This window comes from Streptomyces sp. NRRL F-2580, assembly GCF_000720115.1.
GTDB lineage: Bacteria > Actinomycetota > Actinomycetes > Streptomycetales > Streptomycetaceae > Streptomyces.
In genome coordinates, this window is sequence record NZ_JOIR01000003.1 from 281,121 (window position 1) to 338,560 (window position 57,440).

Sequence of the window (57,440 nt, forward strand, 5' to 3'; positions counted from 1 at the left end):
CGTACCGGGGGCGGGTGCGGCGGATGGCGGCCAGCAGGGCCTCGCTGCCGCGTTCGAACCGGCGCGCGACCGTGTCGTAGCAGAGCTCGGGCACCTCCGGCGGGATGTGGGAGCACAGTACGTCCACCTCGCCGAGCGCCTCCACCTTGGCGGCGTACTCCTCGACGCTCACCTCGTACGGGGTCCGCATCGGCGAGGGCAGCCCGCCGCCGACGAACCCGAAGACGCGGCCGCCGATCTCCACGCGCTGGCCGTCGAGGACGGTCAGGCCGTCGCGGTCGGCGTATTCCGGCCACAGACCCGGGATGTCGACATTGCCGTAGGTGGCGTACGTCGGGTTGGGGAACGCGGCGAACATCTCGGCGTACTGGCGGCGCACCGCGCCCTCGATCAGCCGGTCCCGGTCCAACCCGGCCCAGAGCCGCCGCCCGAAGGCGTGGGCCTCCTCGAAGCGGCGCGCGGTGCGCAGCTCGACGATCCGGTCGGCGTTCTCGACGCCGAACAGGTCGGGGAAGATCCCGCGCGAGTGGTCGGCGTAGTCGAGGAAGAGGACGAGGTCGCCCAGGCAGATCAGGGCGTCGGCCCCTTCTCCCGCACGGGTGAGGGCCTCGGTGTTGCCGTGTACGTCGCTCACGACGTGGACCCGCGTGCGGCCCGGTCCGCCGGTTCGGCTCGATCCGCTCGCGCCGCTCTGCCCGCTCCGCATGCTCCCACCCATGCCGTCCACCCTAGGGGGGCCCGGCAGCGCCTGGTAGAGGGGGTGGGAGAGGCGGCCGGACCTGCGGTTACTTCCGAGTCCCTGAAGGGGTCGACTAGTGTCGGCACGTGAGGGCCAGGCAGTGCAAGGACAGAATGTGACGCACGGAACATCTGGCCGGTTCCCTCTATCGGGAACCCACTACCGGTGGGTAACGTCCGCTCGGTCCACATGGTGGCGATGGCGCCCAGAGGAGCAGCAGTCTTGCGCGAGTTCAGCCTTCCGGCCCTGTACGAGGTCCCGTCGGACGGGAACCTGACGGATCTCATCCGCCGCAACGCCGCTCAGCATCCCGACACCGCCGTCATGAGCCGCAAGGCCGCCGACGGCCGGTGGCAGGACGTGACCGCGACGGAGTTCCTGGCCGAGGTCCGCGCCGCGGCCAAGGGCCTCATCGCGGCCGGCATCCGGCCCGGCGACCGGGTCGCCCTCATCTCCCGCACCCGCTACGAGTGGGTGCTGTTCGACTTCGCGATCTGGAGCGCGGGCGGCGTCACCGTCCCCGTGTACGAGACCAGCTCCCCCGAGCAGGTCCAGTGGATCCTCGGCGACTCCGGCGCCGTGGCGGTCATCGTGGAGAGCCCGGCGCACAGCGCGACCGTGGCCTCGCTGCGCGACCGCCTCCCCGAACTGCGCGAGGTCTGGGAGATCGAGCAGGGCGCGCTGGACACGCTGAAGGCCGCCGGCGCGGGGATCACCGACGAAGAGGTCGAGGAGCGCAGCAGCCTCGCCAACGCCGACGACCCGGCCACCATCGTCTACACCTCGGGCACCACCGGCCGCCCCAAGGGCTGCGTGCTGACCCACCGCAACTTCTTCGCCGAGTGCGGCAACGTGGTGGAGCGCCTCCGCCCGCTCTTCCGCACCGGCGAGTGCTCCGTGCTGCTCTTCCTGCCGGCCGCGCACGTCTTCGGCCGCCTGGTGGAGGTGGCGGCCGTCCTGGCGCCGATCCGCCTGGGCTGCGTACCGGACATCAAGAACCTGACCGACGAGCTCCAGTCGTTCCGGCCCACCCTGATCCTCGGTGTGCCGCGCGTCTTCGAGAAGGTCTACAACTCGGCGCGGGCCAAGGCCCAGGCCGACGGCAAGGGCAAGATCTTCGACGCCGCCGCCGAGACGGCGATCGCCTACAGCCGGGCGCTGGACGCCCCGGGCGGCCCGTCCTTCGGACTGAAGCTCAAGCACAAGCTCTTCTCCAAGCTGGTCTACAGCAAGCTGCACGCGGTGCTCGGCGGGCGCGGCGAGTACGCGATCTCCGGCGGCGCCCCGCTGGGCGAGCGGCTCGGCCACTTCTTCCGCGGCATCGGCTTCACCGTGCTGGAGGGTTACGGCCTGACGGAGTCCTGCGCGGCCACGGCCTTCAACCCGTGGGACAAGACGAAGATCGGCACGGTCGGCCAGCCGCTGCCGGGCTCCGTGGTGCGCATCGCGGACGACGGCGAGGTGCTGCTGCACGGCGAGCACATCTTCAACGGCTACTGGCAGAACGAGACGGCGACCGCCGAGGCGCTGACCGACGGCTGGTTCCACACCGGCGACGTCGGCACCCTCGACGAGGACGGCTACCTCGCGATCACCGGGCGCAAGAAGGAACTCATCGTCACCGCGGGCGGCAAGAACGTCGCACCCGCCGTGATCGAGGACCGGATCCGGGCGCACGCGCTGGTCGCGGAGTGCATGGTGGTGGGCGACGCGAGGCCGTTCGTGGCCGCGCTGGTCACCATCGACGAGGAGTTCCTCGGCCGCTGGGCCGCGGAGAACGGCAAGCCGGCCGGGATCACGGCGGCGGAGCTGCGCGAGGACGCGGACCTCATCGCCGCCGTCCAGAAGGCCGTGGACGACGGCAACGCGGCGGTGTCCAAGGCGGAATCGGTGCGGAAATTCCGCATTCTGCCCTCCCAGTTCACGGAGGAGTCGGGCCACATCACGCCGTCGCTGAAGCTGAAGCGCAACGTGGTGGCGAAGGACTTCGCGGACGAGATCGACGCGCTGTACCGGGGCTAGCCCCGGTCGGCCACGGTCAGCGGGGGTCCTCGGCGAGGATCCTGGCCATGTTCCGCTCCGCGAGGGCGGTGATGGTCACGAAGGGGTTCACGCCGAGCGACCCGGGGATCAGGGAGCCGTCCACGACGTACAGCCCCTGGTACCCCTTCGCCCGTCCGTACGCGTCGGTGGCGTCGCCGAGCACGCAGCCGCCGAGCGGGTGGTAGGTGAAGTTGTCGGCGAAGGCCTTGTTGCCGCCGAAGAGGTCGTACCTGTACATCGTGAAGTTCCGCCGGTTGACGCGGTCGAAGAGGTTCTTCGCGGCGTTGACCGAGGGCGTGTTCTGGTCCCTGCGCCAGTTGAGGCGGGCCGAGTCGGTGGCGGCGTCGTAGGTGAAGTGCCCGCGCTCCGGGTTCTTCGTGATGGCCAGGTACATCGAGACCCAGTGCTCCAGCCCCATGGGGAGCGGGGCGATCTCCGCGAAGACCGGGTTGGCGGCGTTGTCCCAGTCGTCGATGCCCATGGCGGGCATGGTGGCCTGGTTGGCGCCGACCGTGTCCCAGAGGTGGTTGGCCCGGGCGGTCATGATGTTGCCGTTGGGGCCCCAGCCGCGCCCGACCCCGGCGTCGAGCGCGGGCAGCGTGCCGGTCTCGCGGGCCCGCAGCAGGATCTCGGTGGTGCCGAGACTGCCCGCTCCGAGGAAGAGCTGCCGGCAGCCGAGTTCGCGGACCTGGGTGACCCGTCCGGTCACGTCGCTGGTCCGCACGGTCAGCACGTACCCCCCGGCGGGGTCCTGCCGTACGCCGACCACGCGCTGCATGGTCTCGATGGTGACGTTGCCGGTGCCGAGGGCGGCGGCGAGGTAGGTCTTGTCGACGCTCTTCTTCCCGTGGTTGTTGCCGTAGATGACCTCGCCGGCCAGCGCCGACCTGGGGACGGTGCCGGCCGCCTCGCGCTTCATGTACTCGAAGTCGTAGACGTTGGGCACGAAGACGGTCTTCAGGCCGGTGTTCTGGGCGTGCTTGCGGGAGATCCGGGCGAAGCGGTACCACTCCGTGGACTCGAACCAGGCCGGGTCGATGTCGTTGACGCCGAGCATGGCGCGGGCCCGGGGGTAGTAGGTGCCGTACATCTCGTCGGCATCGACCTGGGGCAGCACCTCGGAGAAGTACGAGCGGCGGGGGGTCGGCGCCATGCCGCCGTTGACCAGCGACCCGCCGCCGACGCCGCGGCCCACGTACACGGACATGTCGCCGAAGTTCACCCGGTCCAGCACGCCCGGGTACGGGGTGATGTCGCGGTTGACCACGTCGAGCCAGAGGAACTGGGCGAGCGGGGCCTCGGTGCGGGTGCGGAACCACATAGAGCGGTGGTCGGGCGCGGAGGTGGAGGGGAAGACCTTGCCGTCGGGCCCGGGCCCGTCCCAGAGCCGGCCCATTTCGAGGACGACGGTCCGCACGCCCGCCTGCCCCAGCCGCAGCGCGGCGACGGCGGAGCCGTAACCGGAGCCGACGACGATGGCGGGGGCGTACTGGGCTGCGCCCGGCTCGGCCGCGGATGCGGAGGCCAGGCCGATTCGTGTGAACCCGAGGGCGGAGGCAGTCTGGAGGGCGGCCAGTCCGAGGACATGACGGCGCGTCAGATTGGGTGTCATGGCCGCATCATGGGCGGAATCCGGCCGTCCGCCCAGACGCGGTATTGACAGACATCTGAGGAACAGTCAGACGTGGCTGCGCAGTCCGTCGGCTGCGGCGCCGCTTCTCGGGGCTCCGCCCCGAACCCCGCTCCTCAAACGCCGGAGGGGCTGGATGGTTCAGCCTCGCCGGCGTTTGAGGCGCGGGGTCTGGGGTGGAGCCCCAGCGGCGGCCGCGCGGCTACAGCAGCGCACGCAGGCGGTCCGCCAACAGGTCCCAGCGCCACTTCTCCTCGACCCACGCGCGGCCGGCGGCGCCCATGCGCTCCCGCAGCTCCGGATCCTTCAGCAGGGTGACGATCCGGTCCGCCGCGTCGTCGGGGGCGCCGCCCCGGACGACCCAGCCCGTCTCGCCGTCCAGCACCGCGTCCGGCGCCCCGCCGGAGTCGCCCGCGATCACCGGCAGACCCGTGGCCGAGGCCTCCAGGTAGACGATGCCGAGCCCCTCCACGTCCAGCCCGCCCCGCCGGGTCCGGCACGGCATCGCGAAGACGTCGCCCGCGCCGTAGTGGGCGGGCAGTTCGGACCACGGGACCGCCCCCGTGAAGACCACCGAGTCCGCGACCCCGGTCGAGACCGCGAGCGCCCGCAGGTCCGCCTCGTACGGCCCGCCGCCCACGATCAGCAGCACCGCGTCCGGCACCGCCGCCAGGATCCGCGGCATCGCCTCGATCAGCGTGTCCTGCCCCTTGCGGGGAACGAGGCGCGAGACGCAGACGACCACCGGGCGGTCGGTCAGCCCGAGCCGCGCCCGGACCTCCGCCCCGCCCGATTCCGGGTGGAAGGTCTTCTCGTCCACCCCCGGCGGGAGTTGCACCATCCGGGCCGCCGCCCGCTCCGTCACCGCCGAGGCGATCCGCGAGCGCGTGTACTCCCCCAGGTAGGTCAGCGTGTCCGTGCCCTCGCCGATCCGCCGCAGCAGCTGCCGCGCCGCCGGCAGCTGGGCCCAGCCCGCCTCGTGCCCGTGCGTGGTCGCCACGATCCGCCGGGCGCCCGCGCGCCGCAGCGCCGGGCCCATCAGACCGAGCGGGGCCGCCGCCCCGAACCACACGGACTCGCAGCCGTGTTCGCGCAGCAGGCCCACCGCCCGCCGCGTCACGCGCGGGGTCGGCAGCAGCATCGTCGTACGGTCGCGGACCACCTGGAACGGCTGCTCCGCGTCGAAGGCGGCGGTGGCCTCGCGGCCCTCCGCGCTGTGCTTCCACGTGGAGGCGTAGACGACGATCCGGTCGGGATCCAGCCTCAGCGCCATGTTGTGCAGGAAGGCCTGGATGCCGCCGGGTCGCGGCGGGAAGTCGTTGGTCACGATCAGCGTCTTGTGCATCGCTGCCAACGTACCGGACGCCCTCAGCGGAACTCCTTCCGCAGGGCCTCCTGCCACTCCTTCGTCAGCCCGGCCGGGTCCGTCCCGAGCGCCTCCCGCAGCGCCGTCGGCCACGGCTCGCGCCCCGCCTTCTCGTACAGGCCCATGAGCGCCGCCTCGCCCCACCGGTCCGCGATCAGCCGGCAGGCCAGCCACGCCCCCTCGTACGCCCGGGCCAGCGCCTCCGGGTCGCCGCTGAAGGCGAAGTCCTCCGTCCGGGGCAGCCCGGCCGGCACCTCGCCGCGCCGTACCGCCCGGGCCAGCGCCGGGGCGCCCTGCTGCGGGGTGGTGGGGGTGCCGCGGTACGCCGCCCAGTCCGCGAAGCCCTCGGAGAGCCACAGCGGGGTCGTGGCGGAGGTCGCCGCCCGGGTGGCCACGTGGGTGACCTCGTGGGTCAGGATGACCCGCCGGCCCATCTCGCCCAGCTCCGCGTACCCCTCCGGGTTGACCACCACCCGGTCCGCGGGGGCCGGCCCGGCGCCCACCCGGCCGGTGGTGACGGCGCCCAGGCCCCGGTACGCGTCGGCCGGCCGGCCGAGCAGCTGCGCCATCCGCTCAAGGGACCCGGGGACCAGCACCACCACGCGCCCGGCCCAGGGCCGGGGCCAGGCGGCGCTCGCCGCGGGGACCGCCCGGTCGGCCTCGGCGGCGATCGCGGCCAGCGCCTCGGGGGACTGTCCGGCGCCGCCCAGGACCAGGGAGTGCGTACCGCGGACCACCGACACCGGGCCCTGGTCCCACAGCTGCGGCAGCGCGCCCGGAGCGGGCCGGTCGGCGCGCACCCGCCAGGGACCGCCGCCCGCCGCGCGTTCGAGTTCCAGCTCGCGTTCCGAACCGCCCGGGGCCGTGTCGTAGCCGCTCAGCCGGTAGCGCAGCTCGGCCCGTACGAGGGCCCGTACGCCGTCCCGGCGCACCGAGGCGACCTCGTACGCCCAGCCGTCGAGCGGGATCCCGGAGAGCCGCTCGGGCGGCACCCGCGACCAGTCAGCCACGGCCTCGCGGACGTCGCGCTCGGTCGTGTCGGCCGGCCGCGCCGCGCAGCCGGCGAGCAGCACGCACAGCAGCGGCGACAGCAGCGGCAGGACACGGACGAGGCGGCGGACCGGGAGCATCCGCCGATCGTACGCACGGTCGGGGCGACGGGCCCCCGGCCGGGGCCGGGGTCAGGGGGCGGGGCTCGCCGGGCAGCCGTCAGGGGCGGGTCACCGAGGACACGGGCATCATCCCGACGGGGTCGTAGCGCACCCGGGCCCCCGGGTACGGGGCGTGCACCACCTGGCCGTTGCCGACGTACATGCCGACGTGGCTGGCGTCCGAGCGGTACGTCACCAGGTCGCCCGGGCGGGCCTGCGACAGGGGCACCTGCCGGCCGGCGTGCCGCTGGGCCTGCGAGGTGCGCGGCAGCGAGACGCCCGCATGCCGGTACGACCAGACCATCAGCCCGGAGCAGTCGAAGCCGGAGGGGCCGGTGGAGCCCCACACGTAGGGGCGGCCGACCGCGGACCGGGCCGCCATCACGGCGGCCGCGGCGCGCCCGGACGACGGGCCGAAAGAGGGCAGGTCGGGCAGTACGTCGCCGCGGCCGGCGGAACGCGAGGAGCGCTCGAAGTCGGCCCGCTCCTCGGACGGCATGGCGTTGAGCAGCCGCCGGGCGGCCGCGAGCTTCGCGGTGACGGAGCGCTTGTGCCGGGCCACGTCGGAGCGCAGGGCGTCGAGTTCGGCGAGCTTGCGGGAGGCCTCGCGGCGCTCCTGGCCGAGCCGGCGCTGCTCCTCGCGGAGTTCGTCGAGCTGCCGGGCCTGACGGCTGGTCAGCCGGTCCAGGGCGGCGGCCTGCTCCAGGTAGGCGTCGGGGTCCTCGGCCAGCATCAGGCCGACGGCGGGGTCGATGCCGCCGCTGCGGTACTGGGCCCCGGCGAAGGTGCCGAGGACGCCCCGCATGGTGTTGATGCGCTCCTGGCCGCGGGCCACCGCGTCCTGGGCCCGGTTGACCTCGGCGCGCAGCCGGTCGGCCTTCTCGCCCGCCTCGTTGAACCGCTCGGTGGCCTGCTCGGCTTCTTCGAAGAGCCGGTCGACCTGGGCGCTGACCCCGGACCTCGCCGCGCCGCCGGGCTCGTACGGGAGGCCGGGGGCGGCGCCGGCGGGTGCGCCCGTCATGGCGACCGCGGCCGTGGCCGCGGCGGCGGTGAGGACGGTGACCTTCGTGTTCCGGTCGAGGCTGCCGAGCCCGCTCCGGCGATGGGACGCCACGTGAAACCGCTCCCTTCCGCTGTGTGTGGCCCGGGTCCGCCCCCCGTGGACGGCCGTGTGCCGGGTTCCGCGCTGGCCGACAGTAGCGGGACGGTCACATGCCGGCCAACGACCGTCGGAGGGCACACACAGCGACGCCCCGCCGGAGACGCAGGTCACCGGCGGGGCGTGTGGTCGGAAAGGGGCCGCGGAATTCGCCCGGATGGGCGGTGTGCCGCGCGTCAGCCGATGCGGACGCCGAACTGGAACGGCATGTTGTCCATGGACTCGTACTTGATGCCGCCGCGCGGGTTCGAGGCGTGCAGCGTCATGTTGTTGCCGGCGTACAGGCCGACGTGGTGCAGGTCCCCGTAGAAGAAGACCAGGTCACCGGGCTGGAGCTGGCTGCGGCTGATGCGGGTGCCGTCGTTGGCCTGGGTGTAGGTGACGCGGCTGATGTTGACGCCGGCCTGCTTGTACGCCCACTGGGTCAGCCCGGAGCAGTCGAAGACGCTGGGGCCGGTGCCGCCGGACTGGTACGTGAAGCCCAGCTTGGTCTTCGCGGCCTCGAGCGCGGCTCCGGCGCGGCCGGAGGCCTTCACGTTGCCGAGGTCGACGCGCTGGCCGTCGGCGCGGCTGGCGCGCGACTCGTCGTCCTTGATGGCCGCGCGCTCCTGCGCGGTCAGGGTGTTGAGCAGGGCCTGGGCCGCGGCGAGCTTGTCGGTGGAGGCCTTCTTCTTCTCGGCCAGCTCCTTGCGGGTGGCGTCGAGGTCGGCGAGCTTGCCGGAGGCCTCCTGGCGCTGCTGCGCGAGGCTGCGCTGCTTGGCCTGGATCTTCTGGACCGCCTCGACCTGCTTGCCGCTCAGGTGCTCCAGGGAGGAGGCCTTGTCGAGGTAGCTGTCGGGGTCCTCGGAGAGGAGGAGGGCGAGCGAGGGGTCGATGCCGCCGTTGCGGTACTGGGCGCTGGCCATCGAACCGAGGGTGCTGCGCAGCTCGTTGAGGTCGCCCTGGCCGCGCGCGACCTGGTCCTGGAGCTGGGCTATCTCCTTCTCCAGCGTCTCCTGGCGCTCCTTGGCCCCGTTGAACTTCTCGGTGGCCTGCTCCGCCTCTTCGTAGAGGGCGTCGACCTGGGTCTTGACCTCGTCCTTGGTCGGCTTCGCCGGGGCGGCGGAGGCGCTCTGGGAGGTGAGGGCGACCACGGCGGCCGCGGTGGCGCCGAGCACGGTCACACGAGTGCGGTTCGGCTGCTTGGGTCGACGGTGGGACGCCACGGAGGCGAGCTCCTTCTTCCTAGAGCCACCGAAGAACGCAACTCGGCAGCACCTTCGCCGCCACCCCGAATGAGTGATCTACCGCACGAAGGTTTGAACGCACACTAGTGACCTTGCTGTGATCAGTTCAAATCCCGTCGGGAAAAAATGCGCTCCCCGACCAGGTTCTTTACCTACAGCGCACGCTCCGTGCCGGGCACTTGACGGTACGTTCGCTACAGCGCCGGTCAATTCCGGCATTGGAGGAGGGGAGTTACGAAACGCGCGAAAGCCGCTTCAGGAGCAAAGCGGACGTCACCGGCCGCGCGCCCGCCTTGGCCACCCCGTCGGCGACCTCCCGGTCGGTGGAGACCACGACCACCGGCCGGCCGGGCGGTTCGGCGCGCACCAGCTGACGGATCAGCTCGTCCGCCGTGACCCCCGCCTTGGAGAACAGCACCCGCACCCCGCGCGGCGGGGCGAGCAGCACCGGGGCGGCCAGTTCGGCGCCGTCGAAGACACAGGTCATCTCCGCGCCCGTCTGCGCGGCCAGCATCGACAGCCCGCCCAGCAGCCGCAGCCGCTGCTTCTCCAGCGGCATCGTCGGATAGCCGGTCTTGGTCACGTTGTAGCCGTCGACCACCAGGTGGGCCTGAGGCAGCGCCAACAGCTGGTCCAGCAGCGCCGGATCGGTCTCCGACAGGGCGCGCGCCGCGATGTCCTTCGGCGTCATCCGGCCCGGCTCCACCGCGTCCACGGTGTCCGCCGGGCGCGTGTTCACGGGCGGCAGCGCCAGCTCGCGGCGCAGCCCCTGGGCCGCGTCCAGCACGGTGTCCAGGAGCAGCCGCAACCGCATGTCCTCGATGCTGCGCCCCTCGCGAGTGGCCCGGCGCGAGGTCTCCAGCGCCGCCTCCACCTCCGCGAGGCGGGACTTGAGCCGCCGGTTCTCGCTCTCGGCGGCGGCCACCCGGGTGGCCGCGTCGCCGCGGATCCCGTCGACCTCGGCGGTCAGCTTGCGCAGGGCCGCCTCACCGCGCTTGACGTCGCTGAGCGCGCTGCGCAGCTTGCGCTGAAGCGATTCCGCTTCCTTGCGGGCCGCGTCCAGCTCCACGCGCACGTGCTCACCGCCCGCGCGCTGCAGTTCCCGGGCGTGCGCCAGCTCCTCGCGCAGCCGCTCCAGCTCGCGCCGGGTCTCCTCGCCGACCCGCTCGGCGTCGGCGCGCTGCGCCTCCTCGCCCGCGGCGGCCACCAGCTTGACCCAGCCGGCCGGCCTCAGGACGAACGCGGCGGCCGCGACGTCCAGCGGATCCGCGGCGGCGGGCGGCGCACCCGACTCCAGGGCCGAGGCCAGCTCCGCCTGCGCCTCGCGCAGCTTCTCGGCGACCCGGCTGCGGAACACGGCGTCGGTCTCGACCGCCGTGGCCATGGCGTTGCCCGCGAACTTGGCGCGCCGGGTCGGGGTGAAACGGGCGTACTGGCGCAGCTGCGCCGGCAGGTCCGCGACCGTCAGCGCGCCGAAGGCGTCCGAGACGAGCGCGACGACCCGCCGCCGCACGCCTTCCGGCAGCGGGCGGTCGAGCGCCTCGGCGGCGTCGCCGGCCGCGTCGGCCGGCTCAGCGCCGCTTGCTGGCTCCACAATCCGTCACCCCTACCGTGATCTACCTGTGGGCACGCCTCCGTCAGGAGTCCGCGCCCGGCCTGTCCACGAGCTCGATCTGGTCCACCGCGTTGCACCAGCGGCAGCGGACCGACTCGATGGTCTCATTGACCACCTCGCGCTCCTCGACCTTGGGTTCCCCGGCGAGGTCCAGGTGGACGTACTCGACGACCTTCGACGAACGGGTGACGTCGAAGCGCGTGAGGTTGCCGCACAGGGTGCAGCGCCACCGGGTGGTGTCGGTCGGCAGGGGAACCGTCATCAGGCCGCTCTCTCCTTCGTAGCTGATTCAATTAAAGCCGTCCGCGCCGCCGTCTGCGCGTGTCTTCACCGGCCGGCGGACCGCAGCTCGTAACCCTACGGCCTGCCACCGCCTCAGGTGGGTCCCGTTGCGTCATGCTCTGTCACATGATCGTAAGGTGGCGGGCCCTACGCGAGGCCGCCCGGGGACCGGTGGTCACCCATGCGCTGATCGCGGGCTGCGGTGTGGTGTTCGTCCTCGGCCCCGCCTCGGGGCTCAACCCGGTCTACGGGACGGGCGACGAGCTGCTGGCCGCCGGGACCGCGTACTTCCGGCGCTGGGGCGTGGTCCCGGACGAGCTCTTCGCGGGCACCCCGCGCGCCTGGCTGACCCCGCTGACGGCGCTGTTCGTCCACGGCAGCTGGCTGCACCTGCTCGGGAACATGCTCTTCCTCTACGTCTTCGGGGCGATGACGGAGGAGCGGATGGGCCGCCCCGCGTTCCTCGTCTTCTACATCTGTACGGGGTACGTGGCGCTGGCGGCGTACGCGGCGGCCAACGCCGGGTCCGCGCAGACCCTGGTGGGGGCGTCCGGAGCCATCTCGGCGGTGCTGGGCGCCTTCCTCTACCTACTCCCGCGGGCGCGGGTGACGAGCCTGTTCCCCTTCCTGTTCTTCCTGCCGCTGCGGTTCCCGGCGTGGATCGTGCTGCTGTTCTGGTTCGCCCTCCAAGGGGTGGCGGCGCAGCGGGCGGACAGCGGCCCCGGGGTCGCCTACCTGGCCCATCTGGTGGGCTTCTCGGTCGGCTTCCTCTACGCCTGGGCCCGTTATCGGGGTGCGACTAGAGTGAGGCGACCAGCGACGGCCACCGAGGGAGACAGCCAGCCGTGATCACCGCGATCGTGCTCATCAAGACCAGCGTGGACCGCATCCCCGAGATCGCCGAGTCGATCGCCGCGCTGGACAGCGTCAGCGAGGTCTACTCCGTCACGGGGACGTACGACCTGATCGCGCTGGTCCGCGTGGCCCGCCACGAGAACCTGGCGGACATCATCCCGGGCCGCATCAGCAAGATCCCGGGCGTCGAGGCGACGGACACCCACGTGGCGTTCCGCACCTACTCGCAGCACGACCTGGAGGCGGCGTTCGCGATCGGCCTGGACGCGTAGCGCTGTGCCGTGCGGGTATCGGGCTGCCCCGTAGCCCGGCTCCGGTCCGCCTCAAACGCCGGCGACTTGAGCAGTCGGGCCGTCCGCGGGGTCCCTCCGGGACGTCTCCTCGTCGTCGCGCCTGCGGGCCCGTCACGGCCACTGAGGGCGTTTGCGTGCTCCTCCTGCGGGGACGCCCCTGCGTGCCCCCGCTCCCCCCTCGAAGCCCGGCCGTGGGGTGGGGACACGGCGGAGTGTCCCCGCAGGAGGAGCGTGCGACCACCCTCACCCTGTCGCAGCGGTGCCCGCAGGCGCGACGACGAGGAGACATTCCGGCGGGGCACCGCCCCACACCACCCAGCCCCGCCGGCGTTTGAGGCGCCCACCCGGGCAGGGGTCCGGCCCCGCCACTCACCGCTGAGCGTCCTGCAAGGACACCGCGGGTCAGACCGCCGGCACGCAGCGACCTTCCTCCGTGCGGTACTGCCACTTCGCGCCGTCCGCGACGAGCTCCTGCACCGCGCGGACGAAGCGCTCGACGTGCTCGTCGGGGGTGCCCGCGCCGAAGCTGACGCGGATCGCGTTCAGGGACCGCTCCCCCGGGGCGGCCTCCGGGGCTCCGCATTCGCCCTGCGCCTGCGGCTCGCTGCCGAGCAGGGTGCGGACCAGCGGGTGGGCGCAGAACAGGCCGTCGCGGACGCCGATCCCGTACTCCGCGGACAGCGCGGCGGCGAAGTGGGAGCTGTTCCAGCCGTCCACCACGAAGGAGATGACGCCGACGCGCGGGGCGTCGTCGCCGAAGAGCGACAGGACGCGGACCGCCGGGACCTCGGCCAGGCCTTCGCGGACCTTGGCGATCAGGTGGCGCTCGCGGGCGACGAGGCTGTCGAAGCCCGCCTCGGTCAGGGCCTTGCAGGCGGAGGCGATGGAGTAGACGCCGATGACGTTCGGGGAGCCGGCCTCGTGGCGGGCGGCCGTGGTGTGCCACTCGACGTCCACGCCGCCGTCCTCGCGCCGGGCCACCTTGCGGGAGGCGCCGCCGCCCGCCAGGTACGGCTCGGCCTGCTGGAGCCAGTCCGCGCGCCCGGCGAGCACTCCCGAGCCGAAGGGCGCGTAGAGCTTGTGTCCGGAGAAGGCGACCCAGTCCACGTCCAGGTCCTGGACCGAGACGGGGTGGTGCGGGGCCAGCTGGGCGGCGTCCAGGACGATCCGCGCGCCGTGGGCGTGCGCGGCGGCGGCGAGTTCCTTCACCGGCCACAGTTCACCGGTGACGTTGGACGCGCCGGTGACGCAGACCAGGGCCGGGCCCTTGGGGTCTCCCCAGCTCGAAGAGCTAGGGGATGGCTCCCGCTCGGCGAGGGCCCGCTCCAGGGTCGCGACGGCCTCGCCCGGGGTGCGGGGGGCGTTGAGGTAGGTGACCTGCGCGTTCGTCCAGGGCAGCAGCGAGGCGTGGTGCTCGGTCTCGAAGACGAAGACCTGGCAGTCGGCCGGGAGCACGGCGGCGAGCAGGTTCAGCGAGTCGGTGGTGGACCGGGTGAAGACCACCTGGTCGCAGGGGCGGCAGTCGAGGAACTCGGCGACCGTGACCCGGCTCTGCTCGAAGAGGTCGGTGGAGAGCTGCGAGAGGTACCCGGCGCCGCGGTGCACGCTGCCGTAGTACGGGGCGTAGGCGGCCACGTCGTCCCAGACCCGCTGGAGCGCCGGGGCGCTGGCGGCGTAGTCCAGGGCCGCGTAGGTGACCTCGCCGCCGGTGACGAGCGGGACGGTGACGTCCCGGCCGAGCACCGGCAGCGGCTCGGCACAGGCGGGGCCCTCGGCGGAGTCGGCGGTGGCGACGGAGGTGGCGGCGGCGTTCAGGAATGCGGACATGGCGGTATCTCCCGGCAGGCAGGGTGAATGGCTTCGGAGTGCCCGTACGCGGGTACGGCCGTGCGGCCGTCTGGGGTACGGGAGAGCCCTCGGGCCGGACCGGAACGGTCGGCGGGGGTACACGGAAGTGACCCTGATCCGAGGGGTGAAGTAGGGGCGGAGTCGCCCTATCGCATTCGCTTGCTCACGGAAAACGCTCCTCGAGAAGACCAGGACCCCTGGTGTCGAGGGATCCGCGCTTGCCGTAGGCCTTGCTGCCTACGACCTGGTCATCACCCGGGGCACCCCGCCACGGAAGGAGGGTTGCCGGACAGCAAGCCGGGGCCTAAACGCTGTCACTCGTGACCTGGTCAGCATCCTGCCACAAGATCCGTCGCGCGCAAGACCCCGGTCCGCATGGTGGACCGGGGCCTTGTCTCGATTCGGCCGGTGGTGGTCAGGCGTTGCTCGCCGTCACCCAGCGCTCCAGCGCCGCGCGCGCCGCGCCCGAGTCGATGGACTCCGCCGCGCGCACCAGACCGGCGGCGAGCTGCTCCTCCAGCGTCCCCGTACCGGGGTGGAGGGCGACCAGGGCCGCCGCCGAGTTCAGCAGTACGGCTTCGCGGACCGGGCCGGTCTCGCCGGCCAGCAGGCGGCGGGCCACGTCCGCGTTGTACGAGGGGTCGCCGCCGGCCAGGGCCGAGACCTCGACCAGGTCGATGCCGACGTCGCGCGGGTCGAAGGACTGCTCCGAGACCTTGCCGTCGCGGACCCACCAGATGCGCGAGGTGGCCGTCGTGGTCAGTTCGTCCAGGCCGTCGTCACCGCGGAAGACCAGCGCGGACGAGCCCCGCTCGGCGAGGACGCCCGCGATGATCGGGGCCATCCGGGGGTCGGCCACGCCGGTCGCCTGGGAGCGCACCCGGGCCGGGTTGGTCAGCGGGCCCAGCGCGTTGAAGAAGGTCCGGATGCCCAGTTCCTTGCGGGCCGCGGCCACATGGCGCAGTGCCGGGTGGAACTTCACCGCGAAGCAGAAGGTGATCCCGGCCTCCTCGGCGACCTCCACGACCCGCTCCCGGCTCAGGTTGAGGTTCACCCCGAGCTTTTCCAGGACGTCCGAGGAGCCGCTCGCGGAGGAGGCGGCCCGGTTCCCGTGCTTGACGACCTTGGCACCGGTTCCGGCCACCACGACCGCCGACATCGTCGAGATGTTCACCGTCTTGGCCCCGTCGCCGCCCGTGCCGACGATGTCCACCGTCCGGCCCGGCACCTCGATCAGGTTGGCGTGCTCGTACATCGCCCGTACGAGGCCGTTGATCTCCGCGACCGTCTCCCCCTTCGCCCGCAGCGCGACGGTGAAGCCGGCGATCTGGGCGTCGGTGGCCTCCCCCCGCATGATCCGGTCCATGGCCCAGGCGGTGTCGTCGGCGCGCAGGTCCTGGCCGGTCAGCAGAGCGTCGAGGACGCCCGGCCAGCCACGGGCCGCCACGCTGTCGCCGCCTGCCGGGGTCACAACGTTCATGGTCCGCTCCTGCTGCTTGTCAAGGTTTCCACGTCGAATGGGAAGGGCTCCAGCCTATCCAGCCCGGGAGACGGCAAAGAGCCCCGTCCGGACACTGGACGGGGCTCTCGCCGTGGCGACACCGGAACTGACCGAAATCAGTCCCTCATACGGTCGTGCAGGGGATCAGTGGTGGCCGTGGCCGGCCTGGATCTCCTTGTACTCCTCCACCGTGGGCTTCGGAATCTGGTTGTTCTCGGCGTAGAAGCCCTTGCTGAGCTTCGCGCGGAGCTTCTGCGTGGCCTTCACCTTGCGCTCGACACCGTTCTCGTCGACCGTCGGGCCGATCTCGATCGGCTTGTACTGCTCGTGCGCGGTGAGCTTGTGCAGCTGGCCCGCCGGGAGCGGCTCGTGGACCTCGACGAACTCACCGTGCGGCAGACGCTTGATGATGCCGGTCTCGCGACCGTGCAGCACCTTGTCGTGGTCCCGGCGCTGGAGGCCGAGGCAGATCCGCTTGGTGACGATGAAGGCGAGGACCGGGACGACGAAGAAGCCGATCCGGACGAACCAGGTGATCGAGTTGATCGACAGGTGGAAGTACTGGGCGAACATGTCGTTGCCACCGCCGATGAGGAGCACGATGTACTCCGCGATCCAGGCGACACCGAAGGCCGTACGGGTCGGGACGTTGCGCGGGCGGTCCAGGATGTGGTGCTCGCGCTTGTCGCCGGTGACCCAGGACTCGATGAACGGCCAGACGGCGATCGCACCCAGCACCAGCGGGAAGAGCAGCAGCGGGATGAACACGCCCAGGACGAGCGTGTGGCCCCACAGGTTGATCTCCCAGCCGGGCATGGCACGGATCAGGCCTTCCGGCATACCCATGTACCAGTCGGGCTGCGCACCGGTGGACACGTGGTCCGGGCGGTACGGGCCGAGCGCCCAGATCGGGTTGATCGAGGCGATGGCCGCGACGGCCGCGATGACACCGAAGACCAGGAAGAAGAAGCCTCCGGCCTTGGCCATGTAGACCGGCAGCAGCGGCATGCCGACGACGTTGTTGTTCGTCTTGCCGGGACCCGCGAACTGGGTGTGCTTGTGGTAGAAGACCAGGATCAGGTGGGCCACGAGCAGGCCCATCATGATGCCGGGCAGCAGCAGGATGTGCACCGAGTAGAACCGCGCGACGAAGTCGCCGCCCGGGAACTCCCCGCCGAACAGGAACATCGACAGGTACGTGCCGACGACCGGGACGGACAGGATGGCGCCCTGCATGAAGCGGACACCGGTACCCGAGAGCAGGTCGTCCGGCAGCGAGTAACCGGTGAAACCGGTGAACATGCCGAGGACCAGCAGCAGGAAGCCGAAGATCCAGTTGACCTCACGCGGCTTGCGGAACGCGCCGGTGAAGAAGACGCGCATCATGTGCACGACCATGGCCGCGACGAAGATCAGCGCCGCCCAGTGGTGGATCTGACGGATCAGCAGGCCACCGCGGACGTCGAAGCTGATGTCGAGCGTCGAGGCGAAGGCCTCGGACATCATGACGCCCTGCATCGGCACGTACGAGCCGTGGTACACGACCTCGTTCATGCTCGGGTGGAAGAACAGCGTCAGGTACACACCCGTGAGGATGATGATGATGAAGCTGTAGAGGCAGATCTCACCCAGCATGAAGGACCAGTGGTCCGGGAAGATCTTGCGCATGTTGGCCTTGGCCAGGCCGTAGATGCCCAGGCGGCCGTCCGCCCAGTCGGCTACGCGCTCGCCGGCCGGCGCCTTGCGCTCGTTGTTGTCGCTGGTGCTCATCCGCGCTCCCAGAATGCAGGACCGACGGGCTCTTCGAAGTCGCCGAGCGCTTCGAGGAAGCCTTCGTCATTCACGCCGATCCGCAGCTGCGGAAGCGCGTGACCGGCCGGGCCGAAGATGACACGGGCGCCGTCGGAGAGGTCGAAGGTGGACTGGTGGCACGGGCAGAGCACGTGGTGCGTCTGCTGCTCGTACAGGCTGATCGGGCAGCCGACGTGGGTGCAGATCTTGGAGTAGGCGACGATCCCGTCGTGGGACCACTCCAGCTCCTTCTTGTCCTTGATGTCCTCCGGCTGGATGCGGACGATCATCAGGGCGGCCTTGGCGATCTGGACCTGGAAGTCGTGCTGCTCCTCCTCCAGGCCTTCCGGCCTGACGAAGGTCAGCGACCCGACGAGCACGTCCTCGGGACGCAGCGGCTCGTTGGTGTTGTCGTTGATGAGCAGCTTGCCCTTGGCCCACACGGTCTTGCGCAGCTTCTCCTCGGGCAGCGGGCCCAGGTCGCGCATGATCATGACGGCGGAGAGCGGCAGCATCGCCAGCGCACCGAGCATCGTGTTGCGGATCAGGGGCCGGCGCCCGATGCCGGACTCGTTCGCGCCGTCGCGGAAGTCCTGCAGGACCTGCGCCTTGACCTCCGGCGGAGCGGCGATCTCGTGACGCTCGGCGGCGACCTCCACGTCGGACATCAGGGTGCGGGCCCAGTGGACCGCGCCCGCGCCGATGCAGAAGAGGGCCGTGCCCAGCGTCATGCCCAGGGCGAAGTTGAGCGCGCTGACCTTCCCGATGGGGAAGATGTAGACGATCTTCTCGACCGGGAAAATCACGTAGGACGCGATGAAGCCGATCGTGGCCAGCATGGACAGCGTGAACAGCATCGCGACGGTGCGCTCGGAGCGCTTCGCCGCCCGCTCGTCGATGTCCTGGATGCGGGGCTTGTGGACCGGCAGGCCCGGGTCGGCGAACGGGTCGTCCGCGACCGCTACGGCACCGTGGTGCGCGTCGCCCTGCTCGCTCGGCAGGTGCTTCTCTTCGGGAATCTCTTGGCTACTCATGACTTCTTGGCCTTAGCGGTGTGGGCCGCGACCCAGACGGCGACAGCGATCAGCGCACCCAGAGCGAAGATCCAGCCGAACAGACCCTCGGAGACGGGGCCGAGGCCACCGAGCTTGAGACCACCGGGGCTGGTCGACTTCTCACCGTTCACGTTCTGGAGGTACGCGATGATGTCCTTCTTCTGCTGCTCCGGCATGGTCTGGTCCGGGAAGGAGGGCATGTTCTGCGGGCCGGTCAGCATGGCCTCGTAGACGTGCTTCGGGTCGACGCCCTCAAGGTTGGGGGCGTACTTCCCGTTCGTCAGCGCGCCGCCCTCACCTGTGAAGTTGTGGCACTGCGCGCAGTTGTTGCGGAACAGCTCACCACCCTTGGCGATGTCGGCGCCTGCCGGGTCGTACTGCTTTGCGGTCGGCGTGATCGGACCGGCGCCGAGGGACGCGACGTACGCCGCCAGCTGGTCGATCTGCGCCTGGTTGTAGACGACGGGCTTCTTCGGCACCTGGGCGCCGGGCTGCTGGGCGGGCATGCGGCCCGTGCTCACCTGGAAGTCGACGGCCGCGGAGCCGACGCCGACCAGGCTCGGGCCGTCAGAGGAACCCTGACCGCCGGTTCCGTGGCAGCTTGCGCAACCCACGGCGTAGAGCTTCTTGCCCTCCTCGATGGCGAGGGACTGGGCGGTTTCATCGGCCTGCGCCTTGCCCGCGGGAGCAAAGGCGGCGTACAGCCCCCCAGTGGCCGCCAGCGCGAGGAGTAGAACGACGACCGCCGCCAGCGGATGGCGTCGTCGTGCGGAGAGCTTTTTCACGGATTACCCCGGTGTCAGGATCTTCTGCGTCGGTGTGTCTGGATGGAGTGCCGGGTCTTGCCCGGTGACGTGTTCGCTACTTGATCAGGTAGATCGTGGCGAAGAGGCCGATCCAGACGACATCGACGAAGTGCCAGTAGTAGGACACGACGATGGCCGACGTGGCCTGTTCGTGGGTGAACCTCTTGGCCGCGTACGTCCGGCCGAGGACCAGCAGGAAGGCGATGAGGCCGCCCGTCACGTGCAGACCGTGGAAGCCGGTGGTCAGGTAGAAGACCGAGCCGTACGGACCGGACGAGAGGCTCATGCCCTCGTGCTTGACCAGCTCGGTGTACTCGAACACCTGGCCGCCAATGAAGATCGCACCCATGACGAACGTGATGATGAACCACGTCCGGAGCTTCTTCACGTCACCGCGCTCGGCGGCGAATACGCCGAGCTGGCAGGTGAGCGAGGAAAGCACCAGGATCGTCGTGTTCGTCGCCGAGAAGGGCAGATTCAAGGCCGAAGCCTGCTCTGTCCAGTACTCGGCACCCGTCACGGATCGCAGGGTGAAGTACATCGCGAAGAGGGCCGCGAAGAACATCAGCTCGGAACTCAACCAGATGATGGTTCCGACGCTGACGAGGTTCGGCCGGTTGACCGTCGGGTGCGCGTGCCCGGTATCTACTGTCGTTGCTGTCGCCACGACCGACATTATGTCGGTCGCTTATCCCGCCCTCACCCCGGGGGGTGCCGTTCGGAGTGTCAGGGGCGTGTGCAAGGCCCGAACGGCCCATCAGATCGCCCCGGTGGGATGTCCCGTGCACATGTCCGAACCGATGTTGACAGCGCATCGGGAGGAGTAGCATCCCGCGCAACAGCAACGTGATTCACGGGACACGTGGAGGAACGAAATGCGGGCGACTGCGCGGGTTCTGGTCTACAGCGACGACGCGGGCACCCGGGAGCAGGTGCGGCTGGCGGCCGGACGCCGGCCGGCCGCGGACCTGCCGCCGGTGGAGTTCGTGGAGTGCGCGACGCTGCCGGCGGTGCTGACGCAGCTGGACGCGGGCGGCATCGACGCGTGCGTGCTCGACGGCGAGGCGGTTCCGGCCGGGGGCATGGGCGTGTGCCGGCAGATCAAGGACGAGATCTTCCGGTGTCCGCCGGTGCTGCTGCTGATGGGGCGCCCCCAGGACGCCTGGCTGGCCACGTGGAGCCGCGCGGACGCCGCCGTGACCCTTCCGGTGGACCCGGTGGAGTTCGCGGACGCCCTGGCGGGCGTGCTGCGCTCCCGTCTCTCCTCCTCGGCCGCCTGACGGTGCGCCTGCGGGCCCACGGGCGACCGTGGGCCCGCACAGGCGCTTCCCGTCAGACGGTGGGCCGCAGGCGGGCCTGGTCCATCGGGTTGCGGCCTTCCTCGGTGCCCTTGAGCAGCGCGCTGCCCTGGCGCCAGTCCTTCCAGTCCATGTTCCAGTCGCCGAAGCCGTTGCCGAAGACGTCCATGTCGTCGCCGATGCTGTTGATCACCTTGACGATGTCACCCTCGGTGATGTTCTCGTAGAACCAGGCGGCGTTTCCGGTGCTCATGCCGGTGCATCCGTGGCTGACGTTCTCGTAGCCCTGGGAGCCGACGGACCACGGCGCGGCGTGGACGTATTCACCACTCCAGGTGACGCGGGTGGCGTAGTAGACGGGCAGGTTGTAGTACTCGCTGCCGCCGATGCCCACGGTGTCGCCGCGCATCTGGACGAAGTACTGCTTGCCCAGCACCACCTTGACCCCGTTGCGGGTGGAGAAGCCGGGCTTTCCGGTGGTCACCGGGATGGTGTTGATCACTTCTCCGTTGCGCCGGAACGTGAGGTAGTGCGCGGAGGCGTCGGTGGTGACCTCGACCCGGTCCCCGATCTCCAGCTTCACGGGCTTGGCCGCGACCCCGTGGAGCTCGTCGGTGATCCTGATGCCCTCCAGGTTGCTCCGTACGGAAACGGTGGAGTGGGCGGGCCAGTAGTCCTTGGGCCTGTAGTGGAGGTTCTTGTCGTCCACCCAGTGCCAGGCGCCCTCGACGCCGGCCGGGGCGTCGACGATCAGGCCCCGTTCCACGATGGCCCGGGCGGCCTTGTCCTTGACCGGCTCACTGAGCTCGGCCGTGAGGGGCTGTCCGACGCCGTATTTGCCCTCCTCGGGGCCGAATTCGACCTTGAGGACTCCCTTGGACGGGGTGGTGTCGAACGTCAGCGTGCGCTGCCCCGGAGCGCCCCGCTCGTCCTCGGTGCGCACGGTGACCGTGTAGCGGACTCCTGAGGCCATCGGGACGGTGCTGTGCCAGCGGTCGCCCTTCGCGCTCAGTTCGCCCGCCAGGCGGCGGCCGTGGGTGTCCACGGCCAGCACGTCGGTGATCCGGCCGCCTCCGGCCTTGGCGGTGATTTCGAGGGGCTTGTCGGGGTCCACGGGGCGGCTGCCCGCGGTCTGGTTGAAGGCGACCTGATCGCCCGCGTCGTACGGGCGGGCTGACAGCGGGTTCTTGTCGCCGGACCCGCATGCGGTGGCGCCGGCCCCGAGGGACGCGACCAGCAGGGAGCAGCTGAGTACCGTCCAAAGACGCGGTGAGTGGTTCATGGAGCCAACGCTATGAAGATATGACAATTACGGCGCGCGGGGTGACTGCAAACGAGGGGCCCGGACTCCTCCGAAGAGGTGTCCGGGCCCCAAGTGTGCTCACGCGGCGCGGCCGCGCGGGGTGCTGCTACTGGTTCGCGTTCTCACCGCGGTAGTACTCGTACACCCAGCCCCACAGGCCGATCACGATGATCGGGGCCGAGAAGTACATGAGCCACCAGCCGAAGATGACGCCCATGAAGGCGAGCGCGCCACCGATGCCCAGCGAGAGCGGCTGCCAGCTGTGCGGGGAGAAGAACCCCAGCTCGCCGGCCTCGTCGGCGACGTCGGCCTCCAGGTTGTCCTGGGCCATCTCGTCGACGCGCTTGGCCGTGAAGGCCAGGTAGTAGCCGATCATGACGCTCAGGCCGAAGGCCAGGAAGAGCGCGGTGGTTCCGACGGGCTCCTTCGACCACACGCCGTACACGACGGCCATGATCAGGATGAAGAAGGAGAGCCAGAGGAACATCTTGCCCTGGATCTTCACTTGCCGGCCTCCTTGTCACCGGTGAGGGCCTTGGTGCCGCCAGCGGTGTGGTCCTCGAGGTGGTCGAGGGCCGCGATCTCAGGGTGGTGCAGGTCGAACGCGGGCGATTCCGACCGGATGCGCGGCAGGGTGAGGAAGTTGTGCCGCGGCGGCGGGCAGGACGTCGCCCACTCGAGCGAACGGCCGTAGCCCCACGGGTCGTCGACCTCGATCTTCTTGCCGTACTTCGCCGTCTTCCAGACGTTGTACATGAACGGAAGCATCGACATGCCGAGCAGGAAGGAGCTGATCGTCGAGATCGTGTTCAGCGTGGTGAAGCCGTCGGCCGCGAGGTAGTCCGCGTAACGACGCGGCATGCCCTCGGCACCCAGCCAGTGCTGCACCAGGAACGTGCCGTGGAAGCCGATGAACAGCGTCCAGAAGGTGATCTTGCCGAGGCGCTCGTCCAGCATCTTGCCCGTGAACTTCGGCCACCAGAAGTGGAAGCCGGCGAACATCGCGAAGACCACGGTGCCGAAGACGACGTAGTGGAAGTGCGCGACGACGAAGTACGAGTCGGAGACGTGGAAGTCCATCGGGGGCGAGGCCAGGATGACGCCGGTCAGACCACCGAAGGTGAAGGTGACCAGGAAGCCGATCGTCCAGAGCATCGGGGTCTCGAAGGACAGCGAGCCCTTCCACATGGTGCCGATCCAGTTGAAGAACTTCACACCGGTCGGTACCGCGATCAGGAAGGTCATGAAGGAGAAGAACGGCAGCAGCACACCGCCGGTGACGTACATGTGGTGGGCCCACACGGTCACCGAGAGGCCGGCGATCGCGATCGTCGCGGCGATCAGGCCGATGTAACCGAACATCGGCTTGCGCGAGAAGACCGGAATGATCTCGGAAACGATTCCGAAGAATGGCAGCGCGATGATGTACACCTCTGGGTGTCCGAAGAACCAGAAGAGGTGTTGCCAGAGCAATGCGCCGCCGTTCGCGGCATCGAACACATGCGCACCGAACTTGCGGTCGGCCTCCAGCGCGAAGAGCGCGGCGGCCAGCACCGGGAAGGCGAGCAGGACCAGGACACCGGTCAGCAGCACGTTCCAGGTGAAGATCGGCATGCGGAACATCGTCATGCCGGGTGCGCGCATGCAGATGATCGTGGTGATGAAGTTGACCGAGCCGAGGATCGTACCGAAGCCGGAGAAGGCCAGACCCATGATCCACATGTCGGCGCCGATGCCCGGCGAGCGGACCGCGTCCGACAGCGGGGAGTAGGCGAACCAGCCGAAGTCGGCGGCGCCGTTCGGCGTCACGAAGCCGGCCACCGCGATGGTCGAGCCGAAGAGGTACAGCCAGTACGCGAACATGTTCAGCCGCGGGAACGCCACGTCGGGCGCACCGATCTGCAGCGGCATGATCCAGTTCGCGAAGCCCGCGAAGAGCGGGGTGGCGAACATCAGCAGCATGATCGTGCCATGCATGGTGAACGCCTGGTTGAACTGCTCGTTCGACATGATCTGCGTGCCCGGACGAGCCAGCTCGGCGCGCATGAAGAGCGCCAGCAGGCCGCCGATGATGAAGAACACGAACGACGTCAGCAGGTACATCGTGCCGATGGTCTTGTGGTCGGTGGTGGTGAGCCACTTCACGACCACGTTGCCCGGCTGCTTGCGCCGTACCGGCAGCTCGTTCTCGTACGAGTCAGCTGCGGCGGCACCCTGGGATTCGTTGAGGATGCTCACAGTTTGTTCACTTCCGCATTCCGGGCCGGGTCGGTCTGCTGGATGCCGGCGGGCAGGAAGCCGGTCTGGCCCTTCTCGGCCAGCTCCTTCAGGTACGCCTGGTACTTCTCGGGCGAGACCACCTTGACGTTGAAGAGCATCCGGGAGTGGTCGACGCCGCAGAGCTCGGCGCACTTGCCCATGAAGGTGCCCTCTTGGGTCGGGGTGACCTCGAAGACGTTGGTGTGGCCCGGGATGACGTCCTGCTTGAACAGGAAGGGGACCACCCAGAAGGAGTGGATGACGTCATTGGACGACAGGATGAAGCGGACCTTCTCACCCTTGGGCAGGACCAGGGTCGGACCCGGGTTGCCCGTCTGGGGGTTCCTGTCGCCCGGGACGCCCTTCTCGTAGACGCCCTCGGCGCCCGCCGGGAAGGCCTTCGCGAAGCGGTCCGGGATCGAGGCGAGCTCCTTGGGAACCTCGCCCGTCTTCGGGGTCGCCGCGTCGCCGTCGACGTTCTCGACGTAGTTGAAGCCCCAGCTCCACTGGAAGCCGATCACGTTGATCGTGTGCGCCGGCTTGGAGAGGGCGAGCAGCTTCGACTCGTCACGCGCGGTGAAGTAGAAGAGCACCGAGACGATGATGAGCGGGACCACGGTGTACAGCGCCTCGATGGGCATGTTGTACCGGGTCTGCGGGGGGACCTCCACCTTCGTCCGGCTGCGCCGGTGGAAGATGACGCTCCAGATGATCAGGCCCCAGACCAGGATGCCCGTGACGAGCGCGGCCGCCCAGGATCCCTGCCACAGGGAGAGGATGCGCGGCGCCTCCTCGGTTACCGGAGTCGGCATTCCGAGGCGGGGGAAGTCTTTCCATGTATACGAGCAACCAGTGGCGGTCGCCAGGACCACGCCCGCAGTCAGCGCCTGCAGCAGCTTCCGCCGCATCGGGCGCCGCGGCGAGCGGTCGGAGCCGTAGGGACTCACGTAGCGCCTTCCCGAGAGTCTCGGCCCGCGCGGCCGGCCGCGGCCGTGTTCGGGTCGGTCGCCGGCCCTGACGCAGGCAGGGGTTTGGATGTTTATGCGGACCAAACCCTACTGGACGCTATTTGGGGTCGCGCGGGGAGGGTGCCCAACGCGCCGCTACAGCCCCCGAAGGGATGGATCCGCCGTCCGGGGGACGGTGCGAATGGCCCTGAATGGCGGGCTCCGGGGCACAACTGACGCCCCCTGACCTCGAACGCTCCCGGAGTCACCACCTTGCCTTACGGTGGCCGGATGCCGTACTTCGACAGCGCGTCCGCCGCCCCCCTGCACCCCGTGGCCCGGCAGGCGTTGCAGGCCTCCCTGGACGAGGGCTGGGCCGATCCGGCCAGGCTGTACCGGGAGGGCAGGCGCGCCCGGCTGTTGCTGGACGCGGCACGGGAGGCCGCGGCGGAGGCGGTGGGATGCCGCGCCGACGAGCTCGTGTTCACTCCTTCGGGAACGCACGCGGTTCACACGGGAGTGGCGGGGGCCCTCGCGGGGCGCCGACGAGTCGGGGGCCATCTGGCCATGTCGGCGGTCGAACACAGTTCTGTACTGCACGCGGCGGCGACGCACGAGGCGCACGGCGGGACGGTGACCGAGGTTCCGGTGGACCGGTACGGCGCGGTGACCGCGGCCGGCTACGCGGACGCGCTCCTCCCGACGACCGCCCTCGCCTGCCTCCAGTCGGCCAACCACGAGGTGGGCACGGTCCAGCCGGTGGCGGAGGTGGCCGAGGTCTGTGCGGCGGCCGGGGTGCCGTTGCTGGTGGACGCGGCGCAGTCGCTGGGCTGGGGCCCGGTGGAGGGCGCCTGGTCGGTCCTGGCCGCGAGCGCCCACAAGTGGGGCGGCCCGCCCGGGGTCGGCCTGCTTGCGGTCCGCAAGGGAGTCCGGTTCGCCCCCCAACACCCCTCCGACGAGCGGGAGTCGGGGCGCTCCCCCGGTTTCGCGAACCTCCCCGCGATCGTGGCGGCGGCGGCGTCGCTGCGGGCCGTACGGGCCGAGGCCGACGCGGAGGCGGCCCGGCTGCGGATCCTGGTGGACCGCATCCGGCGCCGGGTGGTGCGGCTGGTCCCGGACGTGGAGGTGGTCGGCGACGCGGAGCGGCGGCTGCCGCACCTGGTCACCTTCTCCTGCCTGTACGTCGACGGGGAGACCCTGCTGCACGAGCTGGACCGGGCGGGCTTCTCGGTCTCCTCGGGCTCCTCGTGCACGAGCTCCACGCTGACCCCCAGCCACGTGCTGCGGGCGATGGGCGTGCTGTCGGAGGGGAACGTACGGGTGTCCCTGCCGCCGGGGACCACGGCGGAGGAGGTCAACGCGTTCCTGGAGGTGCTGCCGGGTGCGGTGGCGGGCGTACGGGAGCGGCTCGGGGTCTCGCACCCCCCGGCGGTGCAGCCGGTGGCGGACACCCTGGAGCTCGACGCGCTCGGCCTGCGGTGCCCGCAGCCGGTGATCGAACTGGCCCGGGCCATTTTCCGGGTACCGGTGGGCGGCACGGTCACGGTCGTCTCCGACGACGAGGTGGCCCGGCTGGACATCCCCGCGTGGTGCGCGATGCGGGGGCAGGAGTACGTGGGCGAAACTCCCCGCGCGGCCGGCTCCGCGTACACGGTCCGCCGCCTGCTCTGACCCGCGCTCCGCCCGGACCCGCGCAAATCCGGCCCCGGGCGCACCGGGCTCCGCCCGGAGCCGGGGCTCCGCCCCGAACCCCGCTCCTCAAACGCCGGAGGGGCTGACATACGGAGGCGGAGTCCCGGGCGGCGGCGCCGTCAGCCGGGTCAGGACAGGTGGGCGCGGACCTCGGCGGCGGCTTCGTCGCCGTAGGCCTTCGTGAAGCGCTCCATGAAGTGGGCCCGGGCCAGGGTGTACTCCTGGGTGCCGAGCGTCTCGATGACCAGCGTCGCGAGCATGCAGCCGACCTGCGCCGCCCGCTCCAGGCCCACACCCCACGCCAGCCCCGTCAGGAACCCGGCACGGAACGCGTCGCCGACACCCGTCGGGTCGACCTTCGCGGTCTCCTCCGGGCAGCCGACCACGACCGGAGCCTCGCCGACCCGCTCGATCTTGACTCCGTTGGAGCCGAGCGTGGTCACGCGCGTGCCGACCTTCGCGAGGATCTCCGCGTCCGTCCAGCCCGACTTCGACTCGATGAGGCCCTTCTCGTACTCGTTCGAGAAGAGGAAGGTCGCGCCCTCCATCAGGGTGCGGATGTTGTCGCCGTCCATGCGGGCGATCTGCTGCGAGAAGTCGGCGGCGAAGGGGATCCCCCGCGTGCGGCACTCCTCCGTGTGGCGCAGCATCGCCTCGGGGTCGTCCGCGCCGATGAGGACCAGGTCCAGTCCGCCGACCCGGTCGGCCACGGACTTCAGCTCGATCAGGCGGGCCTCGCTCATCGCGCCCGTGTAGAAGGAGCCGATCTGGTTGTGGTCGGAGTCCGTGGTGCACACGAAGCGCGCGGTGTGCAGCACCTCGGAGATCCGGACGGACTCGGTGTCGACGCCGTGCCGGTCCAGCCAGGCGCGGTACTCGTCGAAGTCGGATCCGGCGGCTCCGACCAGGATCGGGCGGCTGCCGAGCTGCCCCATGCCGAAGCAGATGTTCGGGCCGACACCGCCCCGGCGCACGTCGAGGTTGTCGACGAGGAAGGAGAGGGAGACCGTGTGCAGCTGGTCGGCGACCAGCTGGTCGGCGAATCGGCCGGGGAAGGTCATGAGGTGGTCGGTGGCGATGGAGCCGGTGACTGCAATGCGCACGGCGTGGACGCTCCTGCTGAGGACGGCGGGGACAGTCAAAACTACCCGGTAAGCGACCCCAGGCCGAACCCCAGAAACTACCCCTTAGTAGCTCTTTCTTCGCGAGAGCCCCGATGCCTACGGTGCCTTCATGACCTACACCGATGGTTTCGGCTACGGCGAGTACACCGCGGACAAGCGCGGCACGGAAGCCCCCCGGCAGCCCGGCCTCACCCGGCTGCTCGGCGACTGCGCCCGGATGGCCCCGCACTGGGCGGTTCCGGCGGACCCCCGGCCGGCCCGGGTGGCGCCCGCGCAGATCCACGGGATCAGCGTCCCGCCGGCCTCGGCGCGGCTGATCGCCTCGACCGCGGCGTACGGGGACCAATAGGAGGACGGGAACCGGTTTCGCCCCTGTTCCGTCACACCCGCATCAGACACTGCGGGACCGGAGAAGGAGCGATGCGGTGACCAGCGAACAACCCGACACATCACGCGGCACACGACGGCGGCCCGCCTGGGCCGTCGGCTCGATCGCGGCCGCGGTCCTGCTCGCGGGCGGCGGCACCGCGTACTGGGCGTCCAGCGCCCACGGCGATGGCGGGCCGGGCCACCGTACGGGTGACAGCGCGGCCGCCGCGCCCCGCGACGCGGGAGATCCCTCGGGCCCGGGCATCGCGCCCGGTGAGCCCGATCCGTCCGGCGAGGGGGTCGTCTACCGGGCCGACGTGCGGCTCCCGGAGGGCCCGGCCTCCGCGCCGGCCTTCGCCGCCTCGGGCGAGGTCACCTCGGCGGAGGTGGCCCGGCTCGCCGCGGCCCTCGGCATTCCGGGCGAGCCGCGGCTCGCCGGGGACGTCTGGCTGGCGGGGGAGGCCGCCGACGGGTCCGGCCCGCGGCTCACGGTCAGCCGTACGGCCCCGGGGACGTGGAACTTCTCCCGCTTCCAGGCGCCGACCAACGGCACCGGGGACGACTGCGCCCGCGGCAAGGACACCTGCGGTCCGGCGACCGTCCCGCGGGACGCCGACGGCACGGTCCCGGGGGCGGGCAAACCCGAGGCGATGGCCAAGCCGGTGTCCGAGGAGGCCGCCAAGGCCGCCGCGGCCCCCGTGCTGGCCGCCGCGGGGCAGGACGGGGCGAAGCTCGATGCCCGGCTCACCCAGGGTTCGGTGCGGGTGGTGAGCGCCGATCCGGTGGTCGGCGGGCTGCCCACGCAGGGCTGGTCCACGAAGGTGAGCGTGGCCGGCGACGGCACGGTCGTCGGCGGCAGCGGCGAGCTGAAGGCACCGGTACGGGCGGCCGAGCAGCCGGTGGTCGGGGCCGTGGAGGCGCTGGCACAGCTGAACGCGAAGTCGGGCGGCCGGGAGGGCGGCGCCCCCGACCCCAGCGGCTGCGCCAGCGCGGTCCCACTGACGCCGGACGCCCCGGTGGCGGCCACCGACACGGTGCCGTGCAACCCGGAGCCGCGGCCGATGAAGCCGCCGCGGACGGAGACGGTGCAGGGCGCGGTGCTCGGGCTGGCCCCGGGCACGGTGAACGGCGCGCGGGGCCTGGTCCCGGCCTGGCTCTTCGAGGTGGCGGGGCGCGGCGGCGCGCCCGCCCACACGGTGGCCCAGCCGGCCGGTGCCGAGCAGAGCACCCCCGCCCCGAAGGACGGTCGTACCGTGCCCGGGTTCTCGTACGCGCAGGCCGACCGGAAGCTGACCGTGAACTTCTGGGGCAGCGTGTGCAGCACCTACGCCCTGGAGGCGCGGGAGTCGGCCGAGTCGGTCCTGGTGAAGATCACGGACACCCCGAACAAGCCGGGTCAGGCCTGCATCATGCTCGCGCAGGAGATGTCCCTGACGACGACGCTGCAGCAGCCGCCGGGTGACCGGAAGGTGCTCGACGCGACCACGGGCAAGCCGCTTCCCCGGCAATAGCGCTCAGGTCCTCGGGCATGCGGCGAGGGCCCGCCTCCGGTCGATGTGACCGGAGGCGGGCCCTCGTCGGACGTGCGGGGGGTTCAGGCTTAGCTGAACGAGTCGCCGCAGGCGCAGGAGCCCGTGGCGTTCGGGTTGTCGATCGTGAAGCCCTGCTTCTCGATGGTGTCGACGAAGTCGATGGACGCGCCGTGGAGGTACGGGGAGCTCATCCGGTCCGTGACGACCTTCACACCGTCGAAGTCCTTCACGACGTCGCCGTCGAGGGAGCGCTCGTCGAAGAAGAGCTGGTAGCGCAGGCCGGAGCAGCCGCCGGGCTGGACGGCGACGCGGAGCGCCAGGTCATCGCGGCCTTCCTGCTCCAGGAGGGTCCTGACCTTTTCGGCGGCGGCGTCGGACAGGAGGATGCCGTCGCTCACGGTGGTCTTGTCGTCCTGTACGGACATCTGCATTCACTCCCGAAGTGGGCGGCTCCCCGTCGGAGACGGGGAAACGTCGGACTCTTGCCGTCGGTGGCAACGAGCGGGACCGCGGATTCATTCCGGGACCCGACGCTTGTTTCAGATATTCCATGCTCGCACACCGCGCCCGGGGGTGGGCCCGACGAATCGAGGGCTGATGCGTCACATTGACACTATCGGCATCGTCAAACTGACGTGAAGCGGTTATGATAGATAGCGTCAAGTAGACGAGAAGTCGAAGCGATGATCCAGAAGTCCCTTGTCGCAGAACAGAAAGGGTGCGTGTCGTGACCACCGCCCAGCCGTTGGACGTCCAGCCGACGCCCCTTGCCCTGCTGCTGCTCGGCCGTGAGGCCGATCCCAAGAGCGAGCGCGGGGTGGAGTGCCCCGGCGACCTGCCCTCGCCCTCGGACCCGAACCTCGTGGAGCGTGCCCGCGCGGCCAAGGAGAAGCTCGGGGACAAGGTCTTCATCCTCGGCCACCACTACCAGCGTGACGAGGTCATCGAGTTCGCGGACGTCACCGGCGACTCCTTCAAGCTGGCCAAGGACGCGGCCGCCAAGCCGGAGGCCGAGTACATCGTCTTCTGCGGCGTGCACTTCATGGCCGAGTCCGCGGACATCCTGACCTCGGACGACCAGAAGGTGGTCCTGCCGGACCTGGCCGCCGGCTGCTCGATGGCCGACATGGCCACCGCCGAGCAGGTCGCGGAGTGCTGGGACGTGCTGACCGAGGCCGGCATAGCCGGTACGACGGTTCCCGTCTCTTACATGAACTCCTCTGCCGACATCAAGGCCTTCACGGGCAAGCACGGCGGCACGATCTGTACGTCGTCCAACGCGAAGAAGGCCCTGGAGTGGGCCTTCGAGCAGGGCGAGAAGGTGCTCTTCCTGCCGGACCAGCACCTGGGCCGCAACACCGCCGTCCGCGACATGGGCATGTCCTTGGACGACTGCGTGCTCTACAACCCGCACAAGCCGAACGGCGGCCTGACCGCCGAGCAGCTGCGGAACGCCAAGATGATCCTGTGGCGCGGGCACTGCTCGGTCCACGGCCGGTTCTCGGTCGACTCGGTCAACGACGTCCGCGCCCGCATCCCCGGCGTGAACGTCCTGGTCCACCCCGAGTGCAAGCACGAGGTCGTGGCGGCCGCGGACTACGTCGGCTCGACGGAGTACATCATCAAGGCGCTGGAGGCGGCCCCGGCCGGCTCCAAGTGGGCCATCGGCACCGAGCTGAACCTGGTCCGCCGCCTGGCGAACCGATTCGCCGCGGAGGACAAGGAGGTCGTCTTCCTCGACAAGACGGTCTGCTTCTGCTCGACGATGAACCGCATCGACCTCCCGCACCTGGTGTGGACCCTGGAGTCCCTGGCCGAGGGTACCCTCGTCAACCAGATCCAGGTCGACAAGGAGACGGAGAGCTTCGCGAAGCTCGCGCTGGAGCGGATGCTGGCCCTCCCGTAGGGGCGACGGTACGGCTCCGGCCCGCAGATGCCCGAAGGGGCGGCTCCCGTACGGGAGCCGCCCCTTCGGGCATTCGGTCGGGCGGGCGGGCCGAGTGACTCGGCCCGCCCGGTCCGGTCAGACGTTGGCCGGCGCCTCTTCCTCGCTGGGGGAAACCACCCTCGGCTTGGCCTCGCCGCGCGCCGAGCGCTTGGCGCGGCGGCGCTCCTTGCGGAGCTCGACCATCGTGTAGAGGGTCGGCACCAGGAGCAGCGTCAGCAGGGTCGAGCTGACCAGGCCGCCGATCACCACGACCGCCAGCGGCTGCGAGATGAAGCCGCCCTCGCCGGTGACGCCCAGCGCCATCGGGAGCAGCGCGAAGATCGTCGCCAGGGCCGTCATCAGGATCGGGCGCAGGCGGTGCCGGCCCCCCTCGATGACCGCTTCGACGACGCCCAGGCCCTGGGCGCGGTACTGGTTGACCAGGTCGATCAGGACGATCGCGTTGGTCACCACGATGCCGATGAGCATCAGCATGCCGATCATCGCCGGGACGCCCATCGGGGTGCCGGTGACGAGGAGCAGGCCGAGTGCGCCGGTCGCCGCGAACGGGATGGAGACCAGCAGGATCAGCGGCTGGACCAGCGAGCGGAAGGTCGCGACCAGCAGCATGAACACGATCGCGATGGCCGCGAGCATGGCCAGGGCGAGCGAGCCGAAGGCCTCGTCCTGGTCCTCGGAGACGCCGCCGATGGAGGCGGTGGCGCCCTCGGGGAGGTCCAGGGCCTTGAGCTTCGTCTGGAGCTCGGCGCTGACCGCGCCCGTGTTGTCGCCCTGCGGCCTCGCGGTGATGGTCGCGGCGCGGGCGCCGTCGATCCGGGTCATCGCGACCGGGCCGGCGACCTCCTTGACCTCGGCGATGTCACCGAGCCTGAGCGGGCCGACGGGGAGCGCCTGCAGTTCGGCCAGGGTGGTGGCCGGCCGCGCCGACTTGATGACGATGTCCCGCTCGGTGTCGTCCAGTACGGCCTTGCCCGCCGGGTTGCCCCGTACGGCCTGTCCGACGAGTGCGCCGAGCGCGGCCTGGTTCAGGCCCGCCTCCGCCGCCTTGGGGGTGGCGGTCACCGAGATCCGGGGCACGGACTGGGACAGGTCGCTCTGCACGTCGGTGACGTTGTCCAGCTTCGCCACCTCGGCGCGGACCTGCTCGGCGGCCTTGGCGAGGACCTCGCCGTCGCCGGCCTTGACGACCACGCTGAGGTTCTGGCTGCCGAAGGCGTCGCCCGCCGAGATGCGGGTGTCGCCGATGCCGTCGAGCGCGGCGAGCTCGTCCTCGATCTGCTTCTTCACGGCCTCCCCGTCGCCCGCGTCCTTCAGCGAGACCTGGTACGAGGCCTGGTTGGAGCCCGTACCGCCGCCGAAGGCCGCGAGGAAGCCGGAGGAGCCGACGGTGACCTGGTAGCTCTTGACGCCCTCGACCGAGGCGAGCACCTTCTCGATCTTGCGGCTCGCCTCGTCGGAGGCGGCCAGCGAGGTGCCGGGGGCGAGCTCCTGCTTGACCGTCAGGACGTTCTGCTCACCCTGGTCGAAGAAGTTGGTCTTCAGCATCGGGGTCATCCCGAAGGTGCCGAGGAGGACGACCACGGCGATGGCCACACTGGTCAGGCGGCGCCGGGTGGCGAAGCCGAGGACCCGTACGTAGAACCGCTGGAGGCGGCTGCGCGCCTCCTTCTCCTCGGCCTCGCGCCGTGCCTTGGCCGCGCTCTCGGCGTCCCCCGCGGTGACGCCCTTGGGCGCGCTGAGGAACCAGTACGAGAGCACCGGCACGACCGTCAGCGAGACGAGCAGCGAGGCCAGCAGGGCCGCGGTGACGGTGAGCGAGAAGGAACCGAAGAGCTCGCCGATCATGCCGCCGACGAGGCCGATCGGCAGGAAGACGGCGACGGTGGTGAGCGTGGAGGAGGTGACCGCGCCGGCGACCTCCTTGACCGCGGTGATGATGGCGGCTTCGCGCTCCTCGCCGTAGCCGAGGTGGCGCTTGATGTTCTCCAGGACCACGATCGAGTCGTCGACGACGCGGCCGATGGCGATGGTGAGGGCGCCCAGGGTCAGCATGTTGAGCGACAGGTCGCGGGTCCACAGCACGATGAGCGCGAGGACCACGGACAGCGGGATGGAGACCGCGGTGACGAGCGTCGAGCGCAGCGAGGCCAGGAACACCAGGATCACGATCACCGCGAAGAGCAGGCCGAGCAGGCCCTCGGTGGTGAGGCTGGAGATGGACTTGGCGACGGCCGGGCCCTGGTCGCTGACGACGGTCAGGTCGGCGCCGGCGCCGAGGGTGGAACGCAGCTCGGGGAGCTTGTCCTTGACGGCGTCGGAGATGGCGACGGCGCTGCCGTCCTTGTCCATGGTGAGGACGAGGGCGAGGCTGGGCTTGCCGTTGGTCCGGGTGATGGAGTCGGCCTTGGCCGCCTCCTGCTTCACGGTGGCGACGTCGCCGAGGCGGACGGCCGGCTTGCCGGGGCCGGGGCTCAGGCGCAGCTCCTCCACCTGGGCGAGCGAGGTGTAGCCGGCGCCGACCCGGACGGTGCGGTTCTTGCCCGCCTCGTCGAAGGAGCCGGCGGGTACGGCCGCGCCGCCCGCCTGGAGGCCCTGCGCGAGCGCGGCGCCGTCGAGGCCGGCGGCCGCGAGCTTGGCCTCGTCGGGGGTGACGGTGACCTGGAGGTCCTGGACGCCGTCGACGGTGACCTGGCCGACGCCCTCGATGTCCGACAGGACGGGGACGACGGAGCGTTCCAGCTGGTCGGCGAGCGCCTGCTGGTCCTTGTCCGAGGTGACGGCGAGGATGACGGTCGGGATGTCGTCCGTGGAACCGGCCACCACCTGCGGGTCCACCTCGGCGGGCAGCCGGACGCGGGCCCGGTTGACGGCCTGCTGGACGTCGGCGACGAGCTGCTTGGTGCCGCTGTCGCCGTAGTCGAAGGTGGCCATGATGAGGGCGTTGCCCTCGCTGGCGGTGGAGGTGATGCCGGTGATGCCGTCGACGCCCTTGAGCATGGCCTCGATCGGTTCGACGACCTGCTTCTCCACCACGTCGGGCGAGGCGCCCTGGTAGGGCGCGAGCACGGACACCATCGGCAGTTCGATGGACGGCAGCAGCTGCTGCTTGAGCTGCGGGATGGCTATGGCGCCGAAGAGGAGCGCGACGATCGACACGAGGCCGACCAACGCCCTTTGGGCAAGGCTGAAGCGGGACAGCCACGACATGGTTATGGGATCTCTCTGCTGTGACGAACGCGAGGGCACTCCCACCCTGTCCCATCCGCCGGGTGCGTTTCGTCGCTCGCAGGTCCCGTCCTTATGTGCGGCATACCGCGTCCGTAGTACGCCGCACTGCTGCCGCCTACTCCCGCACTACTCCGCGCGGGGGCGGACCAGCCCCGATTCGTAGGCAATGACCACCAATTGCGCCCGATCACGCGCCCCGAGCTTGGCCATGGCCCGGTTCACGTGGGTCTTGACGGTGAGCGGGCTGACCTCCAGCCGGCCGGCGATCTCGTCGTTGGACAGCCCCGCCGCGACGTGTACGAGGACCTCGCGCTCCCGGACGGTCAGCGCGGCGAGCCGCTGCGCGTGCATCCCGGCCGAGGCTCCGGCGGCGGCCGGGCCGGCGCCGCCGCCCTGGGCGAGGAAGGTGGCGATGAGCCCCTTGGTGGCGGCCGGGGACAGCAGCGCCTCACCGGCGGCGGCGATGCGGATGGCGTTGAGCAGCTCCTCGGGCTCGGCGCCCTTGCCGAGGAAGCCGGAGGCGCCGGCCCGCAGCGCCGAGACCACGTACTCGTCGACCTCGAAGGTCGTCAGCATCACCACGCGCACGGCGGCGAGTTCCGGGTCCGCGCTGATCATGCGGGTGGCGGCGAGGCCGTCGGTGCCGGGCATCCGGATGTCCATGAGCACGACGTCGGCGCGGGTGCGGCGGGCCAGTTCGAAGGCCTGCGCCCCGTCGGAGGCCTCCCCGACGACCTCCATGTCGGGTTCGGAGTCGACGAGCACCTTGAAGGCGCTGCGCAGCAGTGCCTGGTCGTCGGCGAGCAGCACCCGGATGGGCGCGGCGGCGGGCAGTTCCGTCGGCGTGTCGTCCACGGGGTGAGCGTACGCGGGCCCGCCCGGGCCGGACGCGAGGGTCCCGTCGGACCGGACGCGAGGGTCCCGTCGGACCGGACGTCCGCCGGCCCCCGGCGCCGGCTCAGCCCAGGGCGAGGACGATCAGGGCGGTGGTCGCCGCGACCTCGGCCAGGGCGCCGAAGACGTCTCCGGTGACCCCGTCGAAGCGGCGTACGCAGCGGCGGAGCAGGAGCTGCGCGGCGAGCAGGGCCACCAGGACCGCCGCCGCGTACCGGCCGGCGGCGGGCAGGCCCAGCGGGAGGGCGGCGGCCGCGGCCGCGGCGACGGCGAGGAAGGCGATCGCCGCGGCGACGGGGCGCGGCACCACTTCGGCGACGGCGGCGCCGAGCCCGCCGGGGCGGGCGGCCGGGACGCCTTCGCGGCAGGCCAGGGTCATGGCGACGCGGGCCGTCACGGCGGCGACCACGGCGGCGAGGGCGCCACGGATCCAGCTGTCGGCGTACGCGTCGGACAGGGCCGCCACCTGCACCAGCATCACGATCACCAGGGCCACGACACCGAAGGGGCCGATGTCGGACTGTTTCATGATGCGCAGGGCCTCGTCGGCCGGTTTGGCACTGCCCAGGCCGTCCGCCGTGTCGGCGAGCCCGTCCAGGTGCAGCCCCCGGGTCAGCGCGGCCGGTACGGCGACGGTGACGGCCGCGGCGAGCAGCGGGCCCCCGCCGAGGACCAGCAGGAGCACCCCGGGGACGGCCGCGAGCACGCCGACGACCAGCCCGGCGAGCGGGGCGCAGGCCATCCCGGTGCGGGCGGCGGGGCGGTCCCAGCGGGTGATGCGGGCGGGCAGCACGGTGAGCGTGCCGAAGGCGAAGCGGAGGCCGTCGGGGAACGCGGCGCGTTCCGGGGGCGGCGTCAGGGGCGGGCCATCGAACGAATCTGTCATCGGCGGGAACGCTACCCCTTCGGCGAGAGCGGTAAATTACCCATTACGTGCCAAATAGGGAGTCCGTGGGATGGGTCACTGGTGGTATCGGAACATCGTCGAACCGGGGAAGCTCCCCCTCCTCCTCGCCCTGCTCTCCTTCGTGATGTCGTTCCTGGTCACCCGCGTGATCACCCGGATGATCCGGGCCGGCCGCGGCCCCTTCAAGAACGTCACCCCGGGCGGTGTGCACATCCACCACGTCGTCCCCGGCGTGATCCTCGTGATCATCGGCGGCTTCGGCGCGGTCGGCGCCGGCCGGTACGGCTTCGGCGGGGCGCTCTCGGCCGTGATCTTCGGGCTGGGCGCGGGCCTGGTCCTGGACGAGTTCGCGCTGATCCTGCACCTCGACGACGTCTACTGGAGCGAGCAGGGCCGCAAGAGCGTGGAGATCGTGGTCGTCACGGCGGCGGTGGTGGCCCTCGTCCTGGGCGGGTTCGTGCCCTTCGGGGTCAACGACCTGACCCCCGAGGAGCGCCAGAGCCGCGGGCTGGTCGCCATGAACGCGGCCTTCAACTTCTTCCTGGCCCTGGTCGCCCTGTGGAAGGGCAAGGCGCGCACCGCGCTCTTCGGCGTGATCGTGCCCTTCGTGGCGCTGGTCGGGGCGATCCGGCTGGCCCGGCCCGGGTCCCCGTACGCGAAGAGGTTCTACGCGAACCGCCCGCGCGCCCGCGCCAAGGCCGGGCTGCGCGCCTTCCACCACGACCGGCGCTGGGCGCGGCCGCGCCGCAGGTTCGAGAACTTCATCGGCGGCACCCCCGACCCCGAGCGGACCGCGGTCTCCCTGGAGAAGCCGCCGCAGTGACGGCGAACGTGCGACGACGGGCCCTCCCCCGGGAGGGGAAGGGCCCGTCGTGACGTCCGGGGTCGGCGTGTCCGTGCGTCGGTGCGCCAGTGCGTCCGCGTATCCGCGTGTCCGTGCGTCCGCGTTTCCGTGCGGACTCAGCCCGGGATCAGGCCGTCGTCGCTGAGCATCTCCCTGACCTCGTCGAGGCTCGCGTCGGAGCCGGGGAGGATCAGCTCGGACGGCTCCAGCGCGTCGTCCGGGAGCGGCCGGCCCAGCCGCCGTACCGCTTCGAGCAGGGCGCCCAGCGTGCGCCGGAAGCCCTCCGAGTCGCCGCTCTCCATCTCCGCGAGCAGTTCGTCGTCCAGCTTGTTGAGCTCGGTGAAGTGGCTGTCGGCCAGCTCCACCTGACCTTCCCCCATGATGCGGACAATCATGACGGGCCCCGTCCTACTGCTTGTCGAACCGGTGCTGGGTCTGCGACGGCTGGGCGTTGCCCGGGGCACCGCCCTCGATGGCCTGCTGCTGCGCGGACGGGCCGCCCGCCAGCTCGGCCTTCATGCGCTGGAGTTCCAGCTCCACGTCCGTACCGCCCGACAGGCGGTCCAGCTCGGCCTGGATGTCGTCCTTGGAGCCCAGCCCGCTCTGGTCGTCGAGCGCGCCCGAGGCCAGCAGCTCGTCGATCGCGCCCGCGCGCGCCTGCAGCTGGGCGGTCTTGTCCTCGGCCCGCTGGATGGCCAGGCCGACATCGCTCATCTCCTCGGAGATGCCGGAGAAGGACTCCGCGATCCGGGTCTGCGCCTGGGCCGCGGTGTAGGTGGCCTTGATGGTCTCCTTCTTCGTACGGAAGGCGTCCACCTTGGCCTGGAGCCGCTGGGAGGCGAGCGTCAGCTTCTCCTCCTCGCCCTGCAGGGTCTGGTGCTGCACCTCCAGGTCGCTGACCTGCTGCTGGAGCGCGGCGCGGCGGGACAGCGCCTCGCGGGCCAGGTCCTCGCGGCCGAGGGCGAGCGCCTTGCGGCCCTGGTCCTCCAGCTTGGCGGACTGCCCCTGGAGCTGGTTCAGCTGCAGCTCCAGGCGCTTGCGGGAGGTCGCCACGTCGGCGACTCCGCGGCGCACCTTCTGCAGCAGCTCCAGCTGCTTCTGGTACGAGTAGTCGAGGGTTTCGCGCGGGTCCTCGGCCCGGTCAAGGGCCTTGTTCGCCTTCGCGCGGAAGATCATCCCCATACGCTTCATGACACCGCTCATGGGCTTCGCGCGCCCCCTTCTAGACGGACTGTGCTCCAGGTCACCGACAGGACCCACAGTACGGGCCCTGTCTCCATTACCGCACTGTTCGAGTACGGATGCGCTCCTCCTCCAGGACGACTACAGCCACGCCGTGTCAGGCGTAAGGAGTAGGTGATCCCAGGAGAGGCGGACACCGCACACACCGTGCAATGGGAAGACGCCCGCCGTTGCCGGATCGTTCCCCGCCGGGGTGGGGGCCGTGCCCACGACCACGTAGGCTTGGGTTTTGTGTTTGGTAGCCGCTCCTCCAAGGAAGAGAAGGCCGCCGCCACCGACAAGGTGAGCGCCGACCTCTCGCAGCCCCGTGACCCGCAGGCCCCGAAGGGCCGCCCTACGCCGAAGCGTGCTGTGGCCCAGTCGCAGCGCAAGGCCGTGGTGGCCTCGACCGGCAACCGCAAGGAGGATGCCAAGCGAGCCCGTGAGCGCCGCCGCGCCGAGATGTCCAGGCAGCGCGAGGCGCTGGCCAGCGGCGACGAGCGTTACCTGCCCACCCGGGACAAGGGTCCCGTCCGCAGGTACGTCCGCGACTTCGTGGACTCCCGCTTCTCCGTCGCCGAGATGTTCCTGCCCCTGGCCGTGGTCATCCTGGTGCTCAGCATGATCCGGCAGCCGACGATCCAGAACGTCGCGCTGCTGCTGTGGCTCGGCGTGATCGTCCTGATCATCCTCGACTCCATCGGCCTGCTGTTCCGCCTGCGCAAGGCGCTGAACGAGCGCTTCCCGAACGAGCCGCGCCGCGGCGCGGTCGCGTACGGCCTCATGCGCACCCTCCAGATGCGCCGGCTGCGCCTGCCGAAGCCGCAGGTCAAGCGCGGGGAACGGCCCTGAGCGGATTCTCCGAGGGCGCGCGGATCTGGCTCGAGGGCCTGGGCGGACTGCGTAACGCCGTCCGGCAGGAACTGGTGGGCCGGCAGGTCGACGAGCAGATCGCGCAGCGCTTCCCGGTCGGGCAGCGGCTGCGCGTCCTCGACGTGGGGATGGGCCAGGGCACCCAGGCGCTGCGGCTGGCCCGGGCCGGGCACAAGGTGACGGGCCTGGAGCAGGACCCCGGCATGCTGGCCGTCGCCCGTGAGGCACTGGCCGAGGAGCCCGCCGGGATCCGCGACCGGGTGCAGCTCATGGAGGGGGACGGGCGCGAGACCGGCGCCCACTTCCTGCCGGGCAGCTTCGACGTGGTGCTGTGCCACGGGGTGCTGATGTACGTGCCCGAGCCGGACGCCATGCTCGCCGGGCTGGCCCGGATGCTGGCCCCGGGCGGTCTGCTGTCCCTGCTGGTGCGCAACGGCGACGCGCTCGCCATGCGGCCCGGGCTGGACGGCGACTGGAAGGCCGCGCTGGACGCCTTCGACAGCACGGAGTACACGAACCGGCTGGGCCTGGACGTGCGCGCCGACCGGCTGGCCGGGCTGACGGCCACGCTGTCCGGAATCGGCGCTCCGCTGGGCGCCTGGTACGGCGTACGCGTCTTCACCGACGGCACCGAGGCGGGCGAGGTGCTGCCGCCGGACGAGGAGCTGGAGCGGCTCCTGACCGCCGAGGACCGCGCGGGGCGGACCGACCCCTACCGCGGCGTGGCCGCGCTGCTGCACTTGTGCGGCGTGCGGGGCTAGCAGTTTCCCGGGCCGGTTCCGCCGCGCCCGGCACCCAGCCCCGGCATACCCGAGGCTCGCGGCCGCACCCGGCCTCGTCGGCACACCCGGCCTCGCCGGCACAAACCAGCCCCTCCGGCGTTTGAGGAGCGGGGTCCGGGGCGCAGCCCCAGGGAACCCGGCTCCGCCCGGACCCTCCCCCGGACTCCGTCCGGGGGGACCCCCACTCAAACGCCGGCGAGGCTGAACGGTGCGGCTACGCCTCCAAGGCGGCGCGCAGGCTCATCGTGTAGAGCTCGGTCCCGTTGTCGTCGGACAGCTTCACCTGCTCGGTGCCGCCTTCCAGCAGGTCCTTCCAGTACTCGCCGATCCAGGACTCCGCGTCCCCCTGCGTGGTGAACTCCTCGGGCACCACCGACGGGCTCGTCTCGGTGCCGTCGGCCGTCTCGAACCGCCACGTCCACGCCATGTCCGCCTCCGTTGCTCGCACGCTTCCTGCCCTGAGTCTGCCCGCAGAGTAGCCGGGCGCGCAGCAGTCTCGGGGACGCGGGAGGATCATCCTGTGGAACTCACTCTGCTCGGCACCGGCACACCCGAGGGCCTGCCCCGTCCCGACTGCCCCTGTGCGGCCTGCGCCGTCTCCGTCGGCGGGCGGTCCCGCGCCGCCACGGCCGTACTGGTCGACGGGGCGCTGCTCCTCGACCTGACCCCCGGCGCCGTGCTGGCCGGCGCCCGGGCCGGGCATTCGCTGGCCGGCGTACGGCAGGTCCTGCTGACTCACCCGCACGACGGACCCGCCGTGGAGCTGCCGCCCGGGCTGCCGGCCGCAGGGCGGGTCCCGGACGGGCGCGAGCTCGCGGTGATCTCCGGACACCGGGTGCGGGCGGTGCCGATGGACGCGCCGGGCACCGGGTACGAGGTGACGGGCCCGGACGGCGGCCGGCTGCTGTACCTGCCGCCCGGCGGGGCCCCGGCCGGGACGAGCGAAGTGACCGGGCAGCGCCCGTACGACGTGGTGCTCGCCGATGTGCTGGGGCGGCCAGAGGCCCTCGCCCGGCTGCGGGCGAGCGGCGCCGTCGGCCCGGCCACGGACGTGATCGCCGTCCACCTGGACCACGACGTCGCGCCGGGCCGGGAGCTGGAGCGCCGGTGCGCGGTCGCCGGGGCCCGGGCCGTGCCGGACGGGACCACCGTGACCGTCGGGGAGTACCACCCGGTGCCGGACCTGCCGCGCCGGACCCTGGTGCTGGGCGGGGCCCGCTCGGGCAAGTCCGTGGAGGCCGAGCGCCGGCTGGAGTCCTTCCCCGAGGTGGTCTACGTGGCCACCGCCGGCACCCGGAACGGGGACGCGGAATGGGCGCAGCGGATCGGCCTGCACCGGGAGCGCCGGCCGGGCAGCTGGCGGACGCTGGAGACCTGTGAGCTGGTTCCGCTGCTGGCCGAGGAGGGGCCGCCGCTGCTGATCGACTGCCTGGCGCTGTGGCTGACGGACGCGATGGACCGGGCGGGGGCCTGGGACGACGCCGTCTGGGCCGAGAGCGGGCAGCGGAAGCTCGGCGAGCGCACCGCCGGGCTGGTGGCGGCGGTGCGCTCGACCCGGCGCCACATCGTGCTGGTCAGCAACGAGGTCGGCTCGGGCGTCGTCCCCGCGACCCCCTCGGGCCGCCGCTTCCGTGACGAGCTGGGCCGGCTGAACGCGCGGGTCGCGGGCGAGTGCGAGCACGTGCTGCTGGTCGTCGCGGGGCAGGTGATCGTGCTCAAGGAACCGCCGGTGTGAGCCCGTGGGGCGGGCCGTGAACCGGGCCCCGGAAGCGGGCCGGCGGCCGGGCCGCGAGAGGCCCCCGGGAACCTGAACTCGGGGCCTTCGCCCACGGCCTGAGGGTGCGCCTCACCGGCTGTACTCTCTGGCAGATGAGCACGCTGAATCTCGACGACTTCTCTGATCTGATCGAGCGCCCCGACGGGGGCGTCCGGCGTGATGCCGAGGAACGCCGTGAGCGGCTCGCCGTGCCGCCCGGTGCGCTGGGCCGGCTGGACGAGCTCGCCGAGTGGCTCGCCGCGGCGCAGGGGCAGGTGCCGGTCAAGCCGATCGAGCGCCCCCGCGTGGTGCTGTTCGCCGCCGACCACGGGATCGCCTCCGCGGGCGTCTCCGCGCGGGCCGCGTCCACCGGCCACGAGCTGGTGCGGGCCGTCCTGGACGGGGCCAGCCCCGTCGCCGTCCTGGCCGGCCGGCTCGGCGCCACGATACGGATCGTCGACGCCGGACTGGACTGCGATCCCGGGCTGCTCCCCGCGGACGTGACCGGGCACCGCGTGCGGCGCGGCAGCGGCCGCATCGACGTGGAGGACGCACTGACGGCCGAGGAGGCCGAGGCGGCCGTCCGGCTCGGGATGCGCATCGCCGACGAGGAGGCCGACTCCGGCACGGACCTGGTCGTCCTCGGTGATCTCAGCGTCGGCGGGACCACCGTCGCCGCCACCCTCGTCGCCGCGCTGTGCGGAACCGATGCCTCGGTGGTCACCGGCCGCGGCGGACTGCCCATCGACGACCTGGCCTGGATGCGCAAGTGCGCGGCGATCCGCGACGCGCTGCGCCGGGCCCGCCCGGTGCTCGGCGACCAGGTCGCGCTGCTGGCCGCGGTGGGCGGCGCGGACATGGCCGCCATCACCGGTTTCCTGCTCCAGTGCGCGGTGCGCCGTACGCCGGTCATCCTCGACGGCGTGGTCTCGGCGGCCTGCGGGCTGGTGGCCCAGCGGGCCGCGTTCCGGGCGCCGGACTGGTGGCTGGCCGGTCAGGCCAGCGGCGAACCCGGCCAGGCGAAGGCACTGGACCGGATGGCACTCAACCCTGTGCTCGACCACGGCGTCACAGTGGGCGAAGGTACCGGGGCATTGCTGGCTCTCCCCCTCGTTCAGGCGGCCGCCGCACTCGCGGCGGAACTTCCCGAGCGGGCGGCGGCGGAGCCGACGGAATGAGCCACCGGGGCCCGCGGTCCTGACCAGGCCGTGGTCCCCGACCGCCCAACCAAGGACAGCGGCGCCCCATATGATCGCTTTTTATGGGAGAGGTCCGTTTGACCAGCGCAGAGACCGACCGCACCGCCTCACCGGCGACCGGTCCGTCATCCGGCAGGAAAGAGACCGGCGGCAACCCCGCCGGCAAGTCAGCGGGGAGCGGCCGGGAGGCCGGACGGGAACCGGGCCGGGAGGCCGGAGGGGAACCCGGCCGGGGGTCCGCCCGCTCACGGCGCGGCGCCGCGTTCGCGGTCTGGTACCTGCGCGCCGTCACCTTCGTCAACTTCCTCAGCGCGGTGTGGGTTTCGCTCGGGCAGGACCTGCGGCGCCACAACGTCGAGGACTTCTACACCCCGTACATGCTCACGGCGGGCTTCGCCTCCGGGCTCTTCACGCTGCTGCTCGCCGTCACCCTCGGCCGCCGCAAGCGTGCCTCCTGGATCCTCAACCTCGTCCTCAGCGGCCTCCTGGCACTGCTGCTCGCCTACGCGCTCTTCGCGTACGAGGAGATCCGCGAGCATCCGCAGAACTGGGTCTCCCTGGCCCTGACGGCCGCCTTCACCGGCGCCCTGCTGCTGGGCCGCCGCGAGTTCTACGCCAAGGGCGACCGCTCCAACCCGGCGCTGGCCACCGCCGTCGCCGCCGTCGGCCTGCTGGTCACCTCGCTCGTCGCGGCCCTCCTCGTCGGCGCCGCCAACACCGCCCCGCACAGCTCCGAGGCCACCTTCCTGGCGCGCTGGAAGTACGGCGTGATGCGGCTGATCACCCTCGCCCCGGACGACCGGGCCTACGAGGCGATCACCACGCCCGCCTGGGTGGACGTCGTCATCAACGTCATGTCGATGCTGCTGCTGCTCGCCGTGCTCTTCGCCGCCTTCCGCTCGCGCCGCGCCGTCGACCCGATCAGCGAGGAGGACGAGGAGCGGCTGCGGGCCCTGCTGGCCCGCCAGGGCGACCGCGACTCGCTCGGCTACTTCGCGCTGCGCCGGGAGAAGTCCGTCATCTGGTCCCCCACCGGCAAGGCCGCCGTCACCTACCGCGTCGTCGGCGGGGTCTCGCTGGCCTCCGGCGACCCCATCGGCGACCCCGAGGCCTGGCCCGGCGCCATCGACCCGTGGCTGGCCGAGGCCCGCGAGCACGGCTGGGTGCCGGCCGTGATGGGGGCGAGCGAGGAGGCCGGGCAGATCTACGCCCGGCACGGCCTGGACGCACTGGAACTCGGTGACGAGGCGATCGTCGAGACCGCCGAGTTCACCCTGGAGGGCCGCGCCATGCGGACCGTCCGGCAGGCGTTCAACCGCGTCAAGCGCGCCGGGTACACGGTCCGCATCCGCCGCCACGCCGACATCCCGGCCGAGGAGATGGCCGAGCTGGTGCGCCGCGCCGACGACTGGCGCGACGGCGCGACCGAGCGCGGCTTCTCCATGGCGCTGGGCCGGCTGGGTGATCCCGCCGACGGCCAGTGCGTGATGCTGGAGTGCACCGACGGCAACGGCGAACTGCGGGCCGTGCTGTCCTTCGTGCCCTGGGGACCCAAGGGCCTGTCGCTGGACCTGATGCGTCGCGACCGGGACTCCGAGAACGGCCTGATGGAGTTCATGGTCATCGAACTCCTCGAACGCTCCAAGGAGATCGGGGTCACCCAGGTCTCCTTGAACTTCGCGATGTTCCGGTCCGTCTTCGAGCGCGGGTCCCGGCTCGGCGCCGGTCCGGTGCTGCGGATGTGGCGCTCGCTGCTGAGCTTCTTCTCCCGCTGGTGGCAGATCGAGTCCCTCTACCGGGCCAACGCCAAATACCGGCCGATCTGGGAACCGCGGTTCATGCTCTTCGAGAAGAGTTCGGACCTGCTGCGGATCGGTGTCGCGGCCGGCCGGGCCGAAGGCTTTCTGGAGGCCCCCGGCCTTCCGAAGTGGCTGCACCGCAGACACCTGGAGACCCGCCGTTGACAGCGTGGAACACCTCCCCACTCCGGCGGTCCGCCCGCCGTGAGTGGGGGCCCCTGTTCCGGACCGTCCGGAACGCGCTCGTCCGCGACAAGTGGCGGGCGATCCCGATGACCATCGGCGCGGTCTGTCTGACCTCCGTCTTCCAGATCGTGCAGAACACCCCCTGGGGCTTCCAGCCGGTCCAGGACCTCGGATCGGTCAAGGCCGCCGACCCGCTCTGGCCGGCCCTGCTGCGCACCCCCCTGTCGCTGTTCGTCCCGGCCCTGGACCTGCCGGTGTGGGGGGCGCTCGCGCAGATCCTGCTCGTCTTCGGGATCTCGGAGATCTGCATCGGCTGGTGGCGCACCCTGCTGATCGGCTACGTCGCCACCCTCGCCGGGACCACGTACGCGCGGATCGGGCTCGCGCTGGGCCACGACCATCCCTTCGGCCTGCCCGTGTCCGACCGGATCGTCAACGACACCGGGCCCTCGGCCGCCGTGGTCGGGCTCGCCATCTACGTCTGCTGGCGCTACCGGGCGTACCTGACCGGCGCCGTCGTGATCCTGGCGATGATCGGCGAGGTACTCGTCAAGGACAACCTGGCGGGCAAGGAACACCTGGCGGCGATCGCGGCGGTGATGGCGGTGTGCGTGGTGCGGGCGCAGTGGCACCCGGTACGCTCCCGCGCCGCCCTCGGACAGCCACCGCCTTAGGGGGTGCCGGGCAGGCCGTACCGTATCGGGGTGACGACAGACCTCGGGCGGTTCGCCCCCACCCGGCAGTGGATGCGGACCCATCCGCTCGCGACCGACGCCGTGCTGGCGTTCGGGGCGTTCACGGCCATGGTCGTCGGCTCCTTCGCCGATCCGCACGGGCCGCACGGGCCCACCTTCGGGACGCGCACCCCCGATCCGGCCTCGCTGCTGCTGATGCTGCTCGGCGCCGCCGCCCTGGTGTTCCGGCGCCGGCAGCCGCGCGCCGTACTGGCCGTGACCTGCGGGCTCTCGCTGCTGGAGCTGACCACCGGGGAGCCGCGGGCGCCCGTCGTCATGAGCGCGGTGATGGCCTTGTACACGGTGGCCGCCCGCACCGACCGGCCCACGACCTGGCGGATCGGGCTGCTCACCATGGCCGGGCTGACGGGCGTGGCGATGCTCGCCGGGCCGCTGCCGTGGTACGCCCAGGAGAACATCGGGATCTTCGCCTGGACGGGCATGGCCGCGGCCGCCGGCGACGCCGTGCGCAGCCGACGGGCCTTCGTCGACGCGATCCGCGAGCGGGCCGAGCGCGCCGAGCGGACCCGGGACGAGGAGGCCCGGCGGCGGGTCGCCGAGGAGCGGCTGCGGATCGCCCGGGACCTCCACGACGTGGTGGCCCACCACATCGCACTGGTCAACGTGCAGGCGGGAGTGGCCGCGCACGTCATGGACAAGCGGCCGGACCAGGCCAAGGAGGCGCTGGCCCACGTACGGGACGCCAGCCGGTCGGCGCTCAACGAGCTGCGGGCCACGGTGGGGCTGCTGCGGCAGTCCGGTGACCCGGAGGCGCCGACGGAGCCCGCGCCCGGGCTGGGCGTCCTGGAGGAGCTGGTGGACACCTTCCGGCACGCCGGGCTGCCGGTGAAGGTGATCGTGCAGCTGGACCGCGAGGCGGGGGCGCTGCCGGCGGCGGTGGACCTGGCGGCGTACCGGGTGATCCAGGAGGCGCTGACCAACGTGCGCAAGCACGCGGGACCCGGTGCCCGGGCCGAGGTCAGCGTGGTCCGGGTCGGGCCGTCGGTGGAGGTGACCGTGCTGGACGACGGGGGCACGGAGCCGTCCGCCGCGGAGCCGGGGGGTGGGCACGGGTTGCTCGGCATGCGGGAGCGGGCCGGTGCCCTCGGCGGCTCCTGCTTCGCGGGCCCCCGCTTCGGCGGCGGCTACCGCGTCCACGCCATCCTCCCCGTCTGACATCCCCGCCCCTCGGGCTCCGCCCGGACCGTTCCAGCCCCTCCGGCGTTCGAGGAGCGGGGTCTGGGGCGGAGCCCCTGGGGGCACCTCCCAGCGGTAGCTGGAGAGAAACCCGGCTCCGTCCGGGGGACCCCCACTCAATCGCCGGAGGGGCTGGAATTGCCCGGCGCAGCCGGGAGACTAGCGGCAGGGGCGGCGCCATGCGTCCAAGTCGTAGTGCTTCTGCAAGGAGCTCAGTTTCAGTTCGCGCGAGCGGGCGCAGAAGCGGGCGGCCGGGAGTTCGTACTCCACGTGGAACACGGCCTTGCCCGCCGCGATGAACGGCTTCAGCAGCTCGCACTCGTCGTACTGCGCGCACTGCTCGTTCACCGCGAAGTCGAACGCGTCGACGAGCTGCGGGATCTGGTCCAGGTCGTTCTTCAGGCCGACCGCCAGGCCCCGGTCGTGGGCCAGCTTCGCGATCAGCCGGTTGTACCGCAGCTGGTCGTCGGCCGTGAGCGGGAAGCCGGACGTGTTGCGGTAGCCGTCCATGTTGTCCGGTTCGACCGCGTCGAAGCCCTTGTCCCGGCACATGTCGAACCGTTTGGCCATCAGCGGTTCCAGCTCGGCCACGCGCCGCACGTCCAGCCAGCGCTCCCCCTCCCAGCCGTTGCCCTGGCCGAGCAGGTCCTTCGGGAAGGCGTCCGCGTCGGGGCGGAAGTCCTCCCAGGCTCCGGTGGAGAGGTAGCAGATGGTCTTGCGTCCGGCCTTCTTCAGCTCGGCGACCTGTTCCTTGGTGGTATTGAACCCGTCGACGTCGAACACGGGCGCCTTCACCGAGGTGTCGAGCTTCCCGGTGAGCTGCCACTGCCAGCCGACGCCCGGCCGGGGCCGCCAGATCTCCCCCGGCGCCAGCTCGGGCCACGGGTAGGGCGTGTCCTCGTCCTCGCCGTCGTCCGGCGGCCCCGCGGTGGTACAGGCGGCGAGCAGCACGGCGAGGAGCAGCAACGGCAGGAGCAGCAGCAGTCGGAGCCGTTTCATCCCGTCGCCTCCAGGGCGTACGGGAGGGTCCCCCACGGGTGTGCGCCGGTTCCGGGGACCGCGCAGTGCACGCCCGCCCGCCGCTCCTCGGCGAGTTCGGCGGCGGGCGCGCCCGGCGGGACCGCGTACACGAGGTGGCAGAACCGCTGGGCGGGATGGTCCGCGGTCCAGGGCGGTACGGCGGCCGCGTCCCGGTAGGCGTCCCAGGGGCCCTCGAAGGTGACGAGCAGGTCCGCGAGTTCGGCGTAGCCGGGGTGCGGGTGGACCCCGTGGTTGAGGACGAGGGTGCGGGCGCCCGCGGCGCGCGCCGCGACCGCGAGCCGCCCGTAGTGCGGGAGGAGTTCCGGGTCGGCGGACGCCTGGTCGAGGAAGGCCCCGTCGGTGGCGTACCAGTCGCGGTGGCGCAGCAGGTCCTGCAGCACCGCGGCGTGCGGGCGCCGCCCGTAGTCGGTGTCGACGTACCCGAGGACGGGCACCCCGGCCTCGCGCAGCCGCTCGGCGACGACGGCGAACCGTTCGTCGGCGGCGGCGCCCGGCCCGTTGTCGGGGTTGAGCACCACCGAGTGCAGCCGGCCGGCGGAGCGGATGAGCCGCTCCCAGGCCTCGGGCCGGTCGGCGGGGTGCTCGTAGAGGGGCACCAGCAGCATGGGGTCCTTCTTCTCCTGCGTCTCGTACGTCTCGTACGTCATCGGTGGGCGGTGGCGCGGCCGAGGAGCACGCAGACCAGGGCGGCCAGGACGGCGGCGGCGGTGCCCGCCACCACCAGCTGGACGGTGCGGGGCTGGCCCAGCCCGGTCAGCAGGGCCAGGCTCTGGGCGACGGCGGCCGAGGCGCAGACGGCGGCGGCGGGTCTGACCGCTCCGAAGGACTGCAGGAGCAGCCCGGTCCACATCACCGCGCCGAGCAGCAGCAGGGTGGCGACCCGGACTCCGGTGAGGCCGGGGGCGCCGGGCCACAGGAGGCTGCCGGTCAGGCCCAGGAGCAGCAGCACCGCCAGGTAGACGGCGAGGCACCGGGCCAGTGTGACGAGCATCCGCTGCCGGAAGGCGCCGGGCGAGCGGGCTCCCTGGAGCCCGGAGAGGCTGCCGCTGCGGAACCGGTGGAGCAGCCATTCGGCGGGACCCATGCTGAGGGTGAGGGCCACCGCCGAGGGCGCGGCGACCGCTTCGGCGGGGCCGCCGGCGAGCACCTCCCCGAGGGCGGCGTACAGCACGAGCAGGCCGGTGCCGAGACCGAAGACCCCGTACGGCACGGAGTCCCCCAGGCGGGGCCCGCGGGCCGCGAGCTCCTCCTCGGCGCCGCGCAGCATGCGCCAGCGCACGGGGCCCTTGCCGGGCCGGCGCGCCGCCCAGCCGCGGATCCGGACCACGGCGGCGCGCGCCCCGTCGGCCAGCGGGAGTTCCCTTACGGCCAGGGTGCAGGCGGCCGCGAGGGACACCACGAGCAGGGTCACCCGTACCGGCACGGGCAGGTCGACGAAGAGCGCGAGCAGCGCCCCCACGGCCATCGGGCCGAGCGCGGCGAGCAGCACCCGCTCCCGGCCGAGGACCAGCAGGACGGTGGCGGCCCCGACGTAGAGGGCCTGTCCGGCGGCGAAGGCGTAGGAGAAGGGCGGCCCGCCGGGCACGGCCAGCGCGGCGGCGGTGCCCAGCAGGGATCCGGCGGGGGCGCCGACGAGCAGGGTCCGCCCGGCGGCGGCCCGGTCGCCCATGCCGAGCCAGGAGTAGGCCCGGTGGGACAGGGTCTGGTCCCAGACCCAGCCGATGAGCGCCCCGGCGAGCAGGGTGAGCGTTCCTGCGGGCAGGCCGAGCCGGTCCTGGGGGCCTTCGAGGAGGGGTGCGCCGAGGAGGTAGGCCAGGCCGGGCAGGGCGAAGATCACCCCGCGCAGCAGGCAGGCGGTGAGGGAGACCTTCCAGGGGTCGGGGGCGGCGCCCGGGTCCGGGAAGGAGCGCGGGACCCGGGCGTAGAGCTCCTCGGCGAGGCCGAAGGAGTCGTGGCGACCGTAGGTGAGCCGGATGTACTCGTCCGTCATGCCGTCGGATTCGAGGATGGCGGCGATCTCGTCGGGGTGGACGGCGGAGGAGATGAACCCGTCGAGGCGTTCGGCGAGTTCGTCCATCGGGTCGGCGGCCGGGCCGGGGCCCTCGCGGCGGGGCCGCGGGATGGCCGGGAGCGTGTCGGCGGCGTTGCCCGCGCCGGGCGGCTTGAGCCAGAGGGATCCGCTCACCACAGGCCCCCTTCGGCGGAGTCGGTCCGGGGACGTCCCAGGGCGGCGAGTTCGCGGTACCAGGGGTCGGCGAGCCGCTGGGTCCAGCTGTCGCCGGCGTGGACGGGCAGCACGGGCTGGCCGGCGAGTTCCCGGTAGATGTGCCGGAAGCCGTCCACGGACTGGTGGAGGGTGAACTTCTCCACCACCCGCTTGCGGGCGAGCCGGCCGAGCTCGGCGCGGCGTTCGTCATCGCGGAGCAGGGCGAGGGTGGCGCGGGCCATGGTCTCGGGCTCGCGCGGCGGGACGACCAGGCCGGTGTCGCCGACGGCCTCGCGGACCCCGCCGACGTCGGTGGAGACGGTGGTGCGGCCGCAGGACATGGCTTCGATGATGCTGAAGGGGAAGCCCTCGCTGATGCTGGAGAGCATCACGACGTGGCCGGCCGCGTAGGCCCGGGCCACCTGCTCGATGCGGCCCTCGTACGTGATCCCGTCGCTCACCCCGAGTTCGGCGGCGAGTTCCTCCAGGCGGAGCCGGTACTCCTCGCAGCCGGCCGGGACCGGTCCGAAGAGGCGCAGCCGCAGGGCGGGCAGCTCCTCGCGCATGAAGGCGTAGGCCCGGATGAGGGTTTCGAGGTCCTTGATCGGGTCGATGCGGCCGCACCAGCTGAGGGTGGGCACGTCCGGTTCGAGGCCGGCCTCGGGGAAGGCGTGCGGGTCGACGCCGTTGTAGACGGTGCGGATGCGCTCGGAGTCGGCGCCTCCGCGCTCCTCCCAGCGGCGGTTGTACTGGTTGCACGGGGTGATCAGGTCGGCCTGCCGGTAGCCCTCGGTGTTGAGCTCGCGGTAGAAGCCGAGCATGAGCGCCTTGACGGGCCAGCGCTGGCCGGCGCTGCGATAGCCGAGGTAGCGCTCGCGCAGGTAGATGCCGTGCTCGGTGAGCAGGAAGGGGACGCCGTCGAGGTGTTTGGCGGCGAGGGCCGGGAGGGTGGCGAGGCCGCTGCTGACGGCGTGGGCGACGCTGTCGGGCGGAATCCGTACGCCGAGCGGGCGCAGCGCGTGTTCCAGCAGGTCGGTGGCGGTGAGCGCGTCGTGGATGGTGGGGGCGGCCGCGGCGGTGGTGAGGCCGGGGCGGGTCCATACGGTCATCAGCAGCCGCAGAACCGATTCGGAGCGCAGGGCCGGGGCGAGTTTTCCGGCCCTGGCGAGGACGGCCAGTTCGCGCAGTGCGGCGGAGAACCCGTGCCGGGCGGGGTCTCCCGCGGGGTCGAGCAGGGAGAGCAGGAAGGCCTCGTAGACCTCGGTGAAGCGGCGGTGGGCCTTGCCGCGCAGGGCGGAACGGCGGCCGCGTCCGGGCAGGGGGCACCACCCAGCGGTAGCTGGGGGAGGGCCCCAGAGCGGGACGGCGGTGTGCCGGTAGACGTTGCGCGGCAGTTCCCAGGTGACCGGCTCGCGTCCGGAGCCGGTCAGGGCTATGACGTTGAAGTCGACCTCCGGCATACCGCGTACCAGTTGGTCGCACCAGGTGCTGACGCCCCCGTGGACGTGCGGGTAGGTGCCTTCGGTGAGCATGGTGACGTGACGCCCATGACTCATACGGTGTGTCCCCCCAGGACGGAAAAGGGGCCGGCGCCCATGGGTGTGCGGAGCGCCGGCGCTGGGTGTTGCTCATGACGGCTTGCGGGACGGACGGTCGGCCGGACGGCGTGAGCGTGACGGACGGTCAGCCGGCCGGCGTGGACGTGACGGACGGTCAGCTGGGCAGCTTGAGCGTGACGGCGCTCTGGAGCAGCTCCGGGGCGGTCCAGGTGGAGCGGGTGCCGGCGTACGCGGTGCCGAAGTCGCTGGTGCCGAGCAGCATCTGCTTCTTCGTCCCGGTGGGGGCGGTGACCGGGGCGACGACTCCGGAGGGCGCCTTCACGGTGACGGTGGTGCCGACGCGGTACGCGGTGACCTTGCCGTCCGCGAGCGCCTTGTCCCAGGCGGCGCGGCGCTGGAGCTCGACGCCGGTGTCCTTCATGCTCTGGTTGACGATCGGCGCGCTGGGCGCGTAGAGGGTGCGGTAGCTGTCCAGGACCTGGTTGAGCACGGGGTAGAGGGTCCGGTCCTCGGCCAGGTTGGCCTGGTGGACGTAGTGCGGGCGGGGGTCGTTGGCCAGTACGTGGCGCAGGGCGGTCCGGGCCTCCTGCGGGACGATGTACTGGAGGTAGCCGGTGGCGACGTCGAGCGCGGCCGGGAGGCAGGTGGAGGTCCCCGGGTTGTCCTCGCAGGCGCCGCTGCCGCCGGCGGCGCGGCTGGTGTAGATCCAGTTGTACTCGTCGGCCATCTCGGCGTTGGTGCCCGTGTTGTAGTACACGTTCATCGGGTGCCGGGGGACGGTGAGGGACGCGCCGACCGCCCGCTGGGCGGGCTCGCGGGAGTTGTCGCTGCCGGCCCACTTGACCCCGGTGTCGGCGAGGGCGCCGGCCAGGTTGGGGTTGTCCACGGGCTGCTGCGGTGCGGTCTTGAGGCCGGAGTGCTCACCGGTGACGAGCTCGGTCCGGTCGGTGGTGATGCCCTTGGAGGCGGCCCAGTTGTTGTTGTCGCGGATCTGGGCGGCGATGTCGGCGCGGCTCATGTACTGGACGGCGCCCTGGGCGTTCTTCGTGCAGGTCCAGGGGACGACGGCGGTGTTCTGGACGCAGCCGAGGAACGGGTGGGTGTAGGTGTGGTTCATCCAGCGGTACTTGGCGCGGTCGGCGACGAGCTGGGCGGTCAGGGCGTCGACCCCGCCGTTCTCGGCCTTCCACTCCTCGCCGGCGCCCCCGTTGAAGAGCATGTCGAGCTTGAAGTTCTTGGACGTCTGCCACTGCGCCGCGTACACGGCGTCGGCGGCGGTCATCCGGATGGTGCTCTCCTTGCCCTCGCCGCCCGCGCAGGCGTAGTCGCCCGGCGTGCAGTTCAGGTCCTTGTTCCAGCGGGCGTCGGGGGCGAAGACGTCGTCGACGTGGACCGCGAAGTAGTTGCGGCTCTGGCCGAGGTGGATCCCCTGGGTGAGCCAGTCGACGATGCCGCGGGCGAGCAGCCGGAACTGCTGCTGGTACTGGTTGTAGCCGAAGGTGACGACCAGTTCGTTGCGCCCGTCGTGGGCGTACTCGCCGACGAGCGAGGCCCGGCCGGAGCCGACGGGGGCGTCGAGGTAGCTGGTGTAGCCGGGGCGCGGCTTGCCCATGAACCCGAAGCTCTCGGGGACGAGGGCGGAGTTGTCCTCGAAGGTGACCTGTCCGCCGAGGTAGGCGAAGGGCCCCGTCTTGCCGGCCGGGGTGACCGCGGCCTGGGTGCCGTCGAGCTGGCCGCTGTAGCCGCCGTTGTCGGTGTACTCCAGCCCGACGCCCGGGTGCGCCCAGGTGTAGGCGTCGACCTGGCGGATCCCGTACGTCGTCTCGTACGCGGCGAGCGCGGCCATCTCGGCCGAGCCCTCGCCGAAGGGGTTCTCGTTCGGCAGGACGACGCCCTGGTACTTGGCGCGCGGCCGGCCGTCGAGGGTGTCGCTGAGGAACGCCGCGTTGATGACCGGGCGGCTCGCGCTGCCCAGCTCGACGCGGGTGTACGGGACTCCGGTGTCCCGGAGTTCCGCGGTGACCGCCTGGACCGAGCTGCCGCCGTCGTCGACGACGAGCACCTTCAGGTCGATCCGCGGTGCCTCGGCCGCCTGGGCGGACGCGGCGGGTACTGCCACGGACACCAGGGCTGCTGCGGCCATGACGGCGGCGAGCCTGTTCATCCGATTCTTGTTGACCATTTCGGCCTTTCCCCCCGCAGGCATCCCTCGACACGGCCCATGGCGGACGGCCGGGCCGGGGAGGCTCTGTGGAAATCATGCAAAGGAACCCCGCGTCCCCTTGCGAGAGTGGACCGAGTCTCTCGGACCTCGTCAGGTCTACGAGGCAAACCTGGAGCAGAGTCCACGGATGGGTGAACCTGGCGGCCCCTTGATCGAACAACTTGCCAAACCTTCGAGTGGCGTGCGGGCGAGCCCGTGCGCGTAGGCTCATTTCTGGCGGCCGTCGGGCCCGAATACGATCGCTACGGATGGCCGTCCACCCACTCGGCCCACACACACAAACGGAAGCGAGACTTCACCACCGTGACTGCTCTGACTCTCAGCACTGCCGGCGCGGCGACGCTCCGCGCCGACGCCCTCGTCGTCGGCGTCGCGAAGGGCCCCAAGGGCCCGATGGTCGCCGCGGGCGCCGAGGCCGTGGACAAGGCGTACGACGGTAAGCTCGCCGGCCTCCTCGAAGCGCTCGGCGCCTCGGGCGCCGAAGGCGAGATCACCAAGCTGCCGGCTCCGGCAGGCCTCAAGGTCCCGGTCGTGCTGGCGGTGGGGCTCGGCTCCGTCCCGGAGAAGGACGAGTCGTTCGACGAGGAGGTGCTGCGCCGCGCCGCCGGCGCCGCCGCCCGCGCGCTGCACGGCACCAAGAAGGCCGCTTTCGCCCTCCCGCTGGAGGACGCCTCGGCCGTCACCGCCGTCGCCGAGGGCGCGCTGCTGGGCGCGTACGCGTTCACCGCGTACCAGGGCGGCGAGAAGAAGGCCGGCAACGGCAAGGACTCCGGTCCGAAGCAGCCGCTCGCCGAGGTGGCGCTGCTGGGCGCCAAGCCCCGCGACAAGGAGCACAAGGCCGCCGCCGAGCGCGCCGCGGTCGTCGCGACCGAGGTCAACATCGCCCGTGACCTGGTGAACACCCCGCCGAACGACCTGACCCCCGAGGCCTTCGCCGCGGTCGCCTCCGCGGCCGCGAAGGAGAACGGCATCAAGGTCCAGGTGCTGGACGAGAAGGCCCTGGTCAAGGGCGGCTACGGCGGCATCATGGGCGTCGGCAAGGGCTCCGAGAACCCGCCGCGCCTGGTGAAGCTCAGCTACACGCACCCCAAGGCGGAGAAGACTCTGGCCTTCGTCGGCAAGGGCATCACCTACGACTCGGGCGGCATCTCCCTGAAGCCGGCCGGCCACAACGAGACGATGAAGTGCGACATGGCCGGCGCCGCCGCCGTCTTCGCCTCCGTCGTCGCGGCCGCGAAGCTGGGCCTGCGGGTCAACGTCACCGGCTGGCTCGCGCTCGCCGAGAACATGCCGTCCGGCTCCGCCACCAAGCCCGGTGACGTGCTGCGCATGTACAGCGGCAAGACCGTCGAGGTCCTCAACACGGACGCCGAGGGCCGTCTGGTCCTCGGTGACGCGCTGACCAAGGCCTCCGAGGACAACCCGGACGCGATCGTCGACGTCGCCACGCTGACCGGCGCCATGGTGCTCGCCCTCGGCGACCGCACCTTCGGGATCATGGCGAACGACGACGCCTTCCGCACCTCGATCCACGAGATCGCCGAGGAGGTCGGCGAGTCCTCCTGGCCGATGCCGCTCCCCGCCGAGCTGCGCAAGACCATGGACTCCCCCACCGCCGACATCGCGAACATGGGTGTCCGGATGGGCGGCGGCCTGGTGGCCGGCCTCTTCCTGCAGGAGTTCGTCGGCGAGGGCATCACCTGGGCCCACCTCGACATCGCCGGCCCGGCCTTCCACGAGGGCGCGCCGCACGGCTACACCCCCAAGGGCGGCACCGGCTCGGCCGTGCGCACCCTGGTGCGGCTGGCCGAGCGCACGGCCACGGGCGACCTGGGCTGACCACCCGGATGTGAGACGTGACGCACCCCGGGCGCGGGTCAGGGCCCGGGGTGCGTTCGGCTTATGGCGAATAATCGGGGATCCGTACGTTTCTACGCATCGGTAACCCTCACCTCGGACAGAAGCTCCGCCCACAGTGCGGGCCCGGCGTCCCGCGTTCCCCCGACAAATGCGAAGATGGGTTCTCGGCAGGACAGGGCCCCCACCACAGGGCCGAAGAAACAAGCGGCCGATTACCAGCCGCCGCCCGGTCACAGAGGACCGGTGCCCGGCGCACATGCATGGAGGACGTGACGTGGCGAACGACGCCAGCACCGTTTTCGACCTAGTGATCCTCGGCGGTGGCAGTGGCGGTTACGCCGCGGCGCTGCGCGCATCCCAGCTGGGTCTGGACGTTGCCCTGATCGAGAAGAACAAGCTCGGCGGCACCTGCCTGCACAACGGCTGCATCCCCACGAAGGCTCTGCTGCACGCGGGCGAGATCGCGGACCAGGCTCGCGAAGCCGCCCAGTTCGGTGTCAAGGCCTCTTTCGAGGGCATCGACATCGCGGGGGTCCAGAAGTACAAGGACGAGGTCATCTCGGGCCTGTACAAGGGCCTGCAGGGCCTGGTCGCCTCCCGCAAGGTGACCTACATCGAGGGAGAGGGCCGCCTCTCCTCCCCGACTTCCGTCGACGTGAACGGCCAGCGCATCCAGGGCCGCCACATCCTGCTGGCGACCGGCTCCGTGCCGAAGTCGCTGCCGGGCCTGAACATCGACGGCAACCGCATCATCTCCTCGGACCACGCGCTGGTCCTGGACCGCGTGCCCGAGTCCGCGATCGTCCTGGGCGGCGGCGTCATCGGCGTCGAGTTCGCCTCGGCGTGGAAGTCCTTCGGCTCAGACATCACCGTCATCGAGGGCCTCAAGCACCTCGTTCCGGTCGAGGACGAGAACAGCTCCAAGCTGCTGGAGCGCGCGTTCCGCAAGCGCGGCATCAAGTTCAACCTCGGCACCTTCTTCGACAAGGCCGAGTACACGGAGAACGGCGTCCGCGTGACGCTGGCCGACGGCAAGACCTTCGAGGCCGAGGTGCTCCTGGTCGCGGTCGGCCGCGGTCCGGTCTCGCAGGGCCTGGG

At 71.5% G+C, this 57,440-nt stretch carries 49 protein-coding genes and 1 riboswitch (2 of these 50 cut by a window edge); of the genes, 18 read left to right on the forward strand and 31 right to left on the reverse strand.

Annotation, left to right across the window (positions count from 1 at the left end; all coding sequences use genetic code 11):
* A protein-coding gene (locus IF88_RS0104365) for a metallophosphoesterase family protein (RefSeq protein WP_078892709.1) crosses the window boundary here: on the reverse strand, positions 1-706 show its 5' portion. 116 nt of this gene lie to the left of the window's left edge; 706 of the gene's 822 nt are visible here — the first part of the coding sequence; the start codon lies at positions 704-706; its stop codon lies beyond the left edge, outside the window.
* A 255-nt stretch (positions 707-961) separates the two neighbouring features.
* On the opposite strand from IF88_RS0104365, the gene IF88_RS0104370 reads away from it, so the two are divergent.
* Positions 962-2,761 carry an AMP-dependent synthetase/ligase gene (locus tag IF88_RS0104370; protein ID WP_030707434.1) on the forward strand — a complete coding sequence of 600 codons (1,800 nt, stop codon included), beginning with the start codon at positions 962-964 and terminating at the stop codon, positions 2,759-2,761.
* Positions 2,762-2,777: 16 nt separating this feature from the next.
* Here the strand turns inward: IF88_RS0104370 and IF88_RS0104375 are convergent, their stop codons facing one another.
* From IF88_RS0104375 to IF88_RS0104405, 7 genes are all read right to left on the reverse strand, one after another.
* The gene (locus IF88_RS0104375; protein ID WP_030707436.1) at positions 2,778-4,394 is read right to left on the reverse strand and encodes a GMC oxidoreductase; all 1,617 of its coding nucleotides are present in this window, start codon (positions 4,392-4,394) and stop codon (positions 2,778-2,780) included.
* A gap of 220 nt (positions 4,395-4,614) precedes the next feature.
* Positions 4,615-5,757, reverse strand: coding sequence for a glycosyltransferase family 4 protein (locus IF88_RS0104380; protein ID WP_030707438.1), 1,143 nt, complete (start codon positions 5,755-5,757; stop codon positions 4,615-4,617).
* A gap of 23 nt (positions 5,758-5,780) precedes the next feature.
* Positions 5,781-6,908, reverse strand: coding sequence for a hypothetical protein (locus tag IF88_RS0104385; protein WP_051836432.1), 1,128 nt, complete (start codon positions 6,906-6,908; stop codon positions 5,781-5,783).
* A 79-nt stretch (positions 6,909-6,987) separates the two neighbouring features.
* Entirely contained in the window at positions 6,988-8,043 is a 1,056-nt protein-coding gene (locus IF88_RS0104390; protein WP_030707442.1) for an NlpC/P60 family protein, read from the reverse strand.
* Between the two features lie 221 nt (positions 8,044-8,264).
* Complete coding sequence (locus IF88_RS0104395) at positions 8,265-9,293, reverse strand: C40 family peptidase (protein ID WP_030707444.1); 1,029 nt, start codon at positions 9,291-9,293, stop codon at positions 8,265-8,267.
* A 253-nt stretch (positions 9,294-9,546) separates the two neighbouring features.
* Positions 9,547-10,911, reverse strand: a complete 1,365-nt coding sequence (locus tag IF88_RS0104400) for an NYN domain-containing protein (protein ID WP_030707446.1) — start codon at positions 10,909-10,911, stop codon at positions 9,547-9,549.
* A gap of 40 nt (positions 10,912-10,951) precedes the next feature.
* Positions 10,952-11,191, reverse strand: a complete 240-nt coding sequence (locus IF88_RS0104405; protein WP_008738811.1) for a hypothetical protein — start codon at positions 11,189-11,191, stop codon at positions 10,952-10,954.
* A 146-nt stretch (positions 11,192-11,337) separates the two neighbouring features.
* Here IF88_RS0104405 and IF88_RS0104410 point away from each other — a divergent pair, with 146 nt between their 5' ends.
* Positions 11,338-12,060, forward strand: coding sequence for a rhomboid family intramembrane serine protease (locus IF88_RS0104410; protein ID WP_234323435.1), 723 nt, complete (start codon positions 11,338-11,340; stop codon positions 12,058-12,060).
* A complete protein-coding gene (locus tag IF88_RS0104415) occupies positions 12,057-12,338 on the forward strand; it encodes an Lrp/AsnC family transcriptional regulator (protein WP_008738815.1) in 282 nt (93 codons plus the stop codon). The genes IF88_RS0104410 and IF88_RS0104415 overlap by 4 nt, the downstream gene beginning before the upstream one ends.
* Before the next feature lie 423 nt (positions 12,339-12,761).
* On the opposite strand, the gene IF88_RS0104420 is transcribed toward IF88_RS0104415, so the two are convergent.
* The 6 genes from IF88_RS0104420 to IF88_RS0104445 form a co-directional block, all read right to left on the reverse strand.
* Positions 12,762-14,186, reverse strand: a complete 1,425-nt coding sequence (locus tag IF88_RS0104420) for an aminotransferase class V-fold PLP-dependent enzyme (RefSeq protein ID WP_030707451.1) — start codon at positions 14,184-14,186, stop codon at positions 12,762-12,764.
* Positions 14,187-14,416: 230 nt separating this feature from the next.
* Positions 14,417-14,533: riboswitch (SAM riboswitch) on the reverse strand.
* A gap of 89 nt (positions 14,534-14,622) precedes the next feature.
* Complete coding sequence (gene trpD / locus IF88_RS0104425) at positions 14,623-15,687, reverse strand: anthranilate phosphoribosyltransferase (protein WP_030707454.1); 1,065 nt, start codon at positions 15,685-15,687, stop codon at positions 14,623-14,625.
* A gap of 165 nt (positions 15,688-15,852) precedes the next feature.
* Positions 15,853-17,478 (reverse strand): cytochrome b, encoded by a 1,626-nt coding sequence (locus IF88_RS0104430; RefSeq protein ID WP_030707456.1) that lies wholly within the window; start codon positions 17,476-17,478, stop codon positions 15,853-15,855.
* Entirely contained in the window at positions 17,475-18,533 is a 1,059-nt protein-coding gene (locus IF88_RS0104435; RefSeq protein WP_030707458.1) for a ubiquinol-cytochrome c reductase iron-sulfur subunit, read from the reverse strand. Before IF88_RS0104435 ends, IF88_RS0104430 begins: the two co-directional genes overlap by 4 nt.
* Positions 18,530-19,339 carry a c-type cytochrome gene (locus IF88_RS0104440; protein ID WP_030707462.1) on the reverse strand — a complete coding sequence of 270 codons (810 nt, stop codon included), beginning with the start codon at positions 19,337-19,339 and terminating at the stop codon, positions 18,530-18,532. The genes IF88_RS0104435 and IF88_RS0104440 overlap by 4 nt, the downstream gene beginning before the upstream one ends.
* A 76-nt stretch (positions 19,340-19,415) precedes the next feature.
* The gene (locus IF88_RS0104445; RefSeq protein WP_008738823.1) at positions 19,416-20,036 is read right to left on the reverse strand and encodes a cytochrome c oxidase subunit 3; all 621 of its coding nucleotides are present in this window, start codon (positions 20,034-20,036) and stop codon (positions 19,416-19,418) included.
* Positions 20,037-20,235: 199 nt separating this feature from the next.
* On the opposite strand from IF88_RS0104445, the gene IF88_RS0104450 reads away from it, so the two are divergent.
* Entirely contained in the window at positions 20,236-20,640 is a 405-nt protein-coding gene (locus IF88_RS0104450) for a hypothetical protein (RefSeq protein ID WP_030707464.1), read from the forward strand.
* A gap of 52 nt (positions 20,641-20,692) precedes the next feature.
* Here the strand turns inward: IF88_RS0104450 and IF88_RS0104455 are convergent, their stop codons facing one another.
* The 4 genes from IF88_RS0104455 to coxB all read right to left on the reverse strand — a co-directional run bounded on the left by IF88_RS0104455 (position 20,693) and on the right by coxB (position 25,167).
* The gene (locus IF88_RS0104455; RefSeq protein ID WP_030707466.1) at positions 20,693-21,940 is read right to left on the reverse strand and encodes a L,D-transpeptidase; all 1,248 of its coding nucleotides are present in this window, start codon (positions 21,938-21,940) and stop codon (positions 20,693-20,695) included.
* A gap of 127 nt (positions 21,941-22,067) precedes the next feature.
* Positions 22,068-22,466: a cytochrome c oxidase subunit 4 gene (locus IF88_RS0104460; RefSeq protein WP_030707468.1), complete on the reverse strand. Its 399-nt coding sequence runs from the start codon at positions 22,464-22,466 to the stop codon at positions 22,068-22,070.
* Entirely contained in the window at positions 22,463-24,199 is a 1,737-nt protein-coding gene (gene ctaD, locus IF88_RS0104465; RefSeq protein WP_030707469.1) for a cytochrome c oxidase subunit I, read from the reverse strand. The genes IF88_RS0104460 and ctaD overlap by 4 nt, the downstream gene beginning before the upstream one ends.
* Positions 24,196-25,167 (reverse strand): cytochrome c oxidase subunit II, encoded by a 972-nt coding sequence (gene coxB / locus IF88_RS0104470; RefSeq protein WP_030707471.1) that lies wholly within the window; start codon positions 25,165-25,167, stop codon positions 24,196-24,198. The genes ctaD and coxB overlap by 4 nt, the downstream gene beginning before the upstream one ends.
* Before the next feature lie 291 nt (positions 25,168-25,458).
* Between coxB and IF88_RS0104475 the strand changes: the two genes are divergently transcribed.
* Positions 25,459-26,838, forward strand: a complete 1,380-nt coding sequence (locus IF88_RS0104475; RefSeq protein WP_030707473.1) for a cysteine desulfurase/sulfurtransferase TusA family protein — start codon at positions 25,459-25,461, stop codon at positions 26,836-26,838.
* A 149-nt stretch (positions 26,839-26,987) separates the two neighbouring features.
* On the opposite strand, the gene IF88_RS0104480 is transcribed toward IF88_RS0104475, so the two are convergent.
* The gene (locus tag IF88_RS0104480) at positions 26,988-27,962 is read right to left on the reverse strand and encodes a carbohydrate kinase family protein (protein WP_030707475.1); all 975 of its coding nucleotides are present in this window, start codon (positions 27,960-27,962) and stop codon (positions 26,988-26,990) included.
* Positions 27,963-28,092: 130 nt separating this feature from the next.
* On the opposite strand from IF88_RS0104480, the gene IF88_RS0104485 reads away from it, so the two are divergent.
* A complete protein-coding gene (locus tag IF88_RS0104485; protein ID WP_030707477.1) occupies positions 28,093-28,332 on the forward strand; it encodes a hypothetical protein in 240 nt (79 codons plus the stop codon).
* 76 nt (positions 28,333-28,408) lie between these two features.
* Positions 28,409-29,863: a hypothetical protein gene (locus IF88_RS0104490; RefSeq protein WP_030707479.1), complete on the forward strand. Its 1,455-nt coding sequence runs from the start codon at positions 28,409-28,411 to the stop codon at positions 29,861-29,863.
* Between the two features lie 89 nt (positions 29,864-29,952).
* On the opposite strand, the gene erpA is transcribed toward IF88_RS0104490, so the two are convergent.
* Positions 29,953-30,309 (reverse strand): iron-sulfur cluster insertion protein ErpA, encoded by a 357-nt coding sequence (gene erpA / locus IF88_RS0104495; RefSeq protein WP_030010511.1) that lies wholly within the window; start codon positions 30,307-30,309, stop codon positions 29,953-29,955.
* A gap of 293 nt (positions 30,310-30,602) precedes the next feature.
* Between erpA and nadA the strand changes: the two genes are divergently transcribed.
* Positions 30,603-31,790, forward strand: coding sequence for a quinolinate synthase NadA (nadA, locus tag IF88_RS0104500; RefSeq protein WP_030707481.1), 1,188 nt, complete (start codon positions 30,603-30,605; stop codon positions 31,788-31,790).
* Positions 31,791-31,907: 117 nt separating this feature from the next.
* Here nadA and IF88_RS0104505 read toward each other — a convergent pair whose 3' ends face one another.
* The 3 genes from IF88_RS0104505 to cobS form a co-directional block, all read right to left on the reverse strand.
* Positions 31,908-35,039: an efflux RND transporter permease subunit gene (locus IF88_RS0104505; RefSeq protein ID WP_030707483.1), complete on the reverse strand. Its 3,132-nt coding sequence runs from the start codon at positions 35,037-35,039 to the stop codon at positions 31,908-31,910.
* Between the two features lie 147 nt (positions 35,040-35,186).
* A complete protein-coding gene (locus IF88_RS0104510) occupies positions 35,187-35,915 on the reverse strand; it encodes a response regulator (RefSeq protein WP_051836433.1) in 729 nt (242 codons plus the stop codon).
* 103 nt (positions 35,916-36,018) lie between these two features.
* Positions 36,019-36,840 carry an adenosylcobinamide-GDP ribazoletransferase gene (cobS, locus tag IF88_RS0104515; protein ID WP_030707491.1) on the reverse strand — a complete coding sequence of 274 codons (822 nt, stop codon included), beginning with the start codon at positions 36,838-36,840 and terminating at the stop codon, positions 36,019-36,021.
* Positions 36,841-36,910: 70 nt separating this feature from the next.
* On the opposite strand from cobS, the gene IF88_RS0104520 reads away from it, so the two are divergent.
* On the forward strand, positions 36,911-37,684 hold the full coding sequence (locus IF88_RS0104520) for a hypothetical protein (protein WP_030707492.1): 774 nt from the start codon (positions 36,911-36,913) through the stop codon (positions 37,682-37,684).
* Between the two features lie 137 nt (positions 37,685-37,821).
* On the opposite strand, the gene pspAA is transcribed toward IF88_RS0104520, so the two are convergent.
* Positions 37,822-38,100 (reverse strand): PspA-associated protein PspAA, encoded by a 279-nt coding sequence (pspAA, locus tag IF88_RS0104525; protein ID WP_030707494.1) that lies wholly within the window; start codon positions 38,098-38,100, stop codon positions 37,822-37,824.
* A 13-nt stretch (positions 38,101-38,113) separates the two neighbouring features.
* Positions 38,114-38,908, reverse strand: coding sequence for a PspA/IM30 family protein (locus IF88_RS0104530; RefSeq protein ID WP_078892710.1), 795 nt, complete (start codon positions 38,906-38,908; stop codon positions 38,114-38,116).
* A 270-nt stretch (positions 38,909-39,178) separates the two neighbouring features.
* Here IF88_RS0104530 and IF88_RS0104535 point away from each other — a divergent pair, with 270 nt between their 5' ends.
* The gene (locus IF88_RS0104535; protein WP_030707498.1) at positions 39,179-39,778 is read left to right on the forward strand and encodes a DUF3043 domain-containing protein; all 600 of its coding nucleotides are present in this window, start codon (positions 39,179-39,181) and stop codon (positions 39,776-39,778) included.
* Positions 39,779-39,852: 74 nt separating this feature from the next.
* Entirely contained in the window at positions 39,853-40,560 is a 708-nt protein-coding gene (locus IF88_RS0104540) for a class I SAM-dependent methyltransferase (RefSeq protein ID WP_030707500.1), read from the forward strand.
* A gap of 235 nt (positions 40,561-40,795) precedes the next feature.
* Here the strand turns inward: IF88_RS0104540 and IF88_RS0104545 are convergent, their stop codons facing one another.
* On the reverse strand, positions 40,796-41,008 hold the full coding sequence (locus IF88_RS0104545) for a hypothetical protein (RefSeq protein ID WP_030707501.1): 213 nt from the start codon (positions 41,006-41,008) through the stop codon (positions 40,796-40,798).
* Between the two features lie 93 nt (positions 41,009-41,101).
* Here IF88_RS0104545 and IF88_RS0104550 point away from each other — a divergent pair, with 93 nt between their 5' ends.
* From IF88_RS0104550 to IF88_RS0104570, 5 genes are all read left to right on the forward strand, one after another.
* The gene (locus tag IF88_RS0104550; RefSeq protein ID WP_030707502.1) at positions 41,102-42,316 is read left to right on the forward strand and encodes a bifunctional adenosylcobinamide kinase/adenosylcobinamide-phosphate guanylyltransferase; all 1,215 of its coding nucleotides are present in this window, start codon (positions 41,102-41,104) and stop codon (positions 42,314-42,316) included.
* A gap of 134 nt (positions 42,317-42,450) precedes the next feature.
* Positions 42,451-43,515 carry a nicotinate-nucleotide--dimethylbenzimidazole phosphoribosyltransferase gene (gene cobT / locus IF88_RS0104555; protein WP_030707503.1) on the forward strand — a complete coding sequence of 355 codons (1,065 nt, stop codon included), beginning with the start codon at positions 42,451-42,453 and terminating at the stop codon, positions 43,513-43,515.
* A gap of 83 nt (positions 43,516-43,598) precedes the next feature.
* The gene (locus IF88_RS0104560; RefSeq protein WP_030707505.1) at positions 43,599-45,500 is read left to right on the forward strand and encodes a phosphatidylglycerol lysyltransferase domain-containing protein; all 1,902 of its coding nucleotides are present in this window, start codon (positions 43,599-43,601) and stop codon (positions 45,498-45,500) included.
* Positions 45,497-46,195 (forward strand): hypothetical protein, encoded by a 699-nt coding sequence (locus IF88_RS46410; protein ID WP_037805488.1) that lies wholly within the window; start codon positions 45,497-45,499, stop codon positions 46,193-46,195. Before IF88_RS0104560 ends, IF88_RS46410 begins: the two co-directional genes overlap by 4 nt.
* A 30-nt stretch (positions 46,196-46,225) precedes the next feature.
* Positions 46,226-47,431: a histidine kinase gene (locus IF88_RS0104570; RefSeq protein ID WP_030707510.1), complete on the forward strand. Its 1,206-nt coding sequence runs from the start codon at positions 46,226-46,228 to the stop codon at positions 47,429-47,431.
* Positions 47,432-47,611: 180 nt separating this feature from the next.
* On the opposite strand, the gene IF88_RS0104575 is transcribed toward IF88_RS0104570, so the two are convergent.
* From IF88_RS0104575 to IF88_RS0104595, 5 genes are all read right to left on the reverse strand, one after another.
* Positions 47,612-48,451, reverse strand: coding sequence for an endo alpha-1,4 polygalactosaminidase (locus IF88_RS0104575; RefSeq protein WP_030707512.1), 840 nt, complete (start codon positions 48,449-48,451; stop codon positions 47,612-47,614).
* The gene (locus IF88_RS0104580; protein ID WP_234323436.1) at positions 48,448-49,140 is read right to left on the reverse strand and encodes a spherulation-specific family 4 protein; all 693 of its coding nucleotides are present in this window, start codon (positions 49,138-49,140) and stop codon (positions 48,448-48,450) included. The genes IF88_RS0104575 and IF88_RS0104580 overlap by 4 nt, the downstream gene beginning before the upstream one ends.
* Complete coding sequence (locus IF88_RS0104585; RefSeq protein WP_030707515.1) at positions 49,137-50,678, reverse strand: hypothetical protein; 1,542 nt, start codon at positions 50,676-50,678, stop codon at positions 49,137-49,139. The genes IF88_RS0104580 and IF88_RS0104585 overlap by 4 nt, the downstream gene beginning before the upstream one ends.
* The gene (pelF, locus tag IF88_RS0104590; RefSeq protein WP_030707517.1) at positions 50,675-52,255 is read right to left on the reverse strand and encodes a GT4 family glycosyltransferase PelF; all 1,581 of its coding nucleotides are present in this window, start codon (positions 52,253-52,255) and stop codon (positions 50,675-50,677) included. The genes IF88_RS0104585 and pelF overlap by 4 nt, the downstream gene beginning before the upstream one ends.
* 157 nt (positions 52,256-52,412) lie before the next feature.
* Positions 52,413-54,440 (reverse strand): hypothetical protein, encoded by a 2,028-nt coding sequence (locus IF88_RS0104595; protein ID WP_051836435.1) that lies wholly within the window; start codon positions 54,438-54,440, stop codon positions 52,413-52,415.
* 345 nt (positions 54,441-54,785) lie between these two features.
* On the opposite strand from IF88_RS0104595, the gene IF88_RS0104600 reads away from it, so the two are divergent.
* Together IF88_RS0104600 and lpdA are read left to right on the forward strand one after the other, a co-directional pair.
* Positions 54,786-56,321 (forward strand): leucyl aminopeptidase, encoded by a 1,536-nt coding sequence (locus tag IF88_RS0104600; protein WP_030707522.1) that lies wholly within the window; start codon positions 54,786-54,788, stop codon positions 56,319-56,321.
* 295 nt (positions 56,322-56,616) lie between these two features.
* Positions 56,617-57,440, forward strand: partial view of a dihydrolipoyl dehydrogenase gene (lpdA, locus tag IF88_RS0104605; RefSeq protein ID WP_030707524.1) — the 5' portion only. Its footprint extends 565 nt past the window's final position; the window shows 824 of its 1,389 coding nt (coding positions 1-824); the start codon lies at positions 56,617-56,619; the stop codon falls past the right edge of the window.

Coding starts and splice junctions, on each gene's coding strand:
- IF88_RS0104375 (WP_030707436.1), bottom strand. CDS start 4,394: ATGACACCCAATCTGACGCGCCGTCATGTCCTCGGACTGGCCGCCCTC.
- IF88_RS0104380 (WP_030707438.1), bottom strand. CDS start 5,757: ATGCACAAGACGCTGATCGTGACCAACGACTTCCCGCCGCGACCCGGC.
- IF88_RS0104385 (WP_051836432.1), bottom strand. CDS start 6,908: ATGCTCCCGGTCCGCCGCCTCGTCCGTGTCCTGCCGCTGCTGTCGCCG.
- IF88_RS0104405 (WP_008738811.1), bottom strand. CDS start 11,191: ATGACGGTTCCCCTGCCGACCGACACCACCCGGTGGCGCTGCACCCTG.
- IF88_RS0104410 (WP_234323435.1), top strand. CDS start 11,338: ATGATCGTAAGGTGGCGGGCCCTACGCGAGGCCGCCCGGGGACCGGTG.
- IF88_RS0104420 (WP_030707451.1), bottom strand. CDS start 14,186: ATGTCCGCATTCCTGAACGCCGCCGCCACCTCCGTCGCCACCGCCGAC.
- trpD (WP_030707454.1), bottom strand. CDS start 15,687: ATGAACGTTGTGACCCCGGCAGGCGGCGACAGCGTGGCGGCCCGTGGC.
- IF88_RS0104430 (WP_030707456.1), bottom strand. CDS start 17,478: ATGAGCACCAGCGACAACAACGAGCGCAAGGCGCCGGCCGGCGAGCGC.
- IF88_RS0104435 (WP_030707458.1), bottom strand. CDS start 18,533: ATGAGTAGCCAAGAGATTCCCGAAGAGAAGCACCTGCCGAGCGAGCAG.
- IF88_RS0104445 (WP_008738823.1), bottom strand. CDS start 20,036: ATGTCGGTCGTGGCGACAGCAACGACAGTAGATACCGGGCACGCGCAC.
- IF88_RS0104450 (WP_030707464.1), top strand. CDS start 20,236: ATGCGGGCGACTGCGCGGGTTCTGGTCTACAGCGACGACGCGGGCACC.
- IF88_RS0104455 (WP_030707466.1), bottom strand. CDS start 21,940: ATGAACCACTCACCGCGTCTTTGGACGGTACTCAGCTGCTCCCTGCTG.
- IF88_RS0104475 (WP_030707473.1), top strand. CDS start 25,459: ATGCCGTACTTCGACAGCGCGTCCGCCGCCCCCCTGCACCCCGTGGCC.
- IF88_RS0104485 (WP_030707477.1), top strand. CDS start 28,093: ATGACCTACACCGATGGTTTCGGCTACGGCGAGTACACCGCGGACAAG.
- erpA (WP_030010511.1), bottom strand. CDS start 30,309: ATGTCCGTACAGGACGACAAGACCACCGTGAGCGACGGCATCCTCCTG.
- IF88_RS0104505 (WP_030707483.1), bottom strand. CDS start 35,039: ATGTCGTGGCTGTCCCGCTTCAGCCTTGCCCAAAGGGCGTTGGTCGGC.
- cobS (WP_030707491.1), bottom strand. CDS start 36,840: ATGACAGATTCGTTCGATGGCCCGCCCCTGACGCCGCCCCCGGAACGC.
- IF88_RS0104520 (WP_030707492.1), top strand. CDS start 36,911: ATGGGTCACTGGTGGTATCGGAACATCGTCGAACCGGGGAAGCTCCCC.
- pspAA (WP_030707494.1), bottom strand. CDS start 38,100: ATGATTGTCCGCATCATGGGGGAAGGTCAGGTGGAGCTGGCCGACAGC.
- IF88_RS0104530 (WP_078892710.1), bottom strand. CDS start 38,908: ATGAGCGGTGTCATGAAGCGTATGGGGATGATCTTCCGCGCGAAGGCG.
- IF88_RS0104545 (WP_030707501.1), bottom strand. CDS start 41,008: ATGGCGTGGACGTGGCGGTTCGAGACGGCCGACGGCACCGAGACGAGC.
- cobT (WP_030707503.1), top strand. CDS start 42,451: ATGAGCACGCTGAATCTCGACGACTTCTCTGATCTGATCGAGCGCCCC.
- IF88_RS0104560 (WP_030707505.1), top strand. CDS start 43,599: ATGGGAGAGGTCCGTTTGACCAGCGCAGAGACCGACCGCACCGCCTCA.
- IF88_RS0104575 (WP_030707512.1), bottom strand. CDS start 48,451: ATGAAACGGCTCCGACTGCTGCTGCTCCTGCCGTTGCTGCTCCTCGCC.
- IF88_RS0104580 (WP_234323436.1), bottom strand. CDS start 49,140: ATGACGTACGAGACGTACGAGACGCAGGAGAAGAAGGACCCCATGCTG.
- pelF (WP_030707517.1), bottom strand. CDS start 52,255: ATGAGTCATGGGCGTCACGTCACCATGCTCACCGAAGGCACCTACCCG.
- IF88_RS0104595 (WP_051836435.1), bottom strand. CDS start 54,440: ATGGTCAACAAGAATCGGATGAACAGGCTCGCCGCCGTCATGGCCGCA.